This is a genomic window from Mesorhizobium sp. Cs1299R1N1 (genome assembly GCF_037179655.1).
GTDB classification, from domain to species: Bacteria; Pseudomonadota; Alphaproteobacteria; order Rhizobiales; family Rhizobiaceae; genus Mesorhizobium; species Mesorhizobium salmacidum.
In genome coordinates this window covers 57,055-113,443 of sequence record NZ_JAPYKR010000002.1, presented here as the reverse complement: position 1 = coordinate 113,443, position 56,389 = coordinate 57,055, and the positions used below count along the sequence as shown (strand labels likewise).

The window sequence follows — 56,389 nt, the reverse complement described above, 5'->3', positions numbered from 1 at the left end:
TCTGCTCCGGCGGCGATGTCCACGACATCATCGGTCCGCTGGTCAAGATGGACATGAAGCAGCTCTTGGCCTTCACCCGCATGACCGGCGATTTCGTCAAGGCAATGCTCAACTGCGGCAAGCCGATCATCGCGGCGGTCGACGGCGTGGCGGTCGGCGCCGGCGCCATCATCGCCATGAGCGCCGACATCCGCATCGCCACGCCGGAAGCCAAGACGGCCTTCCTGTTCACCCGCGTCGGCCTTGCTGGCTGCGACATGGGCGCCTGCGCGATCCTGCCGCGCATCATCGGCCAGGGCCGCGCCGCCGAACTGCTTTACACCGGCCGAACCATGACGGCTACGGAAGGCGAGCGCTGGGGGTTCTACAACAGGCTGGTCGATGCGGCGGCTCTGGAGGCCGACGCGCTGGAGATGGCGGCCCGCATCGTCTCCGGCCCGACCTTCGCCCACGGCATCACCAAGACGCAGCTCAACCAGGAATGGTCGATGGGCCTCGACCAGGCGATCGAGGCCGAGGCGCAGGCGCAGGCGATCTGCATGCAGACGCGCGATTTCGAGCGGGCGTACCTGGCTTTCGTCGCCAAGGAAAAGCCGGTGTTCGAGGGGAATTGAGGATGATCGGTTTGCGCCCAGGCACCCCCCTCTGGCCTGCCGGCCATCTCCCCCGCAAGGGGGGAGATCAGCTGATTGCGTCGCTTTCGCCAATCGCCAGCGTTGCAAGATGGGCGGGAAGATTGAAGCTGCCAATCTCCCCCCTTGCGGGGGAGATGCCCGGCAGGGCAGAGGGGGGTGCGACGGATCGCGACCAAGATCAAGGGCGCATCCATGCCTGACCGTTCCTTCCTCAAGTGGCCGTTCTTCGAAGACCGCCATCGCGAGCTCGCCGAGCACCTGGACACCTGGTGCGCCGAAAACCTTCCCGTCGATCATCATGACGTCGACGCCGCCTGCCGCGAGCTGGTGGCGAAGCTCGGCAAGGATGGCTGGCTGAAGCCGACGGCGCTCGACACCGGCAATCCGGGACCGCTCGACGTACGCATCTTGTGCATCACGCGCGAGACGCTGGCGCGCCACGATGGGTTGGCCGACTTCGCCTTTGCCATGCAGGGGCTGGGCACCGGTGCACTCAGCCTGTTCGGGACGCCTGACCAGCAGCAATGGCTTTCGAAGACCCGCGCCGGCAAGGCGATCTCCGCCTTCGCTTTGTCGGAACCGCGCTCTGGCTCGGATGTCGCCAATACCGAAATGACGGCGACCAGCGATGGCGACGGCTACGTTCTCACGGGCGAAAAAACCTGGATCTCCAATGGCGGCATCGCCGACCTCTATGTCGTCTTTGCCCGCACCGGAGAAGCACCGGGTGCCAAGGGGCTTTCCGCCTTCCTGGTGCCGGGCGACGCCAAGGGGCTCGGTATTGCCGAACGTCTCGAAGTGATCGCGCCACATCCGCTGGCGCGGCTTTCGTTCGACCAGGTCCGGCTGCCTGCCTCGGCGCTGATCGGCAAGCCGGGCGACGGCTTCCGCATCGCCATGTCGGTGCTCGACGTGTTCCGCTCGACGGTCGGCGCGGCAGCGCTCGGCTTTGCCCGCCGCGCGCTCGATGAAAGCATCAAGCGCGTGGCCGAGCGCAAACTGTTCGGCGCGCCGATGGCCGAGTTGCAGATGGTGCAGGGCCATATCGCCGACATGGCGCTCGACGTCGATGCCGCGGCCCTTCTGGTCTATCGCGCCGCCTGGACTAAGGACATGGGTGCGGCGCGGGTGACGCGCGAGGCGGCGATGGCCAAGCTGTTCGCCACCGACAAGGCGCAGGAGGTGATCGACAAAGCGGTGCAACTGCATGGCGGCGACGGTGTCCGCAAAGGCCACATCGTCGAGAGCCTGTACCGCGAAATCCGCGCGCTGCGCATCTATGAGGGCGCATCGGACGTGCAGAAGGTGGTGATCGCGCGGCAAGTGATGGGCGCGGCCTGAACAGGTCGTGACCACGGACTGGATTGTTTTCGACGCGGATATTGCGGACCCGATATTGGATAGGCGGAGAGACGACATGCACGAGATCCTGCAGCCGGAAGGCTGGGCAAAACCGGTCGGCTACGCCAACGGCGTGGCGGCGCGCGGCAGGCTCGTCTTCGTCGGCGGACAGGTCGGCTGGAACGGGCAATGCCAGTTCGAGACCGACGATTTCGCCGGCCAGGTGCGGCAGACGCTCCAGAACATCGTCGCGGTGCTGGCCGAGGCCGGCGCGGAGCCACGTCACATCACCTCGATGACCTGGTATTTCACCGACAAGGTCGAATATCTCGGTAACCTCAAGGGGATCGGCGAGGCTTATCGCGAGGTGATCGGCCGGCATTTTCCGGCGATGGCCGCCATGCAGGTGGTGGCGCTGGTGGAGGACCGCGCCAAGGTGGAGATCCAGGCGACCGCCGTCGTTCCGGAATAAAGAATTCGTCTCTCCGGAATATTTTATTCGCGAAGCCCAGCCTGCCTCAGCAACGGCAGCACGTGGTCGCAAAAATAGGGCAATTCCCTGGTGTAGTTGACGAAGGATAGCGCAATGCCCTGGTAGCCGTGCGCGGCAATGGCGGCCATCTCGGCGGCAATCGTCTGCGGTGTTCCAACCAGCGGATAGGTGCCGGCGCCGCCGGCGAAACGCTGGCGATAGCGCTCATAGGCATGCGGGTCGTGCGACCGCGAGAATTCCTTCTTGCCGGCCATATGCGCATCGACCGCCTCGTGATCGGCCTGATCGACGGCATAGCGCGTGTAGTAAGCCTGCGCCTCTTCCATGGTCGGGCGGCAGACGACATGGGCCACGGTATAGACGCCGACCTCCCGGCCCACCTTGTCGGCCCGCTCGCCGATGTCGGCGACATGCTTGCCGGCATCGCCCATCTCGGAAAAGGTCGTGAACAGATAATCGCATCTGGCGGCGGCGAAGTCGCGGCCCGGGCCACCGAAAGCGGCGTTCATGGTCACCGGGCGCGGAACCTGCAGGCTGGCCGGCCGGCTGACCGCCTCCTTGAGGTGATAATAGGTGCCTTCATAGTCGAGCGGCTCCGCGGATGCGTAGAGCTTCTCCAGAATTTCAATCCATTCGGCCGCCTGGTCGTAACCCTTCTCGACCAGCGGCGTGCCAAACATGCCGAATTCCTTCGGGTTCCAGCCGCAGACGATGTTGAGGCCGGCACGGCCTTGGCTGATGTGGTCGACCGTCGCCAGCGCCTTGGCGGCATAGAGCGGGTGCACAAGCGGCACGTGCACGGTCATGAACAGGCCGATCCGGTCGGTGGCCACGCTGAGCGCCGCCGCCCAGGTGAAGGTCTCGAACGACCGCTCGCGCACCTTGTTGCGGCCGCCAAAGCCGCGCCAGCGGGCGATCGGCAGCAGAAACTCCAGCCCGGCGCGGTCGGCGATCTGGGCTGCCGTCAGATTGTCCTGCCAGCTCGCCGTCCAGCGTTCCGGCACATCCGATATGGCAAGGCCACCGTCGGCGTTGGTCGAGAAGACGCCAAGCTTCAGTTTGTTGGAGCCGTGCAACGGATGTGCTTTGTTCATGTCGCGACCTCCCGGCGAAGATCGCACGCTACGGCTCCGCGAAAATATTTCAAGCATGAAATAGCTTCGCCTGGCACTGGTTTGCCGATATGAAATCTGGCGGGATGAGAAAAGGGATAGGCATGAGCGAGTTCCGCCAGAAATGCATCGGCAAGAGCAGTCTCGTCGGCTCCTTCGCCGCCATTCCTCACCCCGTCGCAGTCGAGGTGATGGCGTTGGCTGGCCTCGACTTCCTCTGCATCGACTGGGAGCATGCCCAGATCTCGCGCGAGATGATCGAGAGCATGGTACGCGCCGCCGATGTGCATCGCGTGCCGGCGATGGTGCGCGTTCCCGGCCATGCGCCCGAAGCCATCCAGGCGGCCTTGGACAGCGGCGCACAAGGTGTGCTGGTGCCACGTGTCTCGACACCGGCACAGGCGGCAATGGCGGTGAAAGCGTCGCGCTATCCGCCACGAGGCGAGCGCGGTGTCGGACCCGGCCGCGCGGCCGGCTATGGCTATCGCATTCCCGAATACCTGGCTGGCGCCAATGAGCGGACCGTCGTCGCGATCCAGGTCGAAACCGTAGAAGGGTTGGCCAACGTCGACGCGATCGCCGCAGTGGAGGGCGTCGACATGGTCTTCGTCGGACCCGGCGATCTCTCCGTGTCGATCGACGCGATCGGACCGAAGGGCGCAGACAAGCTCGCGGATGCAATCCGCAGGATCATCGGCGTGACGATCGCGCACGACAAGACCTCCGGCATATTTTGCGCCAGCCCGCAGACCGTCGGCCAATGGGCAGCCGTCGGCGCCAGCTTTTTCGTGCTTGCCAGCGACACGATGTTTCTCGGTGCGGGCGCCGCGGCCAATCATGCCGCCGCCCGGGCCGAACTGGCGCGGGAAGACCCGCGCTAGCGCCTAGCCGAGCAGCAGCCGAGCAACTTTTTTAAGCTTAAAACTTTTGCCTTGAAAAGCGCGGCACTTTGGATAAGCATTCAAGATCAATCGCGGCCGTAGGGCTGGAGGGTTTTCCGGGCAATTCATCATTCTGCTCCGGGTAGGAGGGGTTTCAGTCCTTGTCGTTTGTGCTGCCCCAGTCATCGTCCAGCGCGCGCTATGCTTGCGCTGCATGCGCCCAGAACCCGCACACCGGGGCCATCGCCAACCTTGCCGCGCGCGTGAACACGCATGCGATCGCGACCAGATCGCGTCCGCGCTCGAGCGCATGGTCGCCACCATAAATTGACGCCCCGCTGGGAGGCGGGACGGCAAGAAACCGTGCGGGGCAGCCCGCCCGATCAACAACCAGAGGGAACACCCCAGAGGGACCACCAATGAACCTGACCCGTCGCAATCTCATCCTTTTCGCCGCGGCGATCGGCATCGCCGCCGGACCGGCAACCGCCTATGCCGCCGATGTGCTCAATGTCGGCGCCTACCCGACCAATCCGCCCTTCGAATACAAGAACGAGAGCGGCACGTTCGAGGGTTTTGAGGTCGACATCGTCAACGAGGCGGCCAAGCGCGTCGGCATGACAACGGACATCGCCGATCTCGGCTTCCAGGCGCTGTTCGCCGCGACCACGTCGAAGCGCATCGACGTCGCCATCTCCTCGATCACGATCACGCCGGAGCGGCTGAAGTCGCAGTCCTTCACCCAGCCCTACTATGATTCCGACATGGGCATCGCCACCAAGACCGACAGCGCGGTCAACACCGAGGCCAACCTCAAGGGCAAGATCGTAGGCGTGCTCTCGGGCTCGACCGGCGAGACCTGGGTCAAGGCGCACCAGGATGCCGACGGCTTCAGCGACGTGAAGGGCTATGACACGCAGCAGAACCTGCTGCTCGACCTCAGCGCCGGCCGTATCGACGCCGCCGTCAGCGACATTCCCGGCATGGAATATTCCTTCACCAAGATGAAGGACCTGAAGGTCAAGCAGCGCATCAAGACCGGCGAGCAATACGGCCTGATGATGACCAAGGATCATCCGCTGCTCGGCAAGCTCAACGACGCGCTGACGGCGATGAAGAAGGACGGCACGCTGGCCGCGATCCACAAGAAGTGGTTCGGCAGCGACGCCCCGGCCGATTCCTCGACCGTCAAGGAAATGCCGCTGCCCAAGGCCTGAGCGTCGGCCGACAGGACGAAAGGCGTGCCGGCTACAAAGGGGTCGGCACGTCCCGTTTTCACGCATAGCCTTCCCGGGACCAGCATCCGTTCGGCAAAGCCGATCTTGATATTCCGGGTCGGGCCCTGGCGTCAGATGACGCAACACCGTTCGGGAATGCCCTGATGTCGCTGATCGACACTTTCTTCAACGCCGACGTCATCGCGTCGAGCCTGCCGGCGCTGCTGCGCGGCTTCCTGAACACGCTGCTGCTCGGCCTGCTCAGTATCGGCATCGGCATTCCCATCGGCCTGGTGATCAGCCTTTTGCGGCTCTATGCGCCGAAGCCGCTGCGCTGGCTGGCGGTCGGCTACACCGACATCTTCCGCGCCTTGCCGGTTCTCGTCGTGCTGATCCTGATCTACTACGCGCTGCCGTTCCTCGGCATTCGCCTGTCGTCCTGGGCGTCGGCGGTGACCGCGTTCGCCATCATCATGTCGGCCTATTCGGCCGAAGTGTTCCGCTCCGGCATAGAGAGCATTCCGCGCGGCCAGTTCGAGGCGTCGCAGGCGCTTGGCCTGCCGTTCCTTTTGACCTTACGCAAGGTGGTGCTACCGCAGGCGGTGCGCGTCGTCATCCCGCCGATGACCAGCAACTGCGTCTCGATGTTCAAGGACACTTCGCTGGCCTCTACCGTAGCCCTGCCGGAACTGCTGAAGGAAGCGACCAACGCACAGTCGCTCTACGCCAACCCCTCGCCGCTGATCGGCGCGGCACTGGTCTATCTCATCTTCCTTTGGCCGATGGTTCGTCTCGTCAGCCTGCTTGAAGCCCGCTTCAAGGACGAGAAAGCCCGCTAGAGCGGTTCAGTGTTTGTTGGAATCCCCGAACCGCTCCAACTCTTTGTTTTCACGCAATTCCGGACGGAAAACCACTACGCACTTTTCCTGGAATTGCTCTAGCCACTCACCACAAGCACTTCGCAGGAGATATTCTTGAGCAATCCCCAGGCCACCGGCGGCTTCCCAGTCGACACCATTCGCGCCATGTTCCCTGCCCTGCAGCGGGCCGGCGATTTCATCTTCATGGACAATGCCGCCGGGGCGCAGATCCCGCAGAGCGTGCTCGACGCGGTGACCAACCACCTGGTCTCGCACAATGTCCAGCGCGGCGGCCGCTATGGCCGCAGCGTCACCGTCGACCAGTCGGTCGCCGACGCTCGGACAAGCGTCGCCTTGCTGATCAATGCCTACATCCCGGCGGAAATCTGCTTCGGCATGAACGCCACCTCCTTCATCCGTCTGGTCAGCCTCGGCATCGGCCAGATGCTGCAAGAGCGCGATGAGATCGTCATCACCGACATGGACCATGATGCCAACATCGCCACCTGGCTGGCGCTGGAATCAGCCGGCGCCAAATTCAAGTGGTGGCGGATGCGCGAGGACGGAAACCTGCATATCGACGATTTGCGTCCGCTGGTGTCCGACCGCACCCGTCTTGTCGCCTGCACGGTCACCGCACACTCGATCGGTTCGATCGTCGACGTCGCGTCCGTCGCGAAAATCGCGCATGCCGCCGGTGGCGAAGTGTTTCTCGACTGCGTGCATTACGGACCGCACGGACTGATCGACGTGCAAGCCTGGGACTGCGACTACCTCGTCTGCTCCGGCTACAAGAACTTTTCGCCACATATGGGCTTCCTGTGGGGCCGCTTCGAAACGCTGAAACGCTTGCCGACCTTCCGCGAGGATTTCATCCCGGACGAGCCGCCCTACAAGGTTGAGGCTGGCACCTTCATCTATGAGAACGTGTCGGGCATGGATGCCGCCGTACAGTATCTGGAATTGATCGGCCGCAATCTCGCGCCGTCCAACAACCGCTCGCGGCGCGAGAACATCGTCGCCGGCATGGGCGCCATCCGCGACTATGAGCTGGTGCTGGGGCGCGAGATGATGGGCGTGCTGAAGGGTTGCGGCGCAACCATCTACGGCGTCGCCGACGACGCCCGCATCAACGAGCGCGTACCGACCTTCTGCTTCAACATCGGCAAGCTGTCGCCACAAAGGATCGTCGAGGAAATGGCAGAGATGCAGATCGGCATCCGCGATGGCCACATGTACGCACCGCGGCTGATGAAGCGGCTCAACCTGTCGATGGACAGCGGCGCCATCCGCGCCTCGCTGGTGCACTACAACACGGTCGAGGAGATCCAAAAGTTCGGCGAGGCGCTGCGGGCAATCATTGCGAAGTTGTCGTGATCTCGGACCCTGGTCGGAACCTTTCCGTGGGAGTCGCGGCTACCTCGAGGTCGTCATCCTATGGCGAAGCAAGGAGCGAAGCGACGCGGCGCAGACCATAGGATGACGAAGAGACGTCAGGCAGCCTTCTTCTTCGCCAACCGCGCTTTAATGCTGGCGACATCGGCGCGCGGCGTGGCGGCGAACAGCGTCCTGGTGTAGCTGTGCTTGGGATCGGCAAAGACCTCGTCGCGCGAGCCGTATTCGACGGCCTCGCCGAAATACATCACCATCACATCGTCGGCGATGTAGCGCACCACCGAAAGGTCGTGGCTGATGAAGACATAGGTCAGCTGGAATTCATCCTGCAGGTCGGCGAGCAGGTTGAGCACCTGCGCCTGCACCGACAGGTCGAGTGCGGAGACCGGCTCGTCCAGCACCAGCAGGCTGGGGTTCAGCATCAGCGCGCGGGCGATGGCGATGCGCTGGCGCTGGCCGCCCGAGAACATGTGCGGATAGCGGTTGTAGTGCTCGTGACCGAGGCCGACCTTCTTCAGCATTTTCATGGCGAGGTCGCGCCGCTCGGCGGCCGATCTGTCGGTGTTGATCAGCAGCGGTTCGCCCAACACGTCACCGATCTTCTGGCGCGGATTGAGCGATCCGTAAGGGTTCTGGAAGACGATCTGCACCTTGCGGCGCATCTCCTTCGTCAGTCCGCCCTTGGCGATGTCGACCTTGTTGCCGTCGATGAACAATTCGCCTGACGTCGCCGGATCGATCAAGGTGATGATGCGGGCGAGCGTGGACTTGCCACAGCCGCTTTCGCCGACGATGGCCAGCGTCTTGCCCTTATCCACCGTGAACGAGACGCCCTTGACCGCATGCACCGTGCGCGGCCCGGTGAACAGGCCGCCGCCGATATGGTAGTCGCGAACGATGTTCTTGCCTTCGAGGACCGTGGTGCTCATGCGGAGGCTCCCGCTGCCGAGGGAGCTGGCTCGAACAGCATGTCGGAAACGGTCGGCAGCCGGTCGCCGACGGCGTTTTCCGGCAATGCCGACAGCAGCGCGCGCGTGTAATTGCTCTTCGGCGATTCAAACAGCGACAGCACGTCGGCCTCTTCCATCTTGCGGCCCTTGTACTGGACGATGACGCGATCGGCGGTCTCGGCCACCACGCCCATATTGTGAGTGATCATGATCAGGCCCATGCCGTATTTGGCCTGCAGCGAGACGAGCAGATCGAGGATCTGCTTCTGGATGGTGACGTCGAGCGCGGTCGTCGGCTCGTCGGCGATCAAAAGCTTGGGATTGCAGGCAATGGCGATGGCGATCATGACGCGCTGGCACTGGCCGCCGGACATCTGGTGCGGAAACGAGCTCAGCCGTTCTTCCGGATCGGCAATGCCGACCAGCTTCATCAGCTCGACGGCGCGGGCCCTGCGCTGAGCGCGGTCCATGCCCATGTGGAAGCGCAGCACTTCCTCGATCTGGAAGCCGACCGTGAAGCACGGGTTGAGGCTGGCGACCGGCTCCTGGAAGATCATCGAGATGTCCTTGCCGACGATCTTGCGGCGCTCGGACGGGCTGAGTTTCAACAGGTCGACGCCGTCGAAGGCCATGCGGTCGGCCTTAACCGTCGCGGTGTTGGGCAACAGCCCCATGACCGCCAGCATCGACACCGACTTGCCGGAGCCGGACTCGCCGACGATGGCCAGCACCTCGCGCGGCTCGACCGAAAGATCGATACCTTGCACGGCCATGAACGGTCCGGCGGCGGTGTCGAAGGAAACGGTAAGGTTCTTGATCTCAAGCAGGGACATGCTCACGACCTCTTCAGCTTGGGGTCGAGGGCGTCGCGCAGGCCGTCGCCGATCAGGTTGATGGCAAAGACGGTGATCAGGATGGCGAGGCCGGGAAAGGTCACCACCCACCATGCGCGCAGGATGAACTCGCGCGCTTCGGCGAGCATCGTGCCCCATTCAGGTGTCGGCGGCTGCGCGCCCATGCCGAGGAAGCCGAGTGCGGCCGCCTCGAGGATGGCGTTGGAGAAGGACAGCGTCGCCTGCACGATCAGAGGGGCGATGCAGTTGGGCAGGATGGTGACCAGCATCAGCCTGAGATGGCTGGCGCCGGCGACCTTGGCCGAGACGACATATTCGCGGGTCTTCTCCGCCATCACAGCGGCGCGGGTCAGCCGGGCGAAGTGTGGCTGCAGCACGAAGGCGATGGCGATCATGGCGTTGACAAGGCCAGGGCCGAGCACCGCGACCAGCACCAGTGCCAGCAGCAGCGACGGGAAGGCCAGGATGATGTCCATTATGCGCATGATCAGCGTGTCGACCCAGCCACGGCAGTAGCCGGCGAGCAGGCCGAGGATGACGCCGGAGATCAGCGCCGTGGTGACGACGACGAAGCCGATGGCGAGCGAGAAGCGCGAGCCATAGATCAGGCGCGAAAGCATATCGCGGCCTACAGCGTCGGTGCCGAGCAGGAACTGCGCGTTGCCGCCCGTCTGCCAGGCCGGGGGCGTCAGGAAGAAGTCGCGGAACTGATCGTCCGGCGAATGCGGGGCGAGCAGAGGCGCGAAGATGGCGATCAGGATCAGCAGGGCGAAGACGAAGAGACCGATCACCGCGCCCTTGTTGATCGAGAAATAGTGCCAGAATTCGCCGAACATCTGCAGCCGCGCGTCCTGCGGCTTGACGACGGTCGCGGCTTCGATGGCGGCTGGGCCTTCATTGGTCATGTCAATTCGCCCGGATACGCGGGTTGATGACGGCATAGAGCACGTCGACGATAAGGTTCACCGACATGACGATCAGCGCGATCAAAAGCAACCCGCCCTGCACGGTGAAATAGTCGCGCTTGGAAATGGCGTCGATCATCCACTTGCCGATGCCTGGCCAAGAAAAGATGCTCTCGGTCAGGATGGCGCCGGTGAGCAGCGTGCCGACCTGCAGGCCGATGGTGGTGACGACCGGGATCAGCGCATTTCGGAAGGCATGCAGACCGATGACACGGCGCGGCGCCAAGCCCTTGGCGCGCGCGGTGCGTACATAATCCTCGCCCAGCACTTCGAGCATGGCCGAGCGCGTCTGCCTGGCGATGACCGCCAGCGGAATGGTGCCGAGCACGATGGTGGGCAGAATAAGGTGCGACACCGCCGAGCGAAAGGCGCCCTTCTGGCCCGAGATGAGGGAATCGATGGTCATGAAGCCGGTCACCGGCTTGAAGAAGTAGAGAAGGTCGATGCGGCCCGAGACCGGTGTCCAGTGCAGCGTACCGGAGAAGACGATAATCAGCAGCAGGCCCCACCAGAAGATCGGCATGGAATAGCCGGCGAGCGCGGTGCCCATGGTCAGCTGGTCGAACCAGGAGCCGCGGCGGATGGCGGCGAAAATGCCGAAGGCGACACCGAAGATGATGGCGAAGATCATGGCGAAGATGGCGAGTTCGACCGTCGCCGGGAACCGCACCAGGAAATCCTTGAGCACCGGTGTCTTGGTGGAAAACGAGGTGCCGAAATCGCCGCTGAGGATGTTGGTCAGATAGGTCAGATACTGTTGCCAGATCGGCAGGTCGAAACCGAACTGATGCATCAGCGCCGTGTGGCGTTCGGGCGACAGGCCACGTTCGCCCGCAAGCACCAGCACCGGATCACCGGGCAGGATGCGCACGAAGCCGAAAGCGAGGATGGTTATCCCGATGAAGGTCGGGATGATGAGGGCGAGCTTGCCGAGGATATAACGCAGCATGGCGGGCGAGGTGGGGCGGCGCCCTGTGGCGCCGCCCCGTTTCGCGAACCTTATTCGGCGATATCGACGCCGTCAAAGCGATGGATGCCTAGCGGATCCATCGCAAAGCCGGAGACTGTCTTCTGCATCGGCATGAACACCTTGGAGTGGGCGAGCGTCGCCCACGGTGCCTGCTCCTTGAAGATGACCTGTGCCTGTTCGTAGAGCTTGGTGCGCTCGGCCTGATCGGAAACGGTCTTGGCCTTGTTGATGAGCGCATCGAAGTCCTTGTTGCACCATTCCGCGCGGTTGTTCGAACCGACGGAAGCGCAGCTCAGGAGCACGCCGAGGAAGTTGTCCGGATCGCCGTTGTCGCCGGTCCAGCCGACGATGACGGCGCCGTCGTGGTCGACCGCCGAAGCGCGCTTGAGGTATTCACCCCAATCATAGCTGACGATGTTGACGGTGACGCCGACCTTGGCGAAGTCGGCCTGGATCAGCTCGGCGGTGCGGCGCGCGTTCGGCATGTACGGGCGCGACACGGGCATGGCCCAGACGTTCATCTTGAGGTCCTTGACGCCGGCCTCTTCAAGCATCTTCTTGGCCGCCTCCGGATCGTACGGATCGTCCTTCACGTCCTTGTTGTAGGACCACATGGTTGGCGGGATCGGGTTGATCGCCACCTGGCCGGCGCCCTGGAACACGGCGTCGATAATGGCCTTCTTGTTGATGGCCATGTTGAGCGCCTTGCGGACGCGCACGTCGTCGAACGGCTTCTGCTGGGTGTTGTACATCAGCGCGCCGACGTTGAGGCCTTCCTGCTCCGCGACCGTCAGGTTCGCATCAGCCTGCAGGCCGGCGATGTCGGCCGGTGCCGGATATGACATGATGTTGCATTCGCCGGCCTTCAGCTTTTGCGCGCGCACGGCCGGATCGGTGGTGATGGCGAAGACCAGATCGTCGATCTTCTGCTTGCCGCCCCAATAGTCCGGGTTGGCCTTGTAGCGGATGGCGGCGTCGGTCTGGTAGTCGACGAAGATGAACGGGCCGGTGCCGACCGGCTTCTGGTTGAACAGTTCAGGCGTCTTATCGGCCTGCAGCTTGTCGGCATATTCCTTCGAGACGATCGAGGCGAAATCCATGCCCAGCGTCGGAATGAAGGTGATCGCCGGCTCCTTGAGGGTGAACTTCACCGTCAGGTCGTCGACCTTCTCGACCTTGGTGATGTTGTCGCCGAATTGGTCATTGTAATACTGGTAGGCGATGCCCGGTATGTACTGGAACCAGGGGCCGTTCTTGTCGACCTGGCGCTCGAACGAAAACACCACGTCGTCGGCGTTCAGGTCGCGCGTCGGGGTGAAGTAGTCGGTGGGCGCGAACTTGACGCCCTTGCGCAGCTTGAAAGTATATTCCTTGCCGTCGTCGGAAATCGCCCAGCTGTCAGCCAGGCCGGGCGAGACCGAGGTCTTGCCGTGATCGAATTCGACGAGGCGGTTGAAGACGGTACGCGAGGACGCATCGAACGTCTGTCCCGCAGTGTACGGCGCCGGATCGAAACCTTCTGGCGACGCCTCCGCGCAATAGACCAGAGTTTTCGCGTTGGCCACGCCGCCCAGGACGCTTGCAGCCAGCAACGCGGCTGCAAAAGTCAATTTCTTCTTCATTGAGCACTCCCTGATGTTCTTCCAAGCCCCTCTATCAGGCTCGCGAAGCGCGCATATAAGCACCGTTTTTCCGGCTTTGGAACACCCCGTTTGCTTACCCCGCGGGAAGCAGGAAAAAAATCCGCGTTTTTGCTAAATGGCAGAAAAAATTAGCAGTTTTTTCCATTCACGATATTATTAACGACCGCATTTTTTTATTGATCCGACGTCCGGCGACAAGGGTGCCGCGCGCCGTCTTCATCCGGGCATCGATGCGGAAAAATGCCGGTTCCAAGTACAGCCGGCGGGAACGATTTCCGACGGCAAATCTTTCGGGGTCTTGCCGCAAGGGCAAGACTTGCACCGCCGCCGATAGAGGCAATACATAGGTGCACATGCTGGCGGCAGCGGAGGACGTCTCCATCAATCCGGAGGCGGCGCGGCACGGGCCAACGAGAAACAGACGACCAGGGTTGTCGAGGAGGAACGGGTGGCAAAAGCATCGAAGGCGCCAGTGAAGGCGTCGGCCAAGGCGGTCTCGAACCCAGCGGCCGGTGGGCAAGGCAAAGCCGCAGCCGCGAAAGCGGCGGCCAAACCCGCCAAGAGCCCCCCCACGGCGGAAGCAGCGGCCACTGCCAGTACCGGCAAGAAGCCGGCGACGAAAGCCGCGCCGGCAAAGGCATCCGCGACCAAGGCCGGACCGGGCAAGGCCGGAACGACGAAGAGTTCGCCACCAGCGAAGGCTGCACCTGTCTCGAAACCGGCGACCGCGGCCAGCCAGCGGCTGCCGAAGGCGCTCACCGAACTCGCCGCCGGCCTGCCGCAAAAGCCATGGCTCAACAGCTATCCCAAGAACATGCCGGCCGAGATCGGCGCCCTTCCCTACAGTTCCATCGGCGACTTCCTGGTTGGCGCCTGCAAGCAGTTCGCCGGTCAGCCGGCTTTCACTTGCATGGGCAAGTCCATTACCTACGCTGAACTCGAACAGCTATCGGCGGCCTTCGGTGCCTATCTGCAGTCCACCGGATTGCAGAAGGGCGCGCGCGTCGCCCTGATGATGCCGAATGTGCTGCAGTATCCCGTGGCGATGATGGCGGTCGCCCGCGCCGGCTTCACGGTGGTGAACGTCAATCCGCTCTACACGCCGCGCGAACTGGAGCATCAGCTCAAGGATTCCGGGGCGCAGGCCATCGTCATCCTCGAAAACTTCGCCAGCACCTTGCAGGCGGTCGTCGCCAGGACCTCGGTCAAGCATGTCATGGTCGCCGCCATGGGCGACCTGCTCGGCGGCCTGAAGGGCTCGATCGTCAATCTGGTCGTGCGCCGCGTCAAGAAAATGGTGCCGGCCTGGTCATTGCCCGGCCATGTCAAGTTCAATGCCGCCCTGAAGGCTGGCCGCGGCATGGCCTTCAAGCCGGCCACGGTGGCCGCCAGTGACGTCGCCTTCCTGCAATATACCGGCGGCACCACCGGAATCTCGAAAGGCGCGACCCTCTCGCACAGCAATGTACTGGCCAATGTCGCGCAGAATGCGCTGTGGCTGCAGGACGCCTACACCGTCAAGCCAAAGCCGGCGCATCTCAACCTCGTCTGCGCATTGCCGCTCTACCATATCTTCGCGCTGACGGTGAATGCGCTGATGGGCATGCAAATGGGCGGCCAGAACATACTGATCCCCAATCCGCGCGACATTCCCGGCTTCGTCAAGGAAATGGGCAAATATCCGATCCATATCTTTCCGGGCCTCAACACGCTGTTCAATGCGCTCTTGAACAATGAGGACTTCCGCAAGCTCGACTTCAGGCCGCTGCTGCTGACGCTGGGCGGCGGCATGGCGGTGCAGAAGGGCGTCGCCGAGCGCTGGAAGGCGCTGACCGGGTGCCCGATCAGCGAAGGCTACGGTCTTTCGGAGACCTCGCCGGTGGCGACGGCCAACAAATTCAGTTCCGGCGACTTCACCGGCACCATCGGCCTGCCGCTGCCCTCGACCGAAATCGCCATCCGCGACGACGACGGCAACAACGTGCCGCTCGGCGAGGTCGGCGAGATCTGCATCAGGGGACCGCAGGTGATGGCGGGTTACTGGAACCGGCCGGACGAGACCGCCAAGGTGATGACCGAGGACGGCTTCTTCAAATCGGGCGACATGGGCTTCATGGACGAACGCGGCTACACCAAGATCGTCGATCGCAAGAAGGACATGATCCTCGTTTCCGGCTTCAACGTCTATCCGACCGAACTCGAGGAGGTCGTGGCGGCGCATCCCGGCGTGCTCGAAGTGGCGGCGATCGGCGTGCCGGACGAGCATTCGGGCGAAGTGCCGAAGCTGTTCATCGTCAAGAAGGATCCGGCCCTGACGGCCGAAGCCATCACCGCCTTTTGCCGCGAGAACCTGACCGGCTACAAGCGTCCCAGATACATCGAGTTCAGGACCGAATTGCCGAAGACGCCGGTCGGCAAGATCCTGCGGCGGGCTTTGCGCGGGTAGTGGGTGATAGTCCTGCCTACGGCGAGGCGCCGGACAACGATTTGCCGGGCCGGCACCTCCGCCTCGACCCGGCAGCGTTCATCAAGGCGAATATGCGCCTTGTCCCGGTACCGGCGCTTCCCGAAATCCAGCTGTACACCGCTCACCCGGGCAGCGGGCTGAGGCGCCTCGTCGACCCTGAAGAGGATCACGATGACACGCGGGAACCGCAGCCGCCCTACTGGGCCTATGCGTGGGCCGGCGGCGCCGTGCTGGCGCGCTATATCCTCGATCATCCGAAGATCGTGACAGGCCGCCGCGTGCTCGATCTCGGAGCCGGGTCCGGCATTGTCGGCATCGCCGCCGCGAAAGCCGGCGCGCGTGAGGTGATAGCCGCCGAGATCGATCGCAACGGCATTGCCGCGATCGGCCTCAATGCGGCGGCGAACGGCGTCGAGATCATAGTGATCGGCAAAGACATCACCACCGGCTCGCCACCCACCGTGGACCTCGTGCTGGCCGGCGACGTGTTCTACGGCCGCGAGGTCGCTCTGCGGGTTACCCCATTCCTCGATCGTTGCCTGGCAGCCGGCATCACGGTGCTGGCCGGCGATCCCCGCCGCAGGGACCTGCCGCTGCACCGGCTGCGATTGCTCGCCGAATATCAAGTGCCGGATTTCGGTGACGCGAAGGGTGCTGCAAGCAAGCCGAGCGGAGTGTTTTCGTTCGAGGCGGAACAGCGGTAGGGCGACGGCCAAAGCCCAATCGCGGGAACGGCCGGGGTTCGACGCGATGCTCGCTTACGTCCAACATGAACGACTGCCTTGCGCCCCATTTCAGTCGCCCGCATCCAATTCATGGTCTCCAAAGGCGGTCATTGTGATGACAAACTCTAAGTCCCCCTCGCGCCAGAAGCAGAAGCAGCCGGCCCAAGAGCGCACCTCATAATGCAAGGAATTGCCAGAGCGCTTCGGGCGATCCCGTAGTGAGCAATCCGACTAAAAGCGCGATTACGGCCAGGAGTTGGAGCAGGACGATGCCAACGAGCGTGGAGCGGAACGGCTCCTTGCGCGTCTTGTGTCGGATCGTTTGCTGCGCGATCACAGTTCCGATGCTGCCGCCGATTATAGCAAGGGTCAGAAGCGTCGACTCGGGAATGCGTTGTAAACTGTTTTTGGCCCTAGCCTTGTCGAACGCCATAGCGGCGTACGCCAGCAAGTTTACCGCTGAAACGTAGCCGATGACACCGATTGCGAACTGCCCCGACATGGCCCCCCCGTCTTCGGGGTAGTATAACCGAAGCCCGTTAATCCAACGCGAATGAGAGCGGATCCAGCGGGTTTTCTGAAATCTCAGTCGTTGGTGTCCCCCAAAAAGGCGGCTTTCGACACTCGGGACCCAAAAGCCGTCATTCCGATTCCGTCGCTATCTCGGTCATTGATGGCAAAGTGCCTTTTTGCTCCTTCCTGATCAGGCCGTCTCCTTGACCCGCGCCGACAGGAAATCCGGCAGGTCGGCAACCGAATCCAGGATGAGGTCGGCGATCTCGGCCAGCGATTCGCGGGTGCCGGTGCCGGAGAGCACGCCGACCGCGAGGCCGCAGCCGCCGGCACGCGCCATTTCGAGATCGTGACGGTTATCACCGACCATGGCGATCTCCGCCGGCTTCAGCCCGGTAAGATCGCAAAAGGCCTGGATGGTGTCGGGCGCTGGCTTGGGGTTCGCCACCGCGTCATAACCATAGGCGGCATCGAACAGTTGCGCGACGCCGAGCGTGACCAAGGTCTTCTCCGCGCCGCTGGTCGAATCGTTGGTGGCGACGCCAAGGCGGTAGGATCGCTTGTGCAGCAGAGCCAGCGTGTCGACGATATCGGGCAGCGCCACCGCCATCGCCGAGCCCTGCACCGAGGTGATCTCGTTGAAGCGGGCGACGGCCAGCATCTGATCCTCGTTGGACAGGCGCGGAAACCACAGTTCGACGACGTCGAGATTGGTGCCGGAGGCAAAGATGGAGTCGGGTTTGAAGCGCCGGTTGGCGAAATCGAAGCCGGCGGCGGCCAGCAACCTGTCGGCCTTCCAGCGGTCGCCCTCGGCTGCGTCCATGGCCATGAAATCGGCAACGCCGAGCCAGGTCGCGTTGAAATCGACAAGTGTCCCGTCCTTGTCGAACAATATGCCCTTGATGTCTGCCAAACTTTTCACTCCGAACCACGCAATTGGTGGATGTATCCCACAAGGCCAGCGGTCGACGCGTCGCGCTTGGCGGCACTTTCCTTGCCTTCCACGACAGGCAGGAGGCCGGTGGCCAGTTCCTTGCCGAGTTCGACGCCCCACTGGTCGAAAGAGTTGATGTTGAACAGCGTGCCCTCGACGAAGACGCGGTGCTCGTAGAGCGCGATCAGCCGGCCAAAGGTGCGCGGGTCGAGCTTGCGGTAGAGGATGGTCACCGAAGGCCGGTTGCCGGAAAAGACGCGGTGCGGCGCGATACGGTCGACGTCCGCCGGCTTCATGCCCTTGGCCAGCATCTGCGCGCGCGCCTCTTCCAGCGTGCGGCCCTTCATCAAGGCTTCCGACTGCGCCAGGCAGTTGGCGAGCAGCAGGTCATGCTGGTGCTTGAGATCGGGCTCATGGCCGACGGCGGCGGCGAGGAACTCGACAGGGATCAAATCGGTGCCCTGGTGCAGCAGCTGGAAAAAGGCGTGCTGACCGTTGGTGCCTGGCTCCCCCCACACCAGCGGCCCGGTCGGCGTCGTCACCGGCGTGCCGTCGAGGGTGACGCTCTTGCCGTTCGATTCCATGTCGAGCTGCTGCAGATAGGCCGGCAGCCTGGACAGGCGCTGGTCATAGGGGATGACCGCGCGGGCCGGATAGCCGCAGATCACGCGGTGCCACCAGCCGACAAGCCCCAGGAGCGCCGGCAGGTTCTTCCGGAGCGGCGCGGAACGGAAATGCTCGTCCATCTCGTGCGCACCGTCGAGGAAGGCGCGGAAATTGCGCGGGCCGATGGCGATCATGACCGGCAGGCCGATCGCGCCCCATAGCGAATAGCGGCCGCCGACCCAGTCCCAGAAGCCGAAGACGCGATCCTGCTCGATGCCGAACCTGGCCACTAGGTCGAGCGCGGTCGAGACGGCGGCGAAGTGCTTGCCCACGGCCTCCTTGCCCAAAGCCTTCTCGATCCATTGCCGCGCGGTCTGCGCATTGGTCATCGTCTCGACCGTGGTGAAGGTCTTGGAGGCGATGATGAACAGCGTGGTTTCGGCGGACAATCCCTTCAGCGTGTCGTGGATATGAGCGCCGTCGATGTTGGAGACATAATGCGCGTGCGGGCCATCATGATAGGGGGCGAGCGCCAGCGTCGCCATGGCCGGACCAAGGTCCGAGCCGCCGATGCCGATATTGACGATGTCGGTGATCTTCTTGCCGGTGGCCCCTGTCGCCTTGCCGGAGCGGATGGCATCGGCGAAGGCGCCCATGGCGTCGAGCACGGAAATGACATCCGCCTTGACGTCCTGGCCGTCGACCGTGACACCCTTGCCGCTGAGGTTGCGCAATGCCGTGTGCAGAACGGCGCGGTCTTCGGTGACATTGATCTTCTTGCCGGCGAACATGGCGGCGCGGCGGCCTTCGAGATCGGCGGCGGCGGCGAGCTTTTCCAGGAGATCCATGGTCGCCGCGTCGACGGCGCATTTCGACCAGTCGAGCAGAAGGTCGCCATCGGTAGCGGAGAATGTCTTGAAGCGCTGCGGATCGGCGGCGAAGACCTGGCGCATGTCGCCAGGTGCGGCGGCGCGATGATCGCGCAAGGCGGCAAGCTGTTTCTGGAAGGCTGACTGATCCACTGGCGGGGACTCCTGGCGTTTTAGACGCACCATATCAGACCGGATGTTTCCGGCGCGTGTCGTCGCGCCGAAACTATTGAGCCGAATTCCATGCGGTCAATACGCGGCGATGACGCAGCGCATCACGATGCGATGACACAATGTATCAGCAGGGAGGTGGGTATCTATCAGCGAGGGTGGCAGCGCCTTGTTTCGGGCCTGAAGGATCACTGGCATAAATCCCAAAGATCAGAAAAATTGATTGGCGCAACCCCTTGTGCCACGGTTACGTTCGGCTGGTCCAGCCAAGCAAAAAAGGCTGGCCATCGAGGAACATCTTCCATGCCACAGAGAAACGACACGGCAATATGGTCCGGCCTGTTCCGGATTTCGGCTGAATCCGGCCAGACCTTGCAGGCGCAGATCCGCCAAGCCATCGTGGCCGCCATTCTCGACCGCCAGATCGCCGCTTCGATGCCGCTTCCTTCCTGTCGCATCCTGGCCGAAAAACTCGGCGTGGCGCGCGGAACGGTGGTGCTGGCCTTCCAGCAACTCGTCGACCAGGGTTTCCTGGTGGCGCGCGAGCGGCGCGGCCATTTCGTCAATCCGGATGTGCTGGCGACACCGGCCAAGCCGCACCAGAAGGCGCCTGACCAAGCCAATGAGATCGACTGGAAGGCACGCCGGCAGATCGCCGCCAGCGATATGCCGCCGCCGGCCAAGCACGAGAACTGGATCAAGTCGTCCTACCCCTTCGTCTACGGCCAGTTCGACCCGGCGCTGTTCCCGACCGCCGAGTGGCGCGAGTGCAACCGCATGGCGCTGGCCGTGCTGGAGATCCGCAACTGGGCGTCCGACATGGTCGATCGCGACGATCCGCTGCTGATCGAGCAAATCCAGGCCCGGCTGCTGCCCAGGCGCGGCATTTTCGCCAATCCCGACGAGATCATCGTCACGCTGGGCGCCCAGAACGCGCTCTATATGCTCGCTTCGCTCTTGATGACCAAGGGCTCGAAAGTGGCGATGGAGGATCCGGGCTACCCCGACGCGCGCTCGATCTTCCGGCTCGCAGGCGCCGACATCGAACCGGTGCCGGTGGACCAGTCCGGCATCGTAACCTCTTCTATTCCCAATGATTCCGGGTTCGTGTTTGTCACGCCGAGCCATCATTGCCCGACCATGGTGCCGTTGTCGGCGGAGCGGCGGCAGGATCTTCTGGCGCGCGCCAACCGGCACAACCAGATCATCATCGAAGACGGCTATGACAGCCAGCTTCTCGACGAGGCGCCTCAGCAGGCGCTGAAGAGCCTCGACCGTTCCGGCCGCGTCGTTTATGTCGGCTCGATGTCGAAGACGCTGGCCCCCGGCCTGCGGCTTGGCTACATCGTGGCCTCGGCTGGACTAATCGCCGAACTGAGGGCGCTGCGCCGCTTCATGCTGCGCCATCCGCCGGCGAACAACCAGCGCGCCGTGGCGCTGTTCCTGTCGCTCGGCCATCACGAAGCGCTGGTGCGGCGGCTGTCGAGCGCCTTCGACGAGCGGCGCAAGCGTCTGGTCCATGCGATTTCCGCCTTCTTGCCGGAGTGGCGCTCGACGGATTCGGCCGGCGGCACATCGCTGTGGCTGGAAGGGCCACGCGGCACCGATTCGCGCGGTTTGGCCGAGGCCGCGGCCTCGCGCAGCGTCATTATCGAGCCGGGCGACCGGTTCTTCGACCGCACCGAAAAGCCTTCGCATTTCATGCGGTTGGGCATTTCCTCGATCGCGCTGCAGCACATCGAGCCCGGCATCCGGGAACTGGCCACCGCCGCTGGCCGCAGGCCCGCAGCCGCCTGATTCCACTGACCGGAGCCGCGCAATAGCGGCTTCGGCTCCTTTAGCTCTGGCATATGCAACCGGACCGGCTGGCTCATAGGCTGTGCCAATGCCGGCGGCATAGTCGTGGCACAAAGGGGAAGAAGCAGCCGATGGTGGACCAACCGCCGCGCTGTTTCTCGTGAAAGGTGGAGTGCTTCGATGTCTGTGGTTCTTGAAAAGCAGGAAGCGGCAGCGGATCAACGCTCGCGCCGCTCCGGCGGACGCGAAGCGCGCCGCGCGATGCGGGCAGCGCCATTGGCCGACGACATCAAGCCGGTGCGGGCCGGGCTTGAGGGTGGCAGCTACGGACCACTGAAGGGCAATGATCGCGAGCGCATCCACGAAGCGGTGCTGACGCTCCTGGAGACAGTCGGCTTCGCCAACGCCATCCCCTCCTGCATCGAGGCGCTGACCCAGGCCGGCGCCACCTACGGCGACGATGGCCGCATCCGGTTCCCGCGCGCGCTGGTGCTCGAGACGATCAAGAAGGCGGCACGGAATTTCACCTTGCACGGCCAGGATCCCAAACACGACATGGTGATCCAGGGCAAGCGCGTGCACTACGGAACGGCCGGCGCCGCGGTTCATCTGGTGGATGTCGAGAAGCGCGAATACCGCGAGTCGCTGCTGCAGGACATCTATGACGCCGCCCGCATCGTCGAAGGGCTCGACAACATCCATTTCTTCCAGCGGCCGATGGTGCCGCGCGACATTCCCGATCCGCTCGAAATGGATTTCAACACGCTCTACGCCTGCGTGATGGGCACGTCCAAGCATGTCGGCACCTCGTTTACGGTGCGCGAGAACGTGCAGCCGGCGCTCGAAATGCTCTATGCCATTGCCGGCGGCGAAGAGAATTTCCGCGCCCGGCCGTTCGTGTCGAACTCGAACTGCTTCGTCGTGCCGCCGATGAAATTCGCCGAGGACGCCTGCGGCGTGCTCGAGGCCTGCGTCGAGGGCGGCATTCCGATCCTGCTTTTGTCGGCGGGACAGGCCGGAGCCACGGCACCGGCGGCGATTGCCGGCGCCGTGGTACAAGCGGTCGCCGAAGTGCTGGCCGGCCTGGTCTATGTCAACGCCATAAAACCAGGACATCCGGCGATCTTCGGCACTTGGCCATTCGTATCGGATCTCAGGACAGGCGCCATGTCGGGCGGCTCCGCCGAGCAGGCCGTGCTGACCGCGGCCTGCGCCCAGATGGCGCAATTCTACGATTTGCCGGGCGGTTCAGCCGCCGGCATGACGGATTCGAAGCTGCCCGACATCCAGTCCGGCTATGAAAAGGGCATCACCGACGTGATGGCGGGCCTTGCCGGGCTCAACCTGGTCTACGAATCGGCCGGCATGCACGCCTCGCTGCTCGGCTTCTGCCTGGAAAGCCTGATCATCGACAACGACATGCTCGGCCATTGCCTGCGCTGCGTGCGCGGCATCGAAGTGACCGACGAAGCGCTGTCGATCGACACCATCGCCGATGTCTGCCTGAAAGGCCCGGGGCACTATCTCGGCAACGAGCAGACGCTGCGACTGATGCAGACCGAGTATTTCTATCCTGCCGTCGGCGATCGCTTTTCGCCGAAGGAGTGGAACGAGAAGGGCCGGCCCGACATCCTGCAGCGCGCGATCATCGAGAAGAAGCGCGTCCTTGCCGAGCGCTTTCCGCGCCATGTGCCGAAGCTGCTCGACGATAAATTGCGCGCCCGCTTCGGCGACATGATCAAGCTGCCGCGCGGCGGCATGGGCGGCTGAGCGCAGCTATTCGGCGGCCAGCCCATAACGTTCGACGACCTCGGCGTTGATCAGCTTGGCGTGCAGCGCCATCAGCACGATCCGCGCATCGAAGCTGTCGCCGGTTTCAAGAGCCGCCTCGATCCGGCGCTCCGCGTCGAGCCGCTGTTGCGGACCTTGCGCACGCTCGAAGGTTTCCGGTCCGGCGATGCAATAGCTGAACAGGTTCGCCACCTGTGGATAGGCCTGCGGCGGTGGCTCCTCGGGCCAGTGATCCTTCATCAGATTGACGATGGTGAGTTTCACCCCTTCGGGCACGAGGGCCGGGTGCAGGTCGGCGCCGCGCAAGGCGGCGTCGAGTTGCCGCAAATCACCCGAGCGGCCGAACATGCCGAGAAAGCCGAGGGAAGAGCGTCGTTGCGCCATGATGGTCCAATCCGTTTCCAACCAGTTAGGTGGTTCGGAAGCGGAATACAAAGGCAGCGACCGGCGTCTATCCACTCACTGCCAGCAGCAAGACACCGACCAGGGCCGACCCGGCGAGTGTCGGCAGCATGCCGATCTTCAGCTTGAGGACAGCGATCATGGCGGCACAGGACAACAATGCTGCGCGCCAGTCGATCGATGACGGCACCGGCACATTCATGCCGAGGCCAAGTTTGCTGACTTGGTGAAAGATAACGTGCATGGCGAACCACAAAGCGAGGTTCAGGACGACGCCGACCACGGCGGCGGTAATGGCTCCGAGTGCGGCGGACAGAGCCTTGTTGCCACGCAAGGCCTCGATATAGGGCGCACCGAGGAATATCCAGAAGAAGCAGGGCGTGAACGTGACCCACAAGGTCAGCAGTGCTCCAAGCGATCCGCCAAGCAACGGGTTCAGCGAGCCGGCGTGGCGAAACGCGGCGATGAAGCCGACAAACTGCAAAACCAGAATGAGCGGCCCCGGCGTGGTCTCGGCAAGCCCGAGGCCATCGACCATTTCACCGGGGGTGAGCCAGCCGAAAGACTGCACGGCCGCCTGTGCGACATAGGCAAGGACCGCGTAGGCGCCGCCGAAGGTGACGACCGCCATGACGCTGAAGAACCCGCCGATCTGCGTCCACACGCTGCTCGTCCCGGTGAGCGCCCAGAGCAGCAGGACCGGCCCGAGCCAGATCGGAAGCCAGATGGCGATGATACGCGGCGCATGCCATCTTGTCGGCCTGGTGTGGGCCAGCTCGCCGCGTTCGAACATCAGGTCGACCGCGCCCCTGATATCGGGGGCGTCGTTCTTGCCGTGCGCCGCGCCGGAAAACAGGGCTGGCGCGACACGGCTTCCCAGCCATCCCACCAATCCCGCAATCAGGACGATGAGCGGGAACGGGATGCTGAGCACATAGATACCGAGAAAAGCGCAAACCGCGATCGCCACCATCACCCGGTTCTTCAAGGCGCGGCGGCCGATGCGGATCACCGCCTCGACCACGACCGCGAGCACGGCGGCCTTCACCCCGAAGAACAGCGCCGCGACGAGCGGCACATCGCCATAGAGCGCATAGAAGATGCTCAAGGTGAGCATGACGAGTGCGCCAGGCACCACGAACAGGACACCGGCGACAAGGCCGCCGATCGTCCTGTGCAGCAGCCAGCCTATATAGATGGCGAGCTGCTGGGCCTCGGGACCGGGCAGCAGCATGCAGTAATTCAAGGCATGCAGGAAACGCTGTTCGCCAATCCACCGCCTCTCCTCGACCAGCTCCTTGTGCATGAGCGCAATCTGCCCCGCCGGCCCGCCGAAGCTCAGCAATCCGATCTTCGCCCAGAGTTTCGTAGCCTCGCGGAAGCTCGGAACCGCCGATGTCTCGACGATATCGGGATCTTTCCCCGAAATGAGGCTGCTCATGACGGCTTCACCCCGCTCGGCCAGTTGTGCGTCTCGTCGGTGGCGTCGCGGCACCACCGGAAGAACGCGTCATAGAGCAGCATTCCCGCCTCCAGCTGCTCCAGATCGTCGCGGAACATGCGGGACAGGCCGAGCGAGGCGGCGAGAAATCCGGCGGCCTGGGGAACCAGGTCAAGCCGTGCGGTGTCGGCCGCGCGCACGATCGGGGCAAGGCGATCGAGCGCCTGGGATTCCAGCCCGAACTCCTCGATCATCGTATCGAAGGTGCAGCGCTCGCCGCGATGGCTCCAGAACACATTGTCGATGTCGAAGGATACGGCCTGAAAGCGGTCGGCGACGGCAGGCACTTCGGCTGCGTCGACAAAGAGAAAGACCGCATGCGGATCGATGAAACGCCGGATCAGCCAGGGGCAGGCGATGCGGTCGATCTTGGGGCGAGCCCGCGTCACCCAGACGGTGCGGCCCTTTTCATCGCGAGACGGTATCTTGTCGGCGCGGACCAGAAGGCCGCTGGCATCGCGCCAGGCCTCGAAACCGCCTTCGAGGGATTCGGCGGCAACGCCTTGGTGCCGCAGCCAAGCGGCCACGCCTTGAGAGAGCTTTTGGCCTTTCTGGCAGACGACGGCCACTTGGCTCCCGGCAAGGTCGTTTGCCCAGGCCGAGACGGTTTTGAAGTTGCGCCGGTGCGAGGCCGGCAGCAGGCGCGGATCGGCGTCGTAATCGTCATCGATGCGGACATCGACGATCACAGGTGCGCCGGGCAGACCAATCAGACGGGATAGTTGCTGTACGGTGATAGCGGTTGTTGACGGCATGGCGTCCACCTCCTGAACAGAGAAGCCTGGACGCGAACATTGGGCTGACGCCTCACGGGGTCGTCGCGATGCACCCCTTGGCATGATGGTGGAATTGTTGGGCAGGCTTGTCAAGGACCGAGCGTTCCCGGCCTATGGCGGGGACCGGCGGCCTGATCGATCAAGCCGCCGGTGTTCGCCCATTCATCATCCGTGACCAGCCAGGAATAATCGATGACTATTCCGAGGAATAATCGATGATTATTGCGGGGAATAATCGATGATTATTCCGGGAATAATGATGATTATTCCGGGAATAATCAGTGATTGTCGCGAGGCACGCCCATGGTGTGCGCGACATCCTGGTATTTCACCGCCGGCTTCAGCACCATGCCGGCCGAGAACTGGTCGACCATGCCGCGCTGGATCTCCTGCCATGGCGTCTGGTGCTGGGGATAATGGTAGCCGCCATGTTTCTGCAGCTCGGCGCGCCGCCGCGTGATCTCGTCGTCGCTTACGAGGATGTTCGCGGTGCCTTTGCGCAGGTCGATGCGGACGCGGTCGCCGGTCTTGAGCAGCGCCAGACCGCCGCCGACGGCGGCTTCCGGCGAGGCATTGAGGATCGACGGCGAGCCCGACGTGCCGGACTGGCGGCCGTCGCCGATGCAGGCCAGCGCGTGGATACCCTTCTTGATGAGGTAGGCCGGCGGCTGCATGTTGACGACCTCGGCGCCGCCGGGATAGCCGACGGGGCCGGCGCCGCGCATGAACAGGATGGTGTGCTCGTCGATGCCCTGGGCCGGGTCGTCGATGCGGGCGTGGTAATCCTCCGGGCCATCGAAGACCATGGCGTTGCCCTCGAAGGCTTCCGGATCGTTCGGGTTCGACAGATAGCGCTCGCGGAATTCCGGCGAGATGCCGCTCATCTTCATGATCGCCGAATCGAACAGATTGCCCTTGAAGTTGATGAAGCCGGCATTGGCCTTCAGCGGCTCGGCCACGGTGCGGATGACGTCGGTGTTCTCGTTGGCGACGCCCTCGCAGTTGGCGCCGATCGACTTGCCGTTGACGGTCAGGGCATCGGGATGCGGCAGCATTCCGGCCTTCATCAGTTCGGCCACGACCGCCGGCACGCCACCGGCGTGGTGATAGTCTTCGCCGAGATATTCGCCCGACGGCTGCAGGTTGACGATGAGCGGCACGTTGAGGCCGACCTTCTGCCAGTCGTCATTGTCGAGCGGCACGCCGAGATGGCGGGCGATGGCGTTGAGATGGATCGGCGCGTTGGTGGAACCGCCGATGGCCGAATTGACGACGATGGCGTTTTCGAAGGCCGCGCGGGTCATGATGTCGGACGGTTTCAGGTCCTCGTGCACCATGTCGACGATGCGCTTTCCCGTCTCATAGGCGATCTGGCCGCGCTCGCGGTACGGCGCCGGGATGGCGGCCGAACCGGGCAGTTGCATGCCGAGCGCCTCGGCCAGCGAATTCATCGTCGTGGCGGTGCCCATCGTGTTGCAGTAGCCCGTGGACGGCGCCGAGGAGGCGACAATGTCCATGAACTCGTCATAGTCGATCTCGCCGGCCGACAGGCGCTGGCGCGATTCCCAGACGATGGTGCCCGAGCCCGTGCGCTTGCCCTTGTGCCAGCCATTGAGCATCGGGCCGACCGACAGCGCGATGGCCGGGATATTGACGGTCGCCGCCGCCATGAGCAAGGCAGGCGTGGTCTTGTCGCAGCCGATGGTCAGCACAACGCCGTCGAGCGGATAGCCATAGAGCACTTCGACAAGGCCGAGATAGGCAAGGTTGCGGTCAAGGGCCGCGGTCGGTCGCTTGCCGGTCTCCTGGATCGGGTGACAGGGGAATTCGAAAGGAATGCCGCCCATCGAGACGATGCCTTCGCGTACGCGCTTGGCGAGCTCGATGTGGTGCCGGTTGCAAGGCGAGAGATCAGAGCCGGTCTGGGCGATGCCGATCAGCGGTTTGCCCGACGTCAGCTCGGCGCGTGTCAGCCCGTAATTCAGGTAACGCTCGAGATAGAGCGCCGTCATTCCCGGATTGTCGGGATTGTCGAACCACTCCTGCGAGCGGAACTTTTTCTTTTTCGTGGGGGCGCCGGCCATCATGGTCTCCGTATTTGTATGACAAATCGATATGACAACGCGCGGATGCAGGCAAGGGGGCACGCGTGATCTGAATCCGGACTTTGGTGCGATAGACAGCTATCGAACCGCGCGCTACGACCAATCCGACATCGGCGACGGGGGAGGTTTAAATGGCTTTGGTGATCGAGGGCGAGGAACGTATCGCCGCACCCGTAAAGAAAGTGTGGGAAGCGCTGAATGATCCGGCCGTGCTGAAGGACGCCATTCCGGGCTGCCAGAGCCTGGAAATGAAATCGGCGACCGAGATGGCGGCAACGGTGGTGCTGAAGATCGGTCCGATCAAGGCGACCTTCAACGGCGAAGTGACGCTCAAGAATCTCAAGCCGCCGCATGCCTACACCATCCAGGGCGAAGGCAAGGGTGGCATCGCCGGCTTCGCCAAGGGCGGTGCCGACGTCACCCTCACCGCCGACGGGCCGGACGCGACGGTCCTCAAATATGCGGCCAAGGCAGAAGTCGGCGGCAAGATCGCGCAGCTCGGCAGCCGGCTGATCGAATCGACCTCGAAGAAACTGGCCGGACAGTTCTTTTCGGCATTCGGCGAGAAAGTCGGCGGCTGATCGCTCCTCTTGGGGGATCACTCGAACACGATGTTCGGCACCGCCGCTTCGGCCGCGCCGCGTTCCTCATTGACCCTGTCCCAGACCTTGGAAGCGATATCGCGATAGATTTTCGCTTCGGCGCCGTCGGGCTTCGAGACGACCACCGGCGTGCCGGCGTCCGAGCTTTCGCGAATGCCCATTTCCAGCGGCACCTCGCCGAGGAAGGTGACGCCCAGCCTCTCGGCCTCGCGGCGCGCGCCGCCATGGCCGAAAATATCGTAGCGCTTGCCGGTGTCAGGGGCGAGGAAGTAGCTCATGTTCTCGACAATACCGAGCAGCGGCACATCGACTTTCTTGAACATATTGAGACCTTTGCGGGCATCGATCAGCGCCAGGTCCTGTGGGGTCGAGACGATGACCGCGCCGGCCAGCGGCACCTGCTGGGCCATGGTGAGCTGGGCATCGCCGGTGCCGGGCGGCATGTCGACGACAAGCACGTCGAGCCGCCCCCATTCGACCTCGCGCAGCATCTGGGTGAGCGCCGACATAACCATCGGCCCGCGCCAGATCATCGGCGTCTCCTCATCGACGAGGAAACCCATCGACATCACCTTGAGGCCGTAATTCTCCATGGGTTTCAGGATCTTGCCATCGACCGTCTGCGGCCGGCCGCGGATGTTGAGCAGCCTGGGCATCGACGGGCCATAGATGTCGGCATCGAGCACGCCGACCCGCAAGCCGTTGGCGGTAAGGCCGAGCGCCAGGTTGACGGCCGTGGTCGACTTGCCGACGCCGCCCTTGCCCGAAGCAACCGCGATGATCGCCTCGATTCCGGGGACGCCGCGCTTGCCATGGCTCTGAGAAGCAGGAGCATGCTGAGCCGCCCGCGGTGCGGCGGCGGGCGGAGCCGGCCTGGGTGCGGGACGCGATGGAACCGGCGCCTCCATGCCGCCGCCTTTCTTTTCAGCCGTCAGCGCGACGACCGCACCGGCGACGCCGGGAATGGCCTTCACCACCCGCTCGGCGGCGGCGCGCAACGGCTCCATCTCCTGGGCGCGCGCGGCGGGAACGGTGATCGAGAAGAACACTTTCGAATCGGCGATGAAAATCTCCGAAACCATGCCGAGGTCGACGATGTTGCCGGTGAAATCCGGCCCGTTGACGGTCTTCAGGCGCTCGACGACGATTTCCTTGGTGACGGCCATAACAATTCTTCCTCGGCTTAAGGTGCTGCTCACATAGTGCAGATCGGCGGCTGGTCCAAGCGCCACGCCGCGACATCACCGGGCCAGGCTGAGCGCCAGGTAGGTGAGAGCGGAAATCGCCGCCGTCGCCGGCAAGGTGACGACCCAGGCGACGACGATGTTGCCGGCGATGCCCCAGCGGACGGCGGAAACCCGGCGGGCAGCGCCGACACCGATGATGGCACCGGTGATGGTGTGCGTGGTCGAAACCGGGATGCCGAGCCAGGTGGCGGCGAACAGGGTGATCGCGCCGCCGGTCTCGGCGCAGAAGCCCTGCATCGGATTGAGGCGCGTGATCTTCGAGCCCATTGTGTGGACGATGCGCCAGCCGCCCAAAAGCGTGCCCAGGGCCAGCGCCGACTGGCAGGTGAGGACAACCCACAATGGCACATAGAACGAGGTGCCGAGCATGCCTTGCGAATAGAGCAGTACGGCGATGATGCCCATGGTTTTCTGGGCGTCGTTGCCGCCATGGCCGAGCGAATAGAGCGAGGCCGAAAAGAACTGCAGGACGCGAAACGTGCTGTCGACGGCGAATGGCGTCTGGCGCACGAACAGCCATGAAACCACCAGGACCAGGAGAAGCGCCAGGACGAAACCGGTTGCCGGCGACAGTACGATCGCGGCGACGGTCTTGCCGAGACCCGACCAGACGATGGCGCCGAAGCCCGCCTTCGCGACCCCGGCTCCGACCAGCCCGCCGATCAGCGCGTGCGAGCTGCTCGACGGAATACCGGCGATCCAGGTTACGATGTTCCAGACAATGGCGCCGACCAGCGCCGAGAAGATCACCGCCGGCGTGACGACGCTGACGTCGACGATGCCCTTGCCGACGGTCTCGGCGACATGAAGGCCGAAGAACAGGAAGGCGATGAAATTGAAGAAGGCTGCCCACAGCACCGCATAATGCGGCCGCAGCACCCGCGTGGAGACGATGGTGGCGATGGAGTTGGCGGCGTCGTGCAGGCCATTGAGAAAATCGAAGAACAGCGCCACGGCAACGAGGCCGGCGAGCAGGGGAAAGGCGATGGTCGCTTCCATCGCCTAGACGTTCTCGATGACGATGCCGCTGATCTCGTTGGCGACGTCCTCGAAACGGTCGACCACCTTCTCGAGCTGGCCATAGATCTCCGAGCCGATCAAATAGGCCATCGCGTCACCGCCATTGTGGCGCTTGAACAGGTCCTTCAAACCCTGCTCATGCAGGTCGTCGGCCCGGCCCTCGGCACGCATGACCTCCTCGGCGAGTTCATTGAGGCGTGCGCTGTTGGCGCCGACCTTGGCGAGCAGCGGGATCGCCTCCGCGACCAGCTTGGCGGCGTCGACGATGACGCCACCCATTTCCTGCATCAGCGGATCGAATTCGTGCTTTTCGAACAGCCGCACCGTCTTGACAGTCTTGTGCATCGTGTCGATGGCATCATCCATCGACTGGATCAGATCCTTGATGTCGCCGCGGTCGAAAGGCGTGATGAATGAACGCCGCACCGCAAGCAGCACCTGCGCGGTTATGTCGTCCGCCTCGTTTTCGAGATCGATGATCTCCCGGCACCTGCGTTCGATGTCCTTGCCCTGGAGAAGCAGCTGGAGTGCCTCGGCGCCGGCGACCACGGTACGGGAATGCTGTTCGAACAGGTCAAAGAAGCGATCTTCGCGCGGCAACAGCTTGCGGAACCAGCCCAGCATGTTCGTCCCTCCCTGCGCACCAGTTGTATCCACATAGCGCCGCACGCGCCCGCAGGAAACAGTAAGCCGGCTGAAAGACGTGGATCGGGCCGTTTGAAGGCACAATTTGCTGCAAGGCGCATGTCCTTGACGCTCGTCAAGCGGCTGGGCGACCCTACTTCAGCAATGGAACGTTCGACCCAGACAGGTTCAATGACGAGGGAACAATCAGGGAAGGAGACGATCATGCTTGAAAACAGCAACGCAACGGCCAATCTCGCGGTCAGGGACCTGGCCAAGGCAAAGGCTTTCTATGCGGGGACGCTCGGCCTGAAACAGGTGCACGATGAGGGCGGCGAACTGATCGTGTACAAAAGCGGCAACACCACCATCAATGTCTATCGCTCCCAGTTCGCCGGAACCAACAAGGCGACAGCCGTGACGTGGACGGTCGGCGACGCGATCGGAACCGTCGTCGCCGCGTTGAAATCGAAGGGTGTCGTCTTTGAACACTACGAGATGCCCGGTTTGACGCTGGAAGGCGATGTCCATGTCGGGCAGGGTATGAAGGTCGCTTGGTTCAAGGATCCGGACGGCAACATCCTGAATCTCGTCGACAGGTAGTTTTTTGCGATTGCGCAACGGCTGGGGGCGGCACGATTGTCGGCTGTAGCAGCAACCATCTGGCGCGGTGCGGCTGCGCCGGTTAGCTTCACCTATGATCGACAAGCTGGAATTCTTCATCGCACTGGCCAAGGAGGAGCATTTCGGCCGGGCGGCTGAAGCGTGCGGGGTTACGCAGCCGACCTTGTCGGCCGGGATCAAACAGCTCGAGGGCCAGCTCGGCGTCATGCTGGTCAATCGCGGCTCGCGCTTTCAGGGGCTGACGCCGGAGGGCAAGCAGGTGTTGGTCTGGGCGCGCCGCATCGTCGGCGACTCCAGGACGATGCGCGAGGAGATGCGCGCCGCCCGCCACGGCCTTTCCGGCCGCATCCGCATTGCCGCCATCCCGACAGCGTTGGCCATGGTGGCCCGATTGACGACGCCCTTTCGAGACAAGCACCCCGGTGTCACCTTTTCGGTGCTGTCGCGAACCTCGATCGAAGTGCTGTCGCTGCTCGGCAATTTCGATGTCGATGCCGGCATCACCTATCTTGACAACGAGCCGCTCGGACGGGTGACCAGCGTGCCGCTTTATGACGAGCGCTACCAGTTGATCACCGCTATCGGCACTCCCTATTCCGACCGCGACAAAGTGACATGGGCGGAGATCAGCCATTTGCCGCTGTGCCTGTTGACGCCGGACATGCAGAACCGCCGTATCATCGACCAGCATCTGGCGGAAGCCGGCGTGCAGGTGCGGCCGACGCTGGAATCGAACTCGATGATCGTGCTGTTCTCGCACATCCGGACCGGCAAATGGTCGTCGATCATGCCGCTCAACCTTGCGGAAACATTCGGCTTTTCCGAACCGATCCGTGCCATTCCAATCGTCGAGCCCGATGCCAGCCACACGGTCGGGCTGGTCGCCGCGCCGCGTGAGCCGCATACGCCGCTGGTGCAGGCGCTGCTGGACGAGGCGATGGCGCTGGCAGACGATTTCCGCGCCCACCGCTAGGTTAGAGAACTGAGGCGGAAGAGCTTGATAGAAAATTTCTATCAAGCAACGGATCAGCTTTATTGATTTCAGGGGTTTCCTCTGATTTTGTAAAGACTTAGCGATAAAGCCATCGACCAGGGAGGGCGCTGCGTGACGATGCAGACAGCAAGTACCGAGATCGCATCCCGCACGGCGGCGATTGTCCAGGAGTTGAAGGATCTCGAAGGTCCGCTGCTGCCGATCCTCCACGGTATCCAGGAAGAATTCGGCCACGTCCCGCAAGACGCCGTGCCGGTCATTGCCGATGGGCTGAACCTCTCCAGGGCCGAGGTGCACGGTGTCGTCACCTTCTATCATGATTTCCGCGCTCGGCCGGCCGGCCGGCACGTGCTCAAGCTCTGCCAGGCGGAAGCCTGCCGGTCGATGGGTTCGGACGCGGTCGCCGCCAGGGTCAAGCAGTTGCTCGGCATCGATTTCCATGAGACCACGCGTGATGGATCGGTTACGCTGGAGCCGGTCTATTGTCTCGGCCTGTGCGCCTGTTCGCCGTCGGCGATGCTGGACGGCGAGGTGATCGGACGGCTCGATGATGACAAGATCGACGAGATCGTGGCCGAGGTGCGCTCATGACCCCCCGCATCTACATTCCCGGCGATTCCGGCGCGTTGGCGCTGGGCGCGGAAAAGGTCGCCAAAGCGATCGCAAATGAACTTGCCGAGCGCGGCATCGAGGCCAAGATCGTGCGCAACGGCTCGCGCGGCGCCTATTTCCTCGAACCCATGGTCGAAGTGGCGACAGCCAATGGCCGTGTCGCCTACGGGCCGGTGAAGCCGTCGGACGTGAAGAGCCTGTTCGACAGCGGCTTCCTCAAGGGCGGGCATCACAAGCGCTGGCTCGGCGCGCCCGACAAGATCCCGTTCCTCGCCAAGCAGACACGGCTCACCTTCGCGCGCTGCGGCATCAACGACCCGCTGTCGCTCGATGCCTACAAATCGCTCGGCGGATTGAAGGGCCTGCAGAATGCGGTGGCCATGGCGCCCGCCGATATCGTCAAGCAGGTGACGGAGTCCGGCCTGCGCGGCCGTGGCGGCGCGGGCTTTCCGACCGGCATCAAATGGAAGACGGTGCTCGATACGACATCCGAGCGCAAATACATCGTCTGCAACGCCGATGAGGGCGACAGCGCCACCTTCGCCGACCGCATGATCATGGAAGGCGACCCCTTCGTGCTCATCGAAGGGATGGCAATCGCCGGCGTCGCCACCGGCGCGACCAAGGGTTTTGTCTACATCCGCTCGGAATATCCGCACGCGGTGGCTGTCATGAACAAGGCCGTCGAGATCGCCCGCAAGGCCGGTGTGCTCGGCGTCAATGTGCTGGGTTCGCCCAACGCCTTCGACATGGAAATCCGCGTCGGTGCCGGTGCCTATGTCTGCGGCGAGGAAACCTCGTTGCTCAACAGCCTTGAAGGCAAGCGCGGGGTGGTGCGCGCCAAGCCGCCGCTGCCCGCGATACAAGGGTTGTTCGGCAAGCCGACGGTGATCAACAACGTCATCTCGCTGGCTTCCGTGCCTGTTATCATGGACAAGGGTGCCGCCTTCTACAAGGATTTCGGCATGGGCCGCTCACGCGGCACGATCCCGATCCAGATCGCCGGCAACGTCAAGCAAGGCGGCCTGTTCGAAACCGCTTTCGGCCTGACGCTGGGCGAGATCGTCGATGAGATCGGCGGCGGCACGTCCACCGGGCGCCCGGTGAAGGCGGTGCAGGTCGGCGGCCCGCTCGGCGCCTATTTCCCGCGCGCGCTGTTCGACACGCCGTTCGACTACGAAGAATTCGCCAAGCGCGATGGACTGATCGGCCACGCCGGCATTACGGTTTTCGACGACACCGCCGACATGCTGAAGCAGGCACGCTTCGCCATGGAGTTCTGCGCCATCGAAAGCTGCGGCAAGTGCACGCCTTGCCGCATCGGCTCGACGCGGGGCGTGGAAACCATCGACAGGCTCGCCGCCGGCGTCGAGCCGGAGAAGAACCTGGCTCTGGTCACGGACCTCTGCAACACGATGAAATTCGGTTCGCTCTGCGCGCTGGGCGGCTTCACGCCCTACCCGGTGATGAGCTCGATCACGCATTTCCCCGAGGATTTCAAGCCCGCGCCAGCGCGCGTGGCTGCTGAATAGGAGCTGGCAGATGAACATCAAGGCCGACTTCCCGACGCTCATCGAAGAACTCGATTACGGAACTCCGCAATCGAAGGCTGAGAAGCAGGTCACGCTGACCGTCGATGGCCGCAGCATCAGCGTGCCGGAAGGCACGTCGATCATGCGTGCGGCGATGGAAGGAGGAGTGGAGATCCCGAAACTCTGCGCCACCGACATGCTGGACTCCTTCGGTTCCTGCCGCGTCTGCCTCGTCGAGATCGAAGGGCGCGGCGGCACGCCGGCTTCCTGCACGACGCCTGTCGGCGAAGGCATGGTGGTGCGCACGCAGTCGGACAGGCTCGATGCCATCCGCCGCGGCGTCATGGAACTCTATGTCTCCGATCATCCGACCGGCTGGAACGAGAAGGCCGGAACCGGCGCCAGCGAGTTCGATGTGGTGGCGAAGTCCGTCGGCCTGACCGAAAATCGCTACGGCGTCGAGGGCCGCAACCACGTCAGGGAAGAAGGCGGCGTTGCGCCCGGCCATGGCTCGCTCGCGGTCGACTACATCGCGCGCGATGAGTCCAACCCCTATTTCACCTACGATCCGGCGCAGTGCATCGTCTGCTCGCGCTGCGTGCGCGCCTGCGAGGAAGTGCAAGGCACTTTTGCGCTGACCATCGAGGGCCGCGGCTTCGAATCGCGCATGGTCGCCGGCATGCATGAGGATTTCATCGCTTCCGAATGCGTGTCCTGCGGCGCCTGCGTGCAGGCCTGCCCGACCGATGCGCTGCGCGAGAAGACCGTGCTCGAAAAGGGCCTGCCGGAGCGCTCCGCCGTCACCACCTGCGCCTATTGTGGCGTCGGCTGCTCGTTCAAGGCCGAAGTGAAGGGCGACGAGGTCATCCGCATGATGCCCTACAAGGAGGGCATGGCCAACCACGGCCATTCCTGCGTGAAGGGCCGTTTCGCCTATGGCTACGCCACCCACAAGGACCGCATCCTGTCGCCGATGATCCGCGAAAAGGTCAGCGATCCGTGGCGGGAGGTGAGCTGGGAAGAGGCGATCGCCCATACGGCCAAGGAATTCCGCCGTATCCAGTACCAGTACGGCCGCACCGCGATCGGCGGCATCACCTCCTCGCGTTGCACGAATGAGGAGACCTATCTCGTCCAGAAGCTGGTGCGGCAGGGCTTCCGCAACAACAATGTCGACACCTGCGCGCGCGTCTGCCATTCGCCGACCGGCTATGGGCTCGGCCAGACCTACGGCACCTCGGCCGGCACGCAGGATTTCGATTCCGTCGAATTCACCGACGTCGCCGTCATCATCGGCGCCAATCCGGCGTCCGCGCACCCGGTGTTCGCCTCGCGACTGAAGAAGCGGCTGCGCCAGGGCGCCAAGCTGATCGTGCTCGATCCGCGCCGCACCGAGATGGTCAAGTCGGCGCATGTCGAGGCGGACTACCATTTGCCGCTGAAGCCCGGCACCAATGTCGCCGTGCTGACGTCGCTGGCGCATGTCATCGTCACCGAGGGCCTTTTCGACGAAGCCTTTATCCGCGAGCGCTGCGACTGGGCGGAATTCCAGGACTGGGCGTCCTTCGTCGCCCTGCCGGAAAACAGCCCCGAAACCGTCGGCAAGCTGTCGGGCGTCGATCCCGAGCTGATCCGTGGTGCCGCGCGCCTCTACGCCAAGGGCGGCAATGGTGCGATCTACTACGGCCTCGGCGTCACCGAACACAGCCAGGGCTCGACCACGGTGATGGCGATCGCCAACCTCGCAATGGCCACCGGCAATATCGGGCGCCCGGGCGTCGGCGTGAACCCGCTGCGCGGCCAGAACAATGTGCAGGGCTCGTGCGACATGGGCTCGTTCCCGCATGAACTGCCGGGCTACCGGCACATTTCGGGCGACGCGGTGCGCGACATCTATGAGAGCCTGTGGGGCGTGAAGCTCGACGACGAACCCGGCCTGCGCATCCCCAACATGCTGGATGCGGCCGTCGACGGATCGTTCAAGGGCATCTACATCCAGGGCGAGGACATCCTGCAGTCCGATCCCGACACCAAGCATGTCGCCGCCGGCCTTGCCGCGATGGAATGCGTGGTCGTGCACGATCTCTTCCTCAACGAGACGGCGAACTACGCGCATGTCTTCCTGCCCGGCTCGACCTTCCTCGAGAAGGACGGCACCTTCACCAATGCCGAGCGTCGCATCAACATGGTGCGCAAGGTGCTGGAACCGAAGGCGCGCTACGCCGATTGGGAGGCAACGCAGGAGCTTGCCCGCGCCATCGGGCTCGACTGGAACTATACGCATCCGTCCGAAATCATGGACGAGATCGCCAAGACGACGCCAAGCTTCGCCAACGTCTCCTTCGACCTGCTCGACCGCGTCGGTTCCGTGCAATGGCCCTGCAACGACAAGGCACCGCTCGGCACGCCGATCATGCATGTCGACGGCTTCGTGCGCGGCAAGGGCAAGTTCATCCGCACCGAATATGTGGCGACGGACGAAAGGACCGGACCGCGCTTCCCGCTGCTGCTGACCACCGGCCGTATCTTGTCACAGTACAATGTCGGCGCGCAGACACGGCGCACCGAAAACGTCATGTGGCACGCCGAGGACCGGCTGGAAATTCATCCGCATGACGCAGAAAACCGTGGCCTGCACGATGGCGACTGGGTCCGGCTGACCAGCCGTTCGGGCGAGACGACTCTGCGCGCGCTGATCACCGACCGGGTGTCGCCGGGCGTGGTCTACACCACCTTCCACCATCCCGACACGCAGGCCAACGTCATCACCACCGACTTCTCCGACTGGGCGACCAATTGTCCGGAATACAAGGTGACCGCGGTGCAGGTCGGCGCTTCCAACGGCCCGTCGGAATGGCAGCGCGACTATGACGAACAGGCCAAGCAGAGCCGCCGCATCGCTCCGCTGCAGGCGGCGGAGTAAGAGGCAGGTCGCAATGTATGCCTTGCCTGCCTATCTGCTCGCTGTCCTTATCGCTTCGGTGATAATTTCGTTAGAGTTTTTGGGGGTTTCGATATCGAAAGATCTGATCGCTGGAAATGCTGTTTCGTTGGGTCGGCTTCGGGATGGATTGCCTGCCGGCGTGTTCCTGCTGCCGTTCATCGTCTTCTTTTTCGCATTTGTGATATCAGCGGTGCCGTTCGCATTTTTCCAAAATGCCTATAAGCAGTTGAATGGAACCGGCGCCCAGTACGCGGCTATTTTGTTTGGTGTCGCGGTTGCCTTCTTCGGATTTGAATTGATGAACCAACTGTTGCCGTTCCCCCGACAGGGTCATTTCGCATCAGCACTATTGAGCATTGCGCCGGGAATCGCGAGCGGCTGGGTTTTTCACAGGACGAAGAAGCTGTCTCCCGAAGAGCTTATCGCGAAGGAGGATGGCTGATGTTGCCTCGTCCACCTGCCACTACGCCGGCCAGCCGTATTGCCAGACGCGGGTCCGGCACATTTTCGGCCGACCGCATGGTTCCGGAGGAGACACCGGTGGCGTTCTCCTTTGCCGGCACCACGCATGCGGTGATGATGGCGAGCCCCGCCGATTTCGAGGATTTCGCGCTCGGCTTCTCGCTGACCGAGGGCATCATCGCCGCGCCTGACGAGATCGAAGCCATCGAAGTGGAAGATCATGGCGCCGGCATCGATATTCAGATCCGGCTGAAGGACCAGGCCAATACGCGCTTCGAGGCGCGGCGGCGGCGGCTTGCCGGACCGGTCGGCTGCGGGCTCTGCGGCATCGAATCCATCGAGGAAGCGATGCGCTCGGTCGATGCGGTCGGTGCGTCAAAACTTACGCTTGCTGCCGACGACATCATCCGCTCGGTCAAGTTGCTGTCGAAGGTGCAGCCGCTGCATACCGAGACGGGCGCCGTACATGCAGCCGGCTTCTACGTGCCTGGCAAGGGCGTCGTCATGGCGCGCGAGGATGTCGGCCGCCACAATGCGCTCGACAAGCTGGCGGGGGCGCTGGCCAAGGCCAATATCGATGGCGCATCGGGCGCGGTCGTGGTGACCAGCCGTGTTTCGGTCGAGATGGTGCAGAAGACGGCAGCGATCGGTTCGGCCTTCATCATCGCCGTTTCCGCTCCCACCGCCCTTGCCATCCGCACGGCGCAGGAAGCCGGCATGACGCTGGTGGCGTTGGTGCGCGGCGATGATTTCGATGTTTTTACCCACCCTGACCGGGTGATCTCCGGAGTTACCCAGCATGTCGCATGACGAAGAGCACATCATGAGCACACGGGAAAAGCTGGTGCGCATGGCCAACCAGATCGCCGCCTTTTTTCACTCCAGACCACGCGAGGAAGGTGTTGCCGGAGTCGCCGAACATATCAACAAGTTCTGGGAGCCGAGGATGCGGCGCCAGTTTTTCGAGATGCTGGACAGCGGCGGCGAAGGCTTCGACGAACTGGTTGTGGTCGCTTCGGCCAGGATCAAGCGGCCGATCACGCCGGCGGAGGCCGATCTCAAGCTCGGGCTCGAGGCTTTTCCGGGCGACGTCGCGGCACCGCAAGAATAGCCGCGGCGGCCGCACATTCACTTCCGCTAAAATATAAACTGCCGCAACCGGCGCGGCTCTGCTATGGTTGGCGATCAGAAATCGTCAGGCCGGGCGGACAACCTCGTGAGGCCGATCGAGACCCGATACGCCCTTAGCGGCGAGGTGCGGATCGCCTATCAGGTGATCGGCCAGGGATCGTTCGATCTCGTCTTCGTGCCGGGCTTCATCTCCAATCTCGACCTGCACTGGGAAGACGAGGGCTATACCAGGCTCCTGAGGCGGCTTTCGGCGTTCTCACGGCTGATCCTGTTCGACAAGCGCGGCACGGGTCTCTCCGACCGCGTCGACGTCCATCACCTGCCCAGCCTCGAGACCCGCATGGACGATGTGCGCGCGGTGATGGATGCGGCCGGCAGCGGCCGTGCCGCCCTGCTTGGCGCTTCCGAAGGCGCGCCGATGGCGATGCTGTTCGCCGCCACCTATCCAGAGCGGACGCGGGCGCTGGCGCTCTATGGCGGCTATGCCCATTTCCACAAATGGGTGATGCCGCCGGAGCATCTGGAAGCCTTCATCGCGACGGCCGAGACGGCCTGGGGGACAGGCGCCACCTTGCCCAATTTCGCGCCGGGCAGGGTCGATGACGCCCGATTTTCAACCTGGTGGGCGCGGTTCGAACGGCTCTCGGCCAGCCCGACGGCAGCGGCGGCGCTGGCGCGGATGAACGCGGAGATCGATGTACGCGGTATCCTGGCGGCGATCGACGCGCCGACGCTGCTGATCCATCGCCGCAACGACGTGCGGGTCGATCCCGACGCCAGCCGCTTTCTGGCCAGGAAGATCCCCAACGCGCGGCTGGTCGAAATCCCGGGGCGCGACCATCCGATCTGGACCGGCGATGTCGACCGGGTGGCCGACCTGATCGAGGAATTCCTGACCGGCGAGCGCGCCGTGGCGGAAGCCGAACGCATTCTGGCGGCACTTCTTGTGACACGCATCTACGACACGGCACGGCTTGGCGACAGGATGTGGAGCGAACGCAGCGAGCATTTCCACGAAACATGGCGGACACTTGTGGTCCGCCATGGCGGGCGCTGCGCGGATATGCATGGCGAAATGATGATTTCGCGCTTCGACGGCCCGGGACGGGCCTTACGCTGCGCGGCGGCGTTGCGCGACGCGGCGCAGCAAATCGGGGTGGCAAGCGCGCAAGGGGCGCATGTCGGCGAAATCGAGTTGCGCGGCCCCCCTGCAGGATTGACGGGCCGCGTGACGATACAACTCGCCGCTCTCGCCGGGCGCGGCGAGATACTGGCGTCGAGGCTGGTCGCCGATCTGGCAGTCGGCTCGGGACTTCATTTCGTCGATCGCGGGCATGTCGCGATCGACGAGTTGGACGAGCCGCTGGCGCTTGTGCTTGCGATGTCCGAACAGCACCTGGAACCGGCTTGCCGGCCCAAGACCAGGGCGACCGAACCGGCCTGCCTGACAGCGCGCGAGAGCGAAGTCGTGAATTTGATCGCCGATGGCAAGAGCAATGCGGCGATCGCCGCCGAACTCAGGCTGAGCGAGCACACGGTCAAGCGCCACGTCGCCAACATATTGCTCAAGCTCGACCTGCCATCGCGAGCGGCGGCGGCGGCATTTTCCGCCAGGCAGACTGGCCCGGACGGGCCATGAGAGCCATGGCGCTTTCGGGCGAAGCGGGGACACCGATGTAGGCGCTATCAATTCCCCATGCAGGCCAAGGCGGATATCGCCGGGAAAGGCGCTGCGAACGGAGGATGAAATGCCCAAGTCAAAACTGAATGTCAGGTCACTTGTAATCGCGGCGGGCATTGGCGCGCTGTTCACGGTCACTCCGGCGAAGGCCGAGGATGCGTCGGCGACGGCGGCCTACAAGGACATCCAGGCGACGCTCGGCTCTGTGCCTGATATGTTCAAGACACTGCCTGACGTCGCCATCGCCGGCGCCTGGGCCGAGATCAAGGGCGTCCAGCTCAACCCCAGACCGCGCTTGACGGCAAGACCAAGGAGTTGATGGGGCTCGCGGTCGCGTCGCAGATCCCGTGCCAGTATTGCATCTATTTCCACACCGAGGCCGCCAAGCTCAACGGCGCGAGCGACGAGGAGATCAAGGAGACGATCGCGATGGCGGCAATCGTTCGCCATTGGTCGACGATCCTCAACGGCAGCCAGGTCGATCTCGCGACCTTCAAGAAACAGACCGACGGCGTATTCGCCGCCGTGAAGGCGAAGTCGCAGTGAAGACCCCGGCCCGGCTATGAGTGCCGGGCGACACCACAAAGCATCAACCGCCCGATCGTGAAGACGGGCATATGGAGGATAAAATGCTGACCAAGACCCAAACAGTGGACGGCGCGGCGATCAAGAAGGCGATCGAAGGGCGTGATGGAAAGATGCTGTCGAGCTTCTATGCCGACGATGCGCTGGTGCGGGTGATCGACCGCAACAACCCGCCGAGCAAGCCACGCGAAATCCGCGGGCGCGCGGCGATCACGACATTCTGGGACGACATCTGCAGCCGGGCGATGACCCACAAGGTCGACACCACCATCGCCAATGGCGACAGCCTCGCCTTCACCCAGGCCTGCGCCTATCCGGACGGCACGAAAGTGTTCGCCGCGGCAATGCTGGAGTTGAAGAACGGGCAGATCGCACGGCAGACCGTCGTGCAGGCCTGGGACGAGTAGATCAACCGCGGGCTAAACCGCATGTGATGGAGGAGAACCAACATGTTCAGCGCCAGATGGCAGATCGACGCCAGGTTCGGGCACAAGCAGACCGTGCTCGAGCTGATGCGGAAATGGGAACGCGAGATCGGCTCTCAGGTCGGCCTCGCCGACCTCAAATTCCAGATCATGACCGGATCGATCGGCGCGCGCGAGGCGACGGTCGAGTCGCATCACGAGGTCGAGAGCCTGGCACAGTTGGAGGCGATGTTTGCCAAGATCGGCAAGATCGACGCGCACGCCAAATGGGGCAAGGAGATGGAGCCCTATGTCGTGTCGGGCACCAGCCTGTGGCAGATTTTCCGTATCGTCGAATAGTTGATGCCGGATAGCCGCGGCCCAGGACCTGGGAGGGGCGGCGAGCACGATGGAAAGGTGGCTGCGAGGCGGCGGTCACCTTCATCATGCGCCATGCGATAAAGGCAAAGCCACGAGGCGTGGCTCCCGCTCTCCTATACGGCCAATCTCGGCGGCGGATTCCGGCTGCCCGCCATGGCTCTCCTGGGCCATTGCCCATTGGCCCTTTCGGGCGAAGCAGCGGGGACCGGATCGGTGCAATGTACTCGTCTCTGCACCGTCCAACGCATCCGCCCCGAGGGGGGCGACACAACGAAGCAACAAGATGCGTCGCGCCGACGCCGCATAGCGCCGGCACAATCAAAGGGAGAAAACCAATGACCGACGAAACCCATGCAAAACTGCGTGAAAGCCTGCGCGGGGAGCTGATCCTGCGTGACGATGCCGGATATGACGAAGCACGCAAGATCTACAACGGCATGATCGAAAAGCACCCGCTGCTGATTGCACGCTGCGCCGATGTTGCCGACGTGATCACCGCCGTGCGATACGCGCGCGACAACGACCTCCTGATCGCCGTGCGCGGCGGAGGGCACAACGGTGCCGGATTGGGAATTTGCGACAACGGCCTCGTCATCGACCTGTCGACGATGAAAGGGGTCCATGTCGACCCGAACACGCGCACTGTGAGGGTCGCGCCCGGCTGCACGTCGGGTGACGTGGACCACGCTACCCATCCTTTCGGGCTCGCCGTTCCGTTCGGCATCGTCTCGACCACGGGCGTTGCCGGCCTTACTCTCGGCGGAGGGACGGGCTATCTGACGCGCAGATACGGTCTCACCATCGACAATCTTGTCGAGGCCGATCTGGTGCTGGCCGATGGCAGTATGGTGAGGGCCAGCAAAAGCGAGAATCCCGACCTGTTCTGGGCGCTGCGGGGCGGCGGCGGTAATTTCGGCGTCGTGACCAGCTTCCTGTTCCAGGCCCATCCTGTGAACATGATCTTCGGCGGCCCGGTGTTCTGGGAGGCCAAGGACGCTCCGGCCGTCATGCGTGCCTATCGCGACTACCTGCCGGCAGCGCCGGAAGATCTCGGCGCCTTTGTCGGCCTGAAGTCGGTCCCCTCGACCGATCCCTTCCCGCGCGAGTATTGGGGCAAGCGCGCCTGCGCCATCATCTCCTGCTACAACGGCACGGAGGAAGACGGACGCAAGGCGATGGCGCCGCTGCTGGACATCTTGCCGCCACCGATCTTCAACTGGATGGGCGTCATGCCGTACCCGGCATTGCAGGCGCTGTTCGACCCGCTGCTTCCCAAAGGCCTGCAATGGTATTGGAAGGGCGATTTCGTCAAGTCTCTTTCCGACGAAGCCATCGCGACCCATATCGCGCAGGCTGCCCAGGCGCCTAGCGAATTGTCTCTCATGCATCTTTACCCGATCGACGGCGCCGTGCGCCGCGTCGGCAAGGACGAGACCGCCTGGAACGCACGCGACGCAAGCTGGTCAATGGTCATAGCCGCAATCGATCCCGATCCGGGCAAGGCCGCCGACCTCACCAAGTGGGCCAAGAATTACTGGGCGAGCATCCATCCCCACAATGGCGAAGGCGGCTATGTGAATTTCATGATGGACGACGAAGGGGAAGCTCGCTTGCGGGCAAGCTATGGTGCGAATTACGAAAGGCTGAGCCAGGTGAAGCGGACCTATGACCCATCCAACTTCTTCCGGGTCAACTTGAACATCAAGCCCGCGCTATCAGGGACGCAAGGCAGGACGGCGGCTTAGCTGGCGGTTCCCGCTGCTTGTGCCGCTTAGACGGCCTTCTCGCAGTCAAACATAGGGCCGTATAGAGTATAATGACGCTGACGCCCTCCTTCAGACAAAGGGCGTCAGCGCCGCGATGCGATAGTCCCTTACCCGTGCGCCACCATGACATGGCGCACGGCTGTGTAGTCTTCCAGCGCGTAGAGCGACATGTCCTTGCCGTAGCCGGACTGCTTCAGCCCGCCATGCGGCATCTCGTTGGTCAGCATGAAGTGGGTGTTGATCCAGGTGCAGCCATATTGCAGGCGGGCGGCGGTCGCCATGGCGCGCGAGACGTCCCTGGTCCACACCGATGACGCCAGGCCGTAATCGCTGTCGTTGGCCCAGCTCACCGCCTCGTCGACTTCCGTGAAACGCGTGATCGAGACGACCGGGCCGAACACTTCGCGGCGCACGATCTCGTCCTCCTGCAGCGCACCGGCGACGACGGTCGGCTGGTAGTAGAAGCCGGTGCCCTCGCCCGGCTTGCCGCCGGTGGTGATCTCGATGTGCTTCAGCTCCGAGGCACGCTCGACAAAGCTCGAGACGCGATCGCGCTGGCGGCGCGAGATCAATGGCCCGATTTCGTTCTCGGTGTCGTCGGGCTGGTTGTATTTGATGGTCGAGACGGCGGAGGACAGATCGGCGACCAGCTTGTCGTAGATCTTCTTGCCGGCATAGATGCGGCAGGCGGCGGTGCAGTCCTGGCCGGCATTGTAATAGCCGAAGGCGCGCAAGCCCTTGACGACGGCGCCGAGGTCGGCGTCGTCGAAGACGATGACCGGCGCCTTGCCACCAAGTTCGAGATGCGTGCGCTTGACCGATTTGGCGGCGGCCTGCAGCACCTTCTTGCCGGTGGCGACGTCACCGGTGATCGAGATCATATTGACCTTGGGATGGTTGATCAGCGTGTTGCCGACGCTGTCGCCCCGGCCAAGCACGACATTGACGACGCCCTCGGGCAGCACTTCGGCCAGAATCCTCGCCAGCTTCAGCGCCGTCAGCGGCGTCTGCTCCGACGGCTTGAAGACGACGGTGTTGCCGCCGGCGATCGCCGGCGCCAGCTTCCAGGCCATCATCATCAGCGGATAGTTCCATGGCGCGATCGAAGCGACGATGCCGATCGGATCGCGCCGCACCATCGAGGTGTGGCCGGGCAGGTATTCGCCCGCGACCACACCCGGCATGGAGCGGACCGCGCCGGCGAAGAAGCGGTAGCAGTCGACGATGGCCGGGATTTCGTCATTGAGCACTGCGTTGATCGGCTTGCCGCAGTTCAGCGCCTCGAGCGTGGCAAATTCCTCGGCCTCGGCCTCGATGCGGTCGGCAATTTTGAGCAGGTAGCCAGAGCGTTGCGCCGGCGTTGTGCGAGACCACAAGACGAACGCTTGTCCCGCTGCCGCCACGGCGGCCTCGATCTGTGCCTGGCTGGCCTCGGGCAGGTTGAGAATGGTCGCCCCGGTCTTCGGATTGAGGATCGGCTCCTCGGTCTCGGCGCCCTTCTCGAATTTGGAGCCGATCAGCATCTGGGTGTCCATTGGGTTCTCCCTTGAAAGGAGCGAATAGGGAGTAGCGAATAGCGAGTAGGGTTTGGCTGTCGATTTTCCCTACTCGCTACTCGCTACTCCCTATTCGCTGTTTTTCATTTCCCGCTTCCGGCGATCTGGTCGCCGTCGCGGGTCAGGTAATAGGCAAACAGGATCGGCAGCAGCGTCACCAGGACGACGACCATGGCCACGACGTTGGTGACCGGACGCTGGCGCGGACGGATCAGTTCCTCCAGCATCCAGATCGGCACCGTCTGCTGCTGGCCGGCGGTGAAGGTGGTGACGATGACCTCGTCGAAGGAAAGGGCAAAGGCCAACATGCCGCCGGCGAGCAATGCGGTTGCGATATTGGGCAGCACGACATGGCGAAAGGTCTGGAAGCCGTCGGCGCCGAGATCCATCGAGGCCTCGATCATCGAGCCCGACGTGCGGCGGAAACGAGCGACGGCGTTGTTGTAGACCACGACCACGCAGAAAGTGGCGTGGCCAAGCACGATCGTCCAGAACGAGAAGGGGATGTCTGCCAGCGCGAAGGCCGAACGCAGCGCGATGCCGGTGATGATGCCGGGCAGCGCGATCGGCAGGATGACCAGCAGCGAGATGGTTTCGCGACCGAAGAACTTCGTCCGCGACACGGCGGCGGCGCACAGCGTACCGAGCACCAGCGCAATCGTGGTCGAGATGGCGGCGACGCGGACCGACAGCGACAGCGCTTCCCAGACATCGGGCCGGTTCCAGGTGACGGCGAACCATTGCATGGTCAGCCCGGGCGGCGGCCAGACGAAACTCTTCTCCTCGGTGGTGAAGGCGTAGACGAAGATCAGCAGGATCGGCAAATGCAGGAAGAGCAGGCCGTAGGCAGCGGCGGCCTTCAGGCCTGGCGGAGCGGATTGACCACGGTCAGAGCGCATCGAAGGCTCCCATGCGCTTGGCGCCCCAGAGATAGAAGCCCATGATGACGATGGGCACCACGGTGAAGGCGGCGGCCAGCGGAATGTTGCCGGCCGTCCCTTGCTGCGAATAGACGGCCTGGCCGATGAACAGGCGCGACGTCCCGATGATCTGCGGGATGATGTAATCGCCCAATGTCAGCGAGAAGGTGAAGATCGAGCCGGCGACGATGCCAGGCAGCGCCAGCGGAAACAGCACGTTGCGGAAGGTCTGGCCGGGCGAGGCGCCGAGATCGGACGACGCCTCGACCAGATTGCCGGGCACGCGCTCAAGGGCCGCCTGAACGGGCAGGATCATGAAAGGCAGCCAGACATAGACGAAGACGATGAAAGTGCCGGTGAACGATACCGACAGCGAATTGCCCCCGACCACGGGCAGCGCCAGCCAGGCGTCAAGCAGCCACAACAAGTGCAGCTTGGTGAGCAGCCAGGTCAAAATGCCTTCCTTGGCCAGGATCAGCTTCCAGGCATAGATCTTGACCAGATAGCTCGACCACAGCGGCAGCATGACGCCGAGATAGAACAGTGCCTTCCAGCGGCCGCGTGCATAGCGCGCCGCGTAGTAGGCAATGGGGAAGGCGACGATGGCCGAAGCCAGCGTGACCAGGGCCGCCATCGTCACCGTGCGCAGGATGATGTCGAGATTGGCGGCCTGTAACAGGTCGCCATAGGTCTTCAGCGTGAACTGGCGGTTGATGAGGCCGGAGAACTCGTCGATGGAGAAAAAGCTCTGCGCCAAAAGCGCGAACAGCGAGCCGATATAGACGATGCCGAGCCACAGAACCGGCGGCAGCAGCATGAGGAGCAGCAGGACTTTTGGCCGGCGCCAGAAAAGGTCGGAGAGCGCACCGCGCAGACCGCCGCTGCCGGGCAGGATGGCGGGTGCGGGATTGGCGTTGAGGGCGACGATGGTCACGGCGCCACCCTGTCGATTGGATCAATGGCGGCAAGGCCGAGATCCTTCACACCCCCCTCTGTCCTGCCGGACATCTCCCCCGCAAGGGGGGAGATCGGCAGCTTGCCTGCCTCGCCAGTTCTGCAACGTTGAAAATTGGCGACGATAGTGGCGACAGCCAATCTCCCCCCTTGCGGGGGAGATGTCCGGCAGGACAGAGGGGGGTGCCTCGCGCCAACCGTCGTCATGCCGGCTCGTCCATAAGATGCAGGTGCTCGCGATTGAACGTCAGCACCACCGCCTCGCCCTCCGCCGGCAGGGCAGTGCCGGCCGGCACCACGGCGTGCAGTTTCAACCCGTCGGCATCGAGCGCCAGCCGGGTGGTGGCGCCGAGATAATTGGTCGAGACGAGACGCGCGGCGACGCCCTCGCCGCTCGCGGCACGGCCGACGCGAATGGATTCGGGCCGCAGGCTGCCCCAGCGGTGCTGGCCGGAATAACGCTGGACGAAATCCGGCGGCAGCACGTTCGAGGAACCGACGAAATCAGCGACAAAGCGCGTGCTCGGCCGCTGATAGATGTCCTCCGGCGTGCCGATCTGCATGATCTTGCCATCGTTGAAGACGGCGACGCGGTCGGCCATCGACAGCGCCTCGCCCTGGTCGTGGGTGACGAAGACGAAGGTGATGCCGAGCGCCTTCTGCAGCGACTTCAGCTCCTCCTGCATATTTTCACGCAGCTTGAGGTCGAGCGCGCCGAGCGGCTCGTCGAGCAGCAGCACCTTGGGCTGGTTGACCAGCGCGCGGGCGAGCGCGACACGCTGGCGCTGGCCGCCGGAGAGCTGGCCGGGCCGCCGGGCGCCGTAGCCGGGCAGTCGCACCAGCGAGAGCGCTTCCTCCGCCGCCTTGTGCCGCTCGGTCTTGCTCACGCGCTTGACCATCAGCCCGTAGGCGACGTTGTCGAGCACATTGAGATGCGGGAACAGCGCGTAGTCCTGGAACACGGTGTTGACGTTCCGGCGGTAGGGCGGCACGCCTTCGGCACGCTCGCCGAAGATCGAGATCGAACCCGCCGTCGGCTGCTCGAAGCCGGCGATCAGGCGCAGACACGTGGTCTTGCCGGACCCGGACGGCCCGAGCATGGCGAAGAATTCGCCCGGCACGATGTCGAGGTCGACCGCGTCGACGGCGCGAACGCTGCCGAAATGGCGCGAGACTCTTTGAAAGGAAACGGCTGGGGTCATGGGGTGTCAGTCTGTTGCCGGTTGGTTCTGTCGGATTGCCGTAGCACGCCGCTTCACCTCCCCCTCGATGGGAGGTCGCGGCGAAGCCGCAGGTGGGGGTGACCTGCACAGACGGCCGAGCAGCCCCCACCCCGACGCTGCGCGTCGAGCCTCCCCACGAGGGGGAGGGTAGGAGAGATCACCGTCCGCCGATGACGCCGATATAATCCGACACCCAGCGATAATAGGGCACGCACTGGTCGTTCTGGGTGACGCATTTCGAGACCGGCGTCTTCCAGAACTTGATCTTGTCGAAATTGTCGTAGCCGTTGGTCTTGCAGCCTTCCTCGCCGAGCAGCTCGTTGCCCTTGCAGGCGGCGGGCACGACCGGCAGCGAGCCGAACCAGGCGGAGACATCGCCCTGCACCTTCGGCGCCAGCGAATGCTCGAGCCACATGTAGGCGCAGTTCGGGTGCGCCGCGTCGGCTTCCATCATGGTGGTGTCGGCCCAGCCGGTGACGCCTTCTTCCGGTACGGTCGAGGCGACCGGCTTCTTGGCGGCGACCAGCGTGTTGACCTGATAGGGCCACGAGCCCGAAGCAACCACGCCTTCATTCTGGAAATCGTCGACCTGGATGGCGGCATCATGCCAGTAGCGGCCAACCAGCGTGCGCTGGACGCGCAGCAATTCGAGCGCCGCCTTGTACTGGTCCTCGTTCAATTCATATGGGTCCTTGATGCCGAGTTCCGGCTTGTGGAACATCAGGTAGTTGGCGGCGTCGGCGATGTGGATCGGTCCGTCATAGGCCTGGACGCGGCCCTTGTTGGATTTGCCGTCCGGCAGCTTCATCTCCTCGAAGACGACGTTCCAGCTCTTCGGCGCTTCCTTGAACACCTCGGTGTTGTACATCAGGATGTTCGGGCCCCACTGATAGGGCACGCCGTAATGAACGCCGCCGACAGTAAACCAGGGCGCGTCCTTCAGCCGGTCGTCGACCGTTTTCCAGCCCGGGATGAGATCGGTGTTGATCGGCTGCACGCGCTTGCCGGCGACGAGGCGCAGCGAGGCATCGCCCGACGCAGTGACGAGGTCGAAGCCGCCCTCGTTCATCAGCGACACCATCTCATCCGAGGTGTTGGCGGTCTTGACGTTGACTTTGCAGCCGCTCTCCTTCTCGAAGGCGCTCACCCAGTCATAGCCCTTGTCGGTCTCGCCGCGCTCGATATAGCCCGGCCAGGCAACGATGTTGACCTCGCCCTCGCCCTTGCCGAGTTCCTTGACCTGGGCGATGGCCTGACCGGAGAAGGTCAGCGCGACCGTCAACGCAGTGCACGACTTCAGGAATGAATTCATCGTCGACTCCCATTTTGGCGCGTGACCCTGAAACCGCTCCGGTTTTCGCTGGATCACGCGCGGACTGAAAAACTTGTCAGCTCGTCCGTTGGACTTGACGCCGCTCTGATGGCAGCTTGTGTCCCTGAAACGGAAGGTGCTTTGAAAATTCCGGTTTCGCAAATTCATTTATCAGAAGGCCGATATCGGTTTTTCCGATAGCTCTATCACAGACGCTGGCGCACCATCCGCTGCGACTGGGCAAGGCCGATGAAGTCGCGCGCCGCGGCGGCCAGGCCGGAGCCTCGCCGCCAGACCATGCCGACCTGCACCACCGGCAAGGAGCCCGAAATGTCGCGCGATTCGATGCGGTCGCCTTCCAGCGACCAGGGCCGGTAGACAAGGTCGGGGAGCAGTGCCACGCCGGCGCCGGTGGCGACCAGGCTGCGCACGGCTTCCACGGAACGGGTGCGGAAGGCGACATGCGGCCTGGCGCCGATCGCCGTCAGCAGCTTGCCGGTGTTCTCCTCGATCTCGTCGACGGTCAGCATGATCAGCGGTTCGGAGGCGATATCGCCGATGCCGATAATGTCGGCGCCAGCCAAGGGATGGCCGAGCGGCAGCCACAGCCGGTAGGCCGAGACTTCGAGGATTTCCGATTGCAGGGCAGTGCGGTCGCGCAAATTGGAGGTGACCATGACGGCAATGTCGAGCTTGCCACCGATCAGCAGGTGTTCGAGGTAGTCGCCATTGTCCTCTATGGCCGAGACCTCGACGCCCGGATAGGCGCGGCGGTAGCGTGAGAGCAGATCCGACAGCACATAGCCGGCGACCAGCGAGGTGACGCCGAGTTGCAGCCGCCCGCCCGCCACGGCCTGTTCGCCGGAAAAAGAGCGGCGCGCGTCGGACACGTCAGCGAGAATCTTTGTCGCATGACGCAGGAACTGGTGCCCCTTGTGGGTGATGTTGAGGCCGCGCGGATGGCGCTCGAACAGTTCGACGCCAAGATCGCTTTCAAGTTCCTTGATCGCCTCGGTGACCGACGATTGCGAAATGGAGAGGTTTTGCGCCGCGCGCGACACCGTACCTTGCTCGGCAACGGCGATGAAGAACTGCAACTGGCGGATGGTGAAGGCCATGGGCCGACTAAACACCGGCAGGCAAGCGAAGGAAAGCCGGCTGCGAAGCTTATCCCGTGACCGGAGATTGGTGCGGCGCGGTCAGCCGAGCATCAGCCTGATGCGGCGTCGCCATGTCGGACCATAGCGCAACGCAAGCATGAAGGCCGTCTCAAGCGCCACGACGATGACGATGATGCGCAGGCCAACCGCGAAGGAATCCTGGCCACTGCCGCGCATGAAGTAACCGGTCAGGAGAAAGCCCGCATTCCATATGGTGGCGCCAAGCAGTGTCGCGGCCGCGAAGGGCAAGGCAGGCAGGTAAAGCGCGCCAGCAGCGATCGGCAGGTAGTTGCGCACGGTCGGGATGAACTGTGCCAGCAAGGACACCCTGACATGATTGCGGCGATAGGCCTGGCCAAGCTTGCGATAGGTTTCGGGGCGCAGGAAGACATATCTGCCGGCTCGTCCGATCAGCCTGTCGGCACGGTCGAAGCCGATCCGGCGGCCGACCGCATACCAGACAAGGCAGCCGGCGAAGGAGGCGGAAGTCGTCACCGCCAGCAGGATCGCCAGCGTCGCATGGTCAGGCGCCGCCGTCATACCGAGGAACAGCAGCAACACATGCGAGGGCGGAATCGGCAGGATCTTTTCGGTGAAGGCGAGGCAGAAGACGCCGAACAGGCCGAAGCCGAGAATGACCGACAACGGTCCCGTCATGCGAAGCGCCAGTCATATGTTTCTGACGTCTTGATCCTGGCGATGCGATAGACAATCGCCGGCGGGAAGTTGCGAAAGGTATGGCCAACCCGCGTGACCTCGAGATCGAGCCTGTCGAGCAGCGACTGGTCGAACGGGCAGCGCCGTCCAAGCGTGAACTGATAGAGCGCTCCGCCCGGGCGAAGGTTCGCGAAAACACCTTCGAGAATGGCGAGCGTCCTGCGCGGCGAGATCAGCCGGAAAGGCAAGCCGCTGACGGCGGCACCAATCACCGGCCGGTGAAAGAGCGACAGATGGCGCAGACCGACAGCATCCATCTCGAATATCCGGGCGGCCGAAAAGCGACGCTTGAGCAGTGCGGCAAAATCCGGATCGGATTCGATCAGCGTCAAATCTTCCTCCTTAACCCCGCGCGACAGCAGCGCTCGCGTGAACGGGCCGGTTCCTGGACCGAGCTCCAGCACGGGACCCGTCTCGGGTCCGATGTCGCGCGTCATCAATGCCGCCAGGCTGGAGCTGGACGGCGTGACGGACCCGACCCTGAACGGCGCCACGGTCCACGCCACGAGGAAAGACAGAGCATCATTTGCAGGCATGGTAACCTCAATCCCGGACAACAGCACGCCAGATTGTGTGGCCAACTGATTCGTTTCAGCGCCATTTCGTTTCAACGTCGGGCCCGACCTGTTGCATATTCGGGCCCGACGCCTTCACGCCGGCATGGGCGATTCGTGCCGACCGGTGCTGTTTGCCGCGACTGGGTTGCATAGACATTGCGCGATCTCGCGAAGGCAAAGAAAGCGTTTGTCGACCCGGGCCGTTCGGCTTTGCCATGTTTGCGCAATGTTGGCGCGGTAGCGCCAGAAGCTGCTGCTGGAGAATTGTCGATGCGAATCTTGCTGGTCGAGGACGAGCCTGAAATGGTCTCTGCGTTGCGTGCCGCGCTGAAGCGCCACGACATGGTGGTCGATCACGCCGGTTCGCTCATCGAGGCGGAAGGCTTCGTTGCCGCCGACAGCTACGACGCGATCCTGCTCGACCGCCAGTTGCCGGATGGCGACGGGTTGTCGCTGGTGCCCAGATTGCGTTCGGCCAAGAACACCACGCCAGTGCTGATGCTGACGGCGAGAGGCGACACATCGGACAAGGTCGATGGGCTGGATATGGGCGCGGACGACTATCTGGCGAAACCATTCGCCTTCGAGGAACTGCTGGCTCGCCTGCGCGCGCTGCTCAGGCGCCCGGCGCCGATGCAGTCGCAATTCATCCGTGCCGGCGATCTGGTGCTCGATGTCGGACATCGCGAAGCGTCGATCCGTGCCGAACCGCTCAGCCTGCCGCGCCGCGAACTCCTGGTGCTGGAGGCGCTGATGCGGCGCACCGGCCGCATGGTGCAACGCGAGGTGCTGATGGAGGCGGTGTTCGGCCTCGATGACGAGATCCAGTCCAACGCCCTCGACACCCATGTCTCGCGCCTGCGCCGCAAGCTCGCCGATGCCGATGCCGGCGTGACCATCAACGGCATTCGCGGCGTCGGCTATCTCCTGCGCGAGACGACATGAGCGCCAAGCAATGAGCCTCAAGCGCCCGCGTTCACTGAAATGGAGCCTGGTGCTGCGCATCGCCTTGCTGCAATGCGCGATGCTGACGCTGATCATCGTCGGCATTCTCGTCGCATTGCTCGCCACCGGGCTCATTCCGCACGATTATGAGGACGGCACAATGGACGTGCTGGCGGATGCGGTGGCGCGTGACGCAGGCGGGAAGCTCGTCCTGCGCGAGACCTCGGACCTGACGAAGCTGCGATCCGAGGTCCCCGATCTCTGGTTCATCATCCGAGACAAGCAGGGCCAGCGGCTGCAGGAGGGCACCATGCCGCCCATCTTCCAGCCTTTCGCCGGATTGCTGGACACTATCAGCGACGCCCGTATCGACCACGCAATCGGGCAAACCGCGCCGCCGGAGGGGAAGATTCGCTGGACCGATACGGCGGCCGGCAATGTCCAGATCTTCACCGGCACCAAGGGCGGGCTTTCGCTGTTGCGCCTGCTCGACCAGGCGCCGCAATTCTTCCTGCAAGGCATATTGCCGCTCGCCGGGCTGATGGCGCTGGCCACGCTGTTCGCTACGCCCTGGGTGGTGCGTGGCGCCCTTGCGGGCCTAGGCCATGCAGCCGCCGAGGCTGAGCGCATCGACATCGACCAGCGGGGTGTCCAGCTGCCGCTGAAGGACGTCCCGACAGAGGTGACACCGCTGGTCAAGGCGGTGAATGCGGCCCTTGCGCGGCTCGACAAGGGCTATGAGCGCCACAAACGTTTCCTCACCGACGCCGCCCATGAGCTCAGGACACCGGTCGCCATCCTCAACACGCGCCTCGCCTCGCTGCCGGCGACACCGGAACGGGCACGGCTGCTGCAGGATGCAGCACGGCTCTCGACGCTGACCGACCAGTTGCTCGACCTGCAGCGTCTCGACCGGCAGACATCGCCTTTCGAAAAGGTCGATCTCGTGGCGACTGCGCGAGGCGTCATCGTCGACCTCGCGCCGATGGCATTCTCGGCCGGATACGAGATGTCGTTCGAGCCGGAGAGGGACACGCTTTTTGCCACCGGCGACCGCACCGCGATCGAACGTGCGGTGACCAACATCGTGCAGAACGCCATCGAGCATGGCGGCCGCGCCGGCAAAATCACCGTCAGCGTCACAACGCCCGCCATCATTGAGGTGCGGGACGAAGGCGACGGCGTGCCGCCGGGGGAGCGGGAGCGCATCTTCGAACCCTTCTACCGATTGCGCCCGCAGGATCATGGCGCCGGGCTTGGCCTCAACCTCGTGCAGGAGATCATGCATCTTCATGGCGGGCGCATCGAAATCCTTGACGGCAAGCCCAACGGCGCCTGCTTCAGGATGAGTTTTCGCGCGTTGGCGGCATAGTATCGCCGCGAGTTCCCAAGGACGCTGGCGATGACATCAGTCGATGACAGACAGCAAACGACGATTCCGGCGTCTATGCCGCCGGAGACGCGGCACGCCTGATGCACACCATCGCCTTTGGCTAAATTCCCGCGTCGCCGCCGGCAATGCTGAGCCGCGCGCCGGCCTGTGCGAGGGCGGCGGCAATGTCATGCGGCGGCGCGCGATCGGTGGCGAGTTCGGAAAAGCCGTCGAAGCCGCAGACCTGAACCAGGCCCTGGCGGCCGAACTTCGTGTGGTCGGTGACGACGAGCGAGCGCTGGCCGCGCGACAGCACCATGCGGGCGAATTCCGCCTCGTCCAGATCAAAGTCCATGACACCCGTCACCGCATCCACGGCGCCGGTGGAAATGATGGCGTGGCTGACCGAGAAGCGGCTGACGAACTCGATCGCCGACGTCCCGAACGCGGCTCCTGAATCGCTGCGCAGCTCGCCGCCGGCCATATAGACCTTGTTGCCGTTGATGGTGGCCAGCGTGCGGGCGATATCAGACGAGTTGGTGACGACCGTCAGGCGCCGGTGGCCGAGCAGTTCGCGCGCCAGGAACGAAGTCGTGGTGCCGGTGTCGAGCATGATCGATTCGCCGTCGCGGATGGTGGCGGCAACCATGCGCGCGATGACGCGCTTGGCGTCGGCATGCTCGCGCATGCGCCGTTCGAACGGCGCTTCGCCGATCATCGACGGCAGGCCAATGGCGCCATGCATCTTCAGAACCGAGCCGTCGCCGGTGAGCGGCTTGACGTCCCGCCGCACGGTTTCGAGGGAAACGCCCAACCGGTCGGCCAGGCTGGCGATGGTGACGGTTCCCTCTTCCTGCAGCAGCCGCAGGATCTCGCCATGCCGTTTCGAGTGGATCATATGCGCGCGCCCCCGGAATTTGCCCGTTTCCAAGGCATTCCTAACGCTTTTTAAGGAATTGCCCATGCTTTCGGGCAAAATACCCAAAAAAAGTCACAACTTTTTATTGACAGAAGAGCAACCCTGGCGTGAAATCCAACCTCAACAGGGGTTCGGAGCTGCAGCGGGAGGATGATTGGCAGAGCCGCAACTC

The 56,389-nt window shown here is 63.5% G+C and carries 53 protein-coding genes (1 of these 53 cut by a window edge); 28 read left to right on the top strand and 25 right to left on the bottom strand.

Annotated features, from left to right (window positions below; all coding sequences use genetic code 11):
* From O7A70_RS04030 to O7A70_RS04020, 3 genes are all read left to right on the top strand, one after another.
* Positions 1-614: the 3' portion of an enoyl-CoA hydratase family protein gene (locus O7A70_RS04030; protein ID WP_140510608.1), read on the top strand. Its footprint begins 199 nt before the window's first position; the window shows 614 of its 813 coding nt (coding positions 200-813); its start codon lies beyond the left edge, outside the window; it ends in the stop codon at positions 612-614.
* Positions 615-827: 213 nt separating this feature from the next.
* Positions 828-1,976: an acyl-CoA dehydrogenase family protein gene (locus tag O7A70_RS04025; protein WP_337139131.1), complete on the top strand. Its 1,149-nt coding sequence runs from the start codon at positions 828-830 to the stop codon at positions 1,974-1,976.
* 76 nt (positions 1,977-2,052) lie between these two features.
* Positions 2,053-2,448 (top strand): RidA family protein, encoded by a 396-nt coding sequence (locus O7A70_RS04020; RefSeq protein ID WP_337139130.1) that lies wholly within the window; start codon positions 2,053-2,055, stop codon positions 2,446-2,448.
* Between the two features lie 23 nt (positions 2,449-2,471).
* Here the strand turns inward: O7A70_RS04020 and O7A70_RS04015 are convergent, their stop codons facing one another.
* Positions 2,472-3,563 carry an LLM class flavin-dependent oxidoreductase gene (locus O7A70_RS04015; protein ID WP_337139129.1) on the bottom strand — a complete coding sequence of 364 codons (1,092 nt, stop codon included), beginning with the start codon at positions 3,561-3,563 and terminating at the stop codon, positions 2,472-2,474.
* 122 nt (positions 3,564-3,685) lie between these two features.
* On the opposite strand from O7A70_RS04015, the gene O7A70_RS04010 reads away from it, so the two are divergent.
* The 4 genes from O7A70_RS04010 (at position 3,686) to O7A70_RS03995 (ending at position 7,916) form a co-directional block, all read left to right on the top strand.
* Positions 3,686-4,462: an HpcH/HpaI aldolase family protein gene (locus O7A70_RS04010; protein ID WP_337139127.1), complete on the top strand. Its 777-nt coding sequence runs from the start codon at positions 3,686-3,688 to the stop codon at positions 4,460-4,462.
* Positions 4,463-4,881: 419 nt separating this feature from the next.
* The gene (locus O7A70_RS04005) at positions 4,882-5,679 is read left to right on the top strand and encodes an ABC transporter substrate-binding protein (RefSeq protein WP_337139125.1); all 798 of its coding nucleotides are present in this window, start codon (positions 4,882-4,884) and stop codon (positions 5,677-5,679) included.
* Between the two features lie 164 nt (positions 5,680-5,843).
* Complete coding sequence (locus O7A70_RS04000) at positions 5,844-6,518, top strand: amino acid ABC transporter permease (RefSeq protein WP_127870695.1); 675 nt, start codon at positions 5,844-5,846, stop codon at positions 6,516-6,518.
* A 135-nt stretch (positions 6,519-6,653) separates the two neighbouring features.
* Positions 6,654-7,916 carry a cysteine desulfurase-like protein gene (locus O7A70_RS03995; protein ID WP_337139124.1) on the top strand — a complete coding sequence of 421 codons (1,263 nt, stop codon included), beginning with the start codon at positions 6,654-6,656 and terminating at the stop codon, positions 7,914-7,916.
* A 116-nt stretch (positions 7,917-8,032) separates the two neighbouring features.
* On the opposite strand, the gene O7A70_RS03990 is transcribed toward O7A70_RS03995, so the two are convergent.
* The 5 genes from O7A70_RS03990 to O7A70_RS03970 all read right to left on the bottom strand — a co-directional run bounded on the left by O7A70_RS03990 (position 8,033) and on the right by O7A70_RS03970 (position 13,295).
* Positions 8,033-8,863 (bottom strand): dipeptide ABC transporter ATP-binding protein, encoded by an 831-nt coding sequence (locus tag O7A70_RS03990; protein WP_337139123.1) that lies wholly within the window; start codon positions 8,861-8,863, stop codon positions 8,033-8,035.
* Positions 8,860-9,717 (bottom strand): ABC transporter ATP-binding protein, encoded by an 858-nt coding sequence (locus O7A70_RS03985; protein WP_337139122.1) that lies wholly within the window; start codon positions 9,715-9,717, stop codon positions 8,860-8,862. The genes O7A70_RS03990 and O7A70_RS03985 overlap by 4 nt, the downstream gene beginning before the upstream one ends.
* A gap of 2 nt (positions 9,718-9,719) precedes the next feature.
* On the bottom strand, positions 9,720-10,574 hold the full coding sequence (locus tag O7A70_RS03980; protein ID WP_246672893.1) for an ABC transporter permease subunit: 855 nt from the start codon (positions 10,572-10,574) through the stop codon (positions 9,720-9,722).
* Between the two features lie 70 nt (positions 10,575-10,644).
* Positions 10,645-11,652, bottom strand: a complete 1,008-nt coding sequence (locus O7A70_RS03975) for an ABC transporter permease subunit (RefSeq protein ID WP_027142137.1) — start codon at positions 11,650-11,652, stop codon at positions 10,645-10,647.
* A gap of 50 nt (positions 11,653-11,702) precedes the next feature.
* Positions 11,703-13,295, bottom strand: a complete 1,593-nt coding sequence (locus O7A70_RS03970) for an ABC transporter substrate-binding protein (RefSeq protein ID WP_337139121.1) — start codon at positions 13,293-13,295, stop codon at positions 11,703-11,705.
* A 469-nt stretch (positions 13,296-13,764) separates the two neighbouring features.
* Between O7A70_RS03970 and O7A70_RS03965 the strand changes: the two genes are divergently transcribed.
* Both O7A70_RS03965 and O7A70_RS03960 read left to right on the top strand, forming a co-directional pair.
* Positions 13,765-15,762: a long-chain fatty acid--CoA ligase gene (locus tag O7A70_RS03965; RefSeq protein WP_337139120.1), complete on the top strand. Its 1,998-nt coding sequence runs from the start codon at positions 13,765-13,767 to the stop codon at positions 15,760-15,762.
* Positions 15,762-16,487 carry a class I SAM-dependent methyltransferase gene (locus tag O7A70_RS03960; RefSeq protein ID WP_442921155.1) on the top strand — a complete coding sequence of 242 codons (726 nt, stop codon included), beginning with the start codon at positions 15,762-15,764 and terminating at the stop codon, positions 16,485-16,487. Before O7A70_RS03965 ends, O7A70_RS03960 begins: the two co-directional genes overlap by 1 nt.
* 196 nt (positions 16,488-16,683) lie before the next feature.
* Here the strand turns inward: O7A70_RS03960 and O7A70_RS03955 are convergent, their stop codons facing one another.
* The 3 genes from O7A70_RS03955 to pgi form a co-directional block, all read right to left on the bottom strand.
* Positions 16,684-17,010 (bottom strand): DUF1294 domain-containing protein, encoded by a 327-nt coding sequence (locus O7A70_RS03955; protein ID WP_337133190.1) that lies wholly within the window; start codon positions 17,008-17,010, stop codon positions 16,684-16,686.
* 201 nt (positions 17,011-17,211) lie between these two features.
* Positions 17,212-17,934, bottom strand: coding sequence for an HAD family hydrolase (locus O7A70_RS03950; RefSeq protein ID WP_337139119.1), 723 nt, complete (start codon positions 17,932-17,934; stop codon positions 17,212-17,214).
* Between the two features lie 5 nt (positions 17,935-17,939).
* A complete protein-coding gene (gene pgi, locus O7A70_RS03945; RefSeq protein WP_442921154.1) occupies positions 17,940-19,583 on the bottom strand; it encodes a glucose-6-phosphate isomerase in 1,644 nt (547 codons plus the stop codon).
* A gap of 321 nt (positions 19,584-19,904) precedes the next feature.
* Here pgi and pdxR point away from each other — a divergent pair, with 321 nt between their 5' ends.
* The gene (gene pdxR, locus O7A70_RS03940) at positions 19,905-21,398 is read left to right on the top strand and encodes a MocR-like pyridoxine biosynthesis transcription factor PdxR (protein ID WP_337139117.1); all 1,494 of its coding nucleotides are present in this window, start codon (positions 19,905-19,907) and stop codon (positions 21,396-21,398) included.
* Between the two features lie 180 nt (positions 21,399-21,578).
* Entirely contained in the window at positions 21,579-23,168 is a 1,590-nt protein-coding gene (locus tag O7A70_RS03935) for a trimethylamine methyltransferase family protein (protein WP_140773068.1), read from the top strand.
* A 6-nt stretch (positions 23,169-23,174) separates the two neighbouring features.
* On the opposite strand, the gene O7A70_RS03930 is transcribed toward O7A70_RS03935, so the two are convergent.
* The 4 genes from O7A70_RS03930 to O7A70_RS03915 form a co-directional block, all read right to left on the bottom strand.
* Positions 23,175-23,573, bottom strand: coding sequence for a hypothetical protein (locus O7A70_RS03930; RefSeq protein ID WP_337139115.1), 399 nt, complete (start codon positions 23,571-23,573; stop codon positions 23,175-23,177).
* A 67-nt stretch (positions 23,574-23,640) separates the two neighbouring features.
* Positions 23,641-25,032: a chromate efflux transporter gene (chrA, locus tag O7A70_RS03925; protein WP_337139114.1), complete on the bottom strand. Its 1,392-nt coding sequence runs from the start codon at positions 25,030-25,032 to the stop codon at positions 23,641-23,643.
* Positions 25,029-25,847 (bottom strand): sulfurtransferase/chromate resistance protein, encoded by an 819-nt coding sequence (locus O7A70_RS03920; protein ID WP_337139113.1) that lies wholly within the window; start codon positions 25,845-25,847, stop codon positions 25,029-25,031. The genes chrA and O7A70_RS03920 overlap by 4 nt, the downstream gene beginning before the upstream one ends.
* Before the next feature lie 299 nt (positions 25,848-26,146).
* Positions 26,147-27,952 carry an IlvD/Edd family dehydratase gene (locus O7A70_RS03915; RefSeq protein ID WP_337139111.1) on the bottom strand — a complete coding sequence of 602 codons (1,806 nt, stop codon included), beginning with the start codon at positions 27,950-27,952 and terminating at the stop codon, positions 26,147-26,149.
* A gap of 152 nt (positions 27,953-28,104) precedes the next feature.
* On the opposite strand from O7A70_RS03915, the gene O7A70_RS03910 reads away from it, so the two are divergent.
* Entirely contained in the window at positions 28,105-28,554 is a 450-nt protein-coding gene (locus O7A70_RS03910) for an SRPBCC family protein (RefSeq protein WP_337139109.1), read from the top strand.
* Positions 28,555-28,571: 17 nt separating this feature from the next.
* Here the strand turns inward: O7A70_RS03910 and O7A70_RS03905 are convergent, their stop codons facing one another.
* From O7A70_RS03905 to O7A70_RS03895, 3 genes are all read right to left on the bottom strand, one after another.
* Complete coding sequence (locus O7A70_RS03905; protein ID WP_337139107.1) at positions 28,572-29,741, bottom strand: Mrp/NBP35 family ATP-binding protein; 1,170 nt, start codon at positions 29,739-29,741, stop codon at positions 28,572-28,574.
* Between the two features lie 75 nt (positions 29,742-29,816).
* Positions 29,817-30,821: an inorganic phosphate transporter gene (locus tag O7A70_RS03900; protein ID WP_337139106.1), complete on the bottom strand. Its 1,005-nt coding sequence runs from the start codon at positions 30,819-30,821 to the stop codon at positions 29,817-29,819.
* A 3-nt stretch (positions 30,822-30,824) separates the two neighbouring features.
* The gene (locus O7A70_RS03895; RefSeq protein WP_027142151.1) at positions 30,825-31,466 is read right to left on the bottom strand and encodes a DUF47 domain-containing protein; all 642 of its coding nucleotides are present in this window, start codon (positions 31,464-31,466) and stop codon (positions 30,825-30,827) included.
* 225 nt (positions 31,467-31,691) lie between these two features.
* Between O7A70_RS03895 and O7A70_RS03890 the strand changes: the two genes are divergently transcribed.
* The 14 genes from O7A70_RS03890 to O7A70_RS03825 all read left to right on the top strand — a co-directional run bounded on the left by O7A70_RS03890 (position 31,692) and on the right by O7A70_RS03825 (position 44,561).
* Positions 31,692-32,069 carry a VOC family protein gene (locus O7A70_RS03890; protein WP_027142152.1) on the top strand — a complete coding sequence of 126 codons (378 nt, stop codon included), beginning with the start codon at positions 31,692-31,694 and terminating at the stop codon, positions 32,067-32,069.
* 94 nt (positions 32,070-32,163) lie between these two features.
* Positions 32,164-33,063, top strand: a complete 900-nt coding sequence (locus O7A70_RS03885; RefSeq protein ID WP_337106101.1) for a LysR family transcriptional regulator — start codon at positions 32,164-32,166, stop codon at positions 33,061-33,063.
* A 132-nt stretch (positions 33,064-33,195) separates the two neighbouring features.
* The gene (locus O7A70_RS03880) at positions 33,196-33,675 is read left to right on the top strand and encodes a formate dehydrogenase subunit gamma (RefSeq protein ID WP_337139104.1); all 480 of its coding nucleotides are present in this window, start codon (positions 33,196-33,198) and stop codon (positions 33,673-33,675) included.
* Entirely contained in the window at positions 33,672-35,228 is a 1,557-nt protein-coding gene (locus tag O7A70_RS03875) for a formate dehydrogenase beta subunit (RefSeq protein ID WP_337139102.1), read from the top strand. Before O7A70_RS03880 ends, O7A70_RS03875 begins: the two co-directional genes overlap by 4 nt.
* Positions 35,229-35,238: 10 nt before the next feature.
* Positions 35,239-38,151: a formate dehydrogenase subunit alpha gene (fdhF, locus tag O7A70_RS03870; RefSeq protein WP_337139101.1), complete on the top strand. Its 2,913-nt coding sequence runs from the start codon at positions 35,239-35,241 to the stop codon at positions 38,149-38,151.
* Between the two features lie 13 nt (positions 38,152-38,164).
* Complete coding sequence (locus O7A70_RS03865; RefSeq protein ID WP_337139100.1) at positions 38,165-38,614, top strand: hypothetical protein; 450 nt, start codon at positions 38,165-38,167, stop codon at positions 38,612-38,614.
* On the top strand, positions 38,614-39,444 hold the full coding sequence (gene fdhD / locus O7A70_RS03860) for a formate dehydrogenase accessory sulfurtransferase FdhD (protein WP_337139099.1): 831 nt from the start codon (positions 38,614-38,616) through the stop codon (positions 39,442-39,444). Before O7A70_RS03865 ends, fdhD begins: the two co-directional genes overlap by 1 nt.
* Entirely contained in the window at positions 39,434-39,745 is a 312-nt protein-coding gene (locus O7A70_RS03855) for a formate dehydrogenase subunit delta (RefSeq protein ID WP_027142158.1), read from the top strand. Before fdhD ends, O7A70_RS03855 begins: the two co-directional genes overlap by 11 nt.
* Before the next feature lie 105 nt (positions 39,746-39,850).
* Positions 39,851-41,404, top strand: a complete 1,554-nt coding sequence (locus O7A70_RS03850) for an alpha/beta fold hydrolase (RefSeq protein WP_337139097.1) — start codon at positions 39,851-39,853, stop codon at positions 41,402-41,404.
* 109 nt (positions 41,405-41,513) lie between these two features.
* The gene (locus tag O7A70_RS03845) at positions 41,514-41,765 is read left to right on the top strand and encodes a hypothetical protein (RefSeq protein ID WP_337139095.1); all 252 of its coding nucleotides are present in this window, start codon (positions 41,514-41,516) and stop codon (positions 41,763-41,765) included.
* Positions 41,765-41,992 carry a carboxymuconolactone decarboxylase family protein gene (locus O7A70_RS03840; RefSeq protein WP_337139093.1) on the top strand — a complete coding sequence of 76 codons (228 nt, stop codon included), beginning with the start codon at positions 41,765-41,767 and terminating at the stop codon, positions 41,990-41,992. The genes O7A70_RS03845 and O7A70_RS03840 overlap by 1 nt, the downstream gene beginning before the upstream one ends.
* Before the next feature lie 83 nt (positions 41,993-42,075).
* Positions 42,076-42,438: a nuclear transport factor 2 family protein gene (locus O7A70_RS03835; RefSeq protein ID WP_135862229.1), complete on the top strand. Its 363-nt coding sequence runs from the start codon at positions 42,076-42,078 to the stop codon at positions 42,436-42,438.
* Positions 42,439-42,480: 42 nt separating this feature from the next.
* Positions 42,481-42,795 (top strand): hypothetical protein, encoded by a 315-nt coding sequence (locus O7A70_RS03830; protein WP_337139092.1) that lies wholly within the window; start codon positions 42,481-42,483, stop codon positions 42,793-42,795.
* A gap of 356 nt (positions 42,796-43,151) precedes the next feature.
* Positions 43,152-44,561 (top strand): FAD-binding oxidoreductase, encoded by a 1,410-nt coding sequence (locus O7A70_RS03825; protein ID WP_337139091.1) that lies wholly within the window; start codon positions 43,152-43,154, stop codon positions 44,559-44,561.
* Positions 44,562-44,689: 128 nt separating this feature from the next.
* Here O7A70_RS03825 and O7A70_RS03820 read toward each other — a convergent pair whose 3' ends face one another.
* From O7A70_RS03820 to O7A70_RS03785, 8 genes are all read right to left on the bottom strand, one after another.
* Positions 44,690-46,117, bottom strand: a complete 1,428-nt coding sequence (locus tag O7A70_RS03820; protein ID WP_337139090.1) for a gamma-aminobutyraldehyde dehydrogenase — start codon at positions 46,115-46,117, stop codon at positions 44,690-44,692.
* 104 nt (positions 46,118-46,221) lie between these two features.
* Entirely contained in the window at positions 46,222-47,037 is an 816-nt protein-coding gene (locus O7A70_RS03815; RefSeq protein ID WP_337139089.1) for an ABC transporter permease, read from the bottom strand.
* On the bottom strand, positions 47,027-47,992 hold the full coding sequence (locus O7A70_RS03810; protein WP_442921153.1) for an ABC transporter permease: 966 nt from the start codon (positions 47,990-47,992) through the stop codon (positions 47,027-47,029). The genes O7A70_RS03815 and O7A70_RS03810 overlap by 11 nt, the downstream gene beginning before the upstream one ends.
* 223 nt (positions 47,993-48,215) lie before the next feature.
* The gene (locus tag O7A70_RS03805) at positions 48,216-49,214 is read right to left on the bottom strand and encodes an ABC transporter ATP-binding protein (protein ID WP_337139088.1); all 999 of its coding nucleotides are present in this window, start codon (positions 49,212-49,214) and stop codon (positions 48,216-48,218) included.
* Between the two features lie 178 nt (positions 49,215-49,392).
* Complete coding sequence (locus tag O7A70_RS03800) at positions 49,393-50,547, bottom strand: ABC transporter substrate-binding protein (RefSeq protein WP_337139087.1); 1,155 nt, start codon at positions 50,545-50,547, stop codon at positions 49,393-49,395.
* A 206-nt stretch (positions 50,548-50,753) separates the two neighbouring features.
* Positions 50,754-51,665, bottom strand: coding sequence for a LysR substrate-binding domain-containing protein (locus O7A70_RS03795; RefSeq protein WP_027142168.1), 912 nt, complete (start codon positions 51,663-51,665; stop codon positions 50,754-50,756).
* Positions 51,666-51,746: 81 nt separating this feature from the next.
* Positions 51,747-52,364, bottom strand: coding sequence for a DedA family protein (locus tag O7A70_RS03790; RefSeq protein WP_337139085.1), 618 nt, complete (start codon positions 52,362-52,364; stop codon positions 51,747-51,749).
* On the bottom strand, positions 52,361-52,960 hold the full coding sequence (locus O7A70_RS03785) for a class I SAM-dependent methyltransferase (RefSeq protein ID WP_337139084.1): 600 nt from the start codon (positions 52,958-52,960) through the stop codon (positions 52,361-52,363). The genes O7A70_RS03790 and O7A70_RS03785 overlap by 4 nt, the downstream gene beginning before the upstream one ends.
* A 291-nt stretch (positions 52,961-53,251) precedes the next feature.
* On the opposite strand from O7A70_RS03785, the gene O7A70_RS03780 reads away from it, so the two are divergent.
* Together O7A70_RS03780 and O7A70_RS03775 are read left to right on the top strand one after the other, a co-directional pair.
* Entirely contained in the window at positions 53,252-53,926 is a 675-nt protein-coding gene (locus O7A70_RS03780) for a response regulator transcription factor (protein WP_337139083.1), read from the top strand.
* 10 nt (positions 53,927-53,936) lie between these two features.
* Positions 53,937-55,298, top strand: coding sequence for a sensor histidine kinase (locus tag O7A70_RS03775; RefSeq protein WP_337139082.1), 1,362 nt, complete (start codon positions 53,937-53,939; stop codon positions 55,296-55,298).
* A 121-nt stretch (positions 55,299-55,419) separates the two neighbouring features.
* Here the strand turns inward: O7A70_RS03775 and O7A70_RS03770 are convergent, their stop codons facing one another.
* Complete coding sequence (locus tag O7A70_RS03770) at positions 55,420-56,196, bottom strand: DeoR/GlpR family DNA-binding transcription regulator (RefSeq protein ID WP_337129245.1); 777 nt, start codon at positions 56,194-56,196, stop codon at positions 55,420-55,422.
* Between the last annotated feature and the right edge of the window lie 193 nt (positions 56,197-56,389).

Excerpts from the sequence above, each read along its gene's own strand:
- O7A70_RS04025 (WP_337139131.1), top strand. The coding sequence starts at position 828 with ATGCCTGACCGTTCCTTCCTCAAGTGGCCGTTCTTCGAAGACCGCCAT.
- O7A70_RS04020 (WP_337139130.1), top strand. The coding sequence starts at position 2,053 with ATGCACGAGATCCTGCAGCCGGAAGGCTGGGCAAAACCGGTCGGCTAC.
- O7A70_RS04015 (WP_337139129.1), bottom strand. The coding sequence starts at position 3,563 with ATGAACAAAGCACATCCGTTGCACGGCTCCAACAAACTGAAGCTTGGC.
- O7A70_RS04010 (WP_337139127.1), top strand. The coding sequence starts at position 3,686 with ATGAGCGAGTTCCGCCAGAAATGCATCGGCAAGAGCAGTCTCGTCGGC.
- O7A70_RS04005 (WP_337139125.1), top strand. The coding sequence starts at position 4,882 with ATGAACCTGACCCGTCGCAATCTCATCCTTTTCGCCGCGGCGATCGGC.
- O7A70_RS04000 (WP_127870695.1), top strand. The coding sequence starts at position 5,844 with ATGTCGCTGATCGACACTTTCTTCAACGCCGACGTCATCGCGTCGAGC.
- O7A70_RS03990 (WP_337139123.1), bottom strand. The coding sequence starts at position 8,863 with ATGAGCACCACGGTCCTCGAAGGCAAGAACATCGTTCGCGACTACCAT.
- O7A70_RS03985 (WP_337139122.1), bottom strand. The coding sequence starts at position 9,717 with ATGTCCCTGCTTGAGATCAAGAACCTTACCGTTTCCTTCGACACCGCC.
- O7A70_RS03980 (WP_246672893.1), bottom strand. The coding sequence starts at position 10,574 with ATGTTCGGCGAATTCTGGCACTATTTCTCGATCAACAAGGGCGCGGTG.
- O7A70_RS03975 (WP_027142137.1), bottom strand. The coding sequence starts at position 11,652 with ATGCTGCGTTATATCCTCGGCAAGCTCGCCCTCATCATCCCGACCTTC.
- O7A70_RS03970 (WP_337139121.1), bottom strand. The coding sequence starts at position 13,295 with ATGAAGAAGAAATTGACTTTTGCAGCCGCGTTGCTGGCTGCAAGCGTC.
- O7A70_RS03955 (WP_337133190.1), bottom strand. The coding sequence starts at position 17,010 with ATGTCGGGGCAGTTCGCAATCGGTGTCATCGGCTACGTTTCAGCGGTA.
- pdxR (WP_337139117.1), top strand. The coding sequence starts at position 19,905 with ATGCCACAGAGAAACGACACGGCAATATGGTCCGGCCTGTTCCGGATT.
- O7A70_RS03935 (WP_140773068.1), top strand. The coding sequence starts at position 21,579 with ATGTCTGTGGTTCTTGAAAAGCAGGAAGCGGCAGCGGATCAACGCTCG.
- O7A70_RS03930 (WP_337139115.1), bottom strand. The coding sequence starts at position 23,573 with ATGGCGCAACGACGCTCTTCCCTCGGCTTTCTCGGCATGTTCGGCCGC.
- chrA (WP_337139114.1), bottom strand. The coding sequence starts at position 25,032 with ATGAGCAGCCTCATTTCGGGGAAAGATCCCGATATCGTCGAGACATCG.
- O7A70_RS03920 (WP_337139113.1), bottom strand. The coding sequence starts at position 25,847 with ATGCCGTCAACAACCGCTATCACCGTACAGCAACTATCCCGTCTGATT.
- O7A70_RS03915 (WP_337139111.1), bottom strand. The coding sequence starts at position 27,952 with ATGGCCGGCGCCCCCACGAAAAAGAAAAAGTTCCGCTCGCAGGAGTGG.
- O7A70_RS03910 (WP_337139109.1), top strand. The coding sequence starts at position 28,105 with ATGGCTTTGGTGATCGAGGGCGAGGAACGTATCGCCGCACCCGTAAAG.
- O7A70_RS03905 (WP_337139107.1), bottom strand. The coding sequence starts at position 29,741 with ATGGCCGTCACCAAGGAAATCGTCGTCGAGCGCCTGAAGACCGTCAAC.
- O7A70_RS03900 (WP_337139106.1), bottom strand. The coding sequence starts at position 30,821 with ATGGAAGCGACCATCGCCTTTCCCCTGCTCGCCGGCCTCGTTGCCGTG.
- O7A70_RS03895 (WP_027142151.1), bottom strand. The coding sequence starts at position 31,466 with ATGCTGGGCTGGTTCCGCAAGCTGTTGCCGCGCGAAGATCGCTTCTTT.
- O7A70_RS03890 (WP_027142152.1), top strand. The coding sequence starts at position 31,692 with ATGCTTGAAAACAGCAACGCAACGGCCAATCTCGCGGTCAGGGACCTG.
- O7A70_RS03885 (WP_337106101.1), top strand. The coding sequence starts at position 32,164 with ATGATCGACAAGCTGGAATTCTTCATCGCACTGGCCAAGGAGGAGCAT.
- O7A70_RS03875 (WP_337139102.1), top strand. The coding sequence starts at position 33,672 with ATGACCCCCCGCATCTACATTCCCGGCGATTCCGGCGCGTTGGCGCTG.
- fdhF (WP_337139101.1), top strand. The coding sequence starts at position 35,239 with ATGAACATCAAGGCCGACTTCCCGACGCTCATCGAAGAACTCGATTAC.
- O7A70_RS03865 (WP_337139100.1), top strand. The coding sequence starts at position 38,165 with ATGTATGCCTTGCCTGCCTATCTGCTCGCTGTCCTTATCGCTTCGGTG.
- fdhD (WP_337139099.1), top strand. The coding sequence starts at position 38,614 with ATGTTGCCTCGTCCACCTGCCACTACGCCGGCCAGCCGTATTGCCAGA.
- O7A70_RS03855 (WP_027142158.1), top strand. The coding sequence starts at position 39,434 with ATGTCGCATGACGAAGAGCACATCATGAGCACACGGGAAAAGCTGGTG.
- O7A70_RS03845 (WP_337139095.1), top strand. The coding sequence starts at position 41,514 with ATGCCCAAGTCAAAACTGAATGTCAGGTCACTTGTAATCGCGGCGGGC.
- O7A70_RS03840 (WP_337139093.1), top strand. The coding sequence starts at position 41,765 with ATGGGGCTCGCGGTCGCGTCGCAGATCCCGTGCCAGTATTGCATCTAT.
- O7A70_RS03835 (WP_135862229.1), top strand. The coding sequence starts at position 42,076 with ATGCTGACCAAGACCCAAACAGTGGACGGCGCGGCGATCAAGAAGGCG.
- O7A70_RS03830 (WP_337139092.1), top strand. The coding sequence starts at position 42,481 with ATGTTCAGCGCCAGATGGCAGATCGACGCCAGGTTCGGGCACAAGCAG.
- O7A70_RS03825 (WP_337139091.1), top strand. The coding sequence starts at position 43,152 with ATGACCGACGAAACCCATGCAAAACTGCGTGAAAGCCTGCGCGGGGAG.
- O7A70_RS03820 (WP_337139090.1), bottom strand. The coding sequence starts at position 46,117 with ATGGACACCCAGATGCTGATCGGCTCCAAATTCGAGAAGGGCGCCGAG.
- O7A70_RS03815 (WP_337139089.1), bottom strand. The coding sequence starts at position 47,037 with ATGCGCTCTGACCGTGGTCAATCCGCTCCGCCAGGCCTGAAGGCCGCC.
- O7A70_RS03805 (WP_337139088.1), bottom strand. The coding sequence starts at position 49,214 with ATGACCCCAGCCGTTTCCTTTCAAAGAGTCTCGCGCCATTTCGGCAGC.
- O7A70_RS03800 (WP_337139087.1), bottom strand. The coding sequence starts at position 50,547 with ATGAATTCATTCCTGAAGTCGTGCACTGCGTTGACGGTCGCGCTGACC.
- O7A70_RS03795 (WP_027142168.1), bottom strand. The coding sequence starts at position 51,665 with ATGGCCTTCACCATCCGCCAGTTGCAGTTCTTCATCGCCGTTGCCGAG.
- O7A70_RS03790 (WP_337139085.1), bottom strand. The coding sequence starts at position 52,364 with ATGACGGGACCGTTGTCGGTCATTCTCGGCTTCGGCCTGTTCGGCGTC.
- O7A70_RS03785 (WP_337139084.1), bottom strand. The coding sequence starts at position 52,960 with ATGCCTGCAAATGATGCTCTGTCTTTCCTCGTGGCGTGGACCGTGGCG.
- O7A70_RS03780 (WP_337139083.1), top strand. The coding sequence starts at position 53,252 with ATGCGAATCTTGCTGGTCGAGGACGAGCCTGAAATGGTCTCTGCGTTG.
- O7A70_RS03775 (WP_337139082.1), top strand. The coding sequence starts at position 53,937 with ATGAGCCTCAAGCGCCCGCGTTCACTGAAATGGAGCCTGGTGCTGCGC.
- O7A70_RS03770 (WP_337129245.1), bottom strand. The coding sequence starts at position 56,196 with ATGATCCACTCGAAACGGCATGGCGAGATCCTGCGGCTGCTGCAGGAA.